The following is a 57054-nucleotide window of genomic DNA, read 5'->3' as shown; positions in this document are numbered from 1 at the left end:
ATTGACCAGGCAGCCTGCAATGTGTCTGGCGCAAGGAATTTTCGGATCCGCGGGGGCGGATGCCGGGCTCAAAAACCTGGCCAAGGGGCTCGTCGGTGCGGTGCGGGATACCGATCCTGGCGTCCCGCACCGACGAGATTGTTTGCGTCTCTCCCCGCCGTCGTTGCGCTGCCCGTGGCGCCTTGGCGAAACCCGGCAAACCAGCCCAGCAAACCAGGGATGATCCCGTGATTGCCGAAGACCGCATCCGCGCCCTGCCCTGCTGGACGGGCGCCATCGAGATCGCGCCGCTGCCCGGCGGCTTGAGCAACGCGAATTATGTCGTCACCGACACGGCCGGCAAACATGTCGTGCGCTTCGGCCAGGATTATCCGTTCCACCATGTCTTTCGCGAACGCGAGGTGATGACCGCGCGGGCGGCTCACGCCGCCGGCTTCGCGCCGGCGGTCCACTATGCCGAACCAGGAATCCTGGTGACGGCGTTTCTTGGCGCCAAAACCTATCTGGCCGAGGACGTGCGCGCCAATCTCGGCCGCGTCGCGGCGCTGATGCGCGGCTTCCATCGGGAGATGCCCAACCATATCTCCGGCGCCGGCTTCATGTTCTGGGTGTTCCACGTCATCCGCGACTACGCGCGCACGCTTGAAGAAGGCGACAGCCGCAAGCGTGGTGACCTACCGCGCTTTCTGGCGCTGGCCGACGAACTGGAGCGCGCCCAGAAATTGCTGCCGATCGTCTTTGGCCACAATGATCTTCTGCCTGCCAATATTCTCGACGACGGCAGCAGGCTGTGGCTGATCGATTTCGAATATGCCGGCTTCAACACGGCGATGTTCGACCTCGCCGGCGTCGCTTCGAACGCGGGCATGAGCGATGAGGAATCCTTCGCCTTCCTGACCGCCTATTTCATGAAGGAACCGGATGAGGCGATCCGCCGCTCGCACGCTGCCATGCAATGCGCCTCGCTGCTGCGCGAAGCGATGTGGAGCATGGTGTCGGAACTCTATCTCGACGCGCCCGGCATCGACTACGTCGCCTATACCGAGGAAAATCTGGTGAGGCTCGACGCGGCGCTGGAAAGCTACCGGACAAAATACGGGATCCTGAAATCATGACCTTGCCTAGCCAGGCCGCGATCGTCGTCATCGGCGGCGGCATCATCGGCTGTTCGACGGCCTATCATCTGGCGCGCGACCACAAGGCCGACGTGGTGCTGCTCGAACAGGGCAAGCTGACCTCGGGCTCGACCTGGCATGCGGCCGGCCTGGTCGGACAATTGCGCTCGTCGGCCTCGATCACGCGGGTACTGAAATACTCCGTCGACCTCTACAAGGGGCTGGAAGCCGAGACTGGGCTCGCCACCGGCTGGAAAATGACCGGCTGCCTCAGGCTCGCCACCAATGCCGACCGCTGGACCGAGTACAAAAGGCTGGCGACGACGGCGAGAAGCTTCGGCATGGACATGCAGCTTCTGTCGCCCGCGGAGGTCAAGGCGATGTGGCCGCTGATGGAGACCGGCGATCTGGTCGGCGCGTCCTGGCTGCCGACCGACGGCCAGGCGAGCCCTTCCGACATCACGCAGTCGCTGGCCAAGGGCGCGCGCATGCATGGCGCCAAGCTCTACGAGGGGGTGTGTGTCACCGGCTTCGAGATGAAGGGCGACCGCATCACGGCGGTGAAGACCAATCAAGGCGACATTGCCTGTGACAAGGTGGTGAACTGCGCTGGGCAATGGGCGCGGCAGGTCGGCGCCATGGCCGGCATCAACGTGCCGCTGCAGCCGGTGAAGCACCAGTACATCATCACCGAGAAAATCGCGGGGCTGGCGACCGACGCGCCGACGCTGCGCGACCCCGATCGGCGCACCTATTTCAAGGAAGAGGTCGGCGGGCTGGTGATGGGCGGCTATGAGCCGAACCCGCAGGCCTGGACAACCGGTCTCCCCGGAGGCGACGTGCCCGACGACTGGGAGTTCCGGCTGTTCGACGACGATTACGATCATTTCGAGCAGCACATGGCTCAGGCGATCGCGCGCGTGCCGGCGCTGGAGACGGTCGGCGTCAAGCAGATGATCAACGGGCCGGAAAGCTTCACGCCCGACGGCAATTTCATCCTCGGCGTGGCGCCCGAATGCGCCAACATGTTCGTCGGTGCCGGCTTCAACGCCTTCGGTATCGCCTCGGGCGGCGGCGCCGGCTGGGTGCTGGCGCAATGGGTGGTCGACGGCGAGGCGCCGCTCGACCTGTGGGTGGTCGACATTAGGCGCTTTTCCAACCTGCACCGCGACCGGCAATGGGTGTGCGAGCGCACGCTGGAAGCCTATGGCAAGCACTACACGATCGGCTTCCCGCACGAGGAGTACGTCAGCGGCCGGCCGCGCATCGTCTCGCCGCTGTATGAGCGGTTGAAGCAGCAACGCGCCGTGTTCGGCTCGAAGCTCGGTTGGGAGCGGCCGAACTGGTTCGCGCCGAACGGCGTCGAGCCAAAGGACCTCTATTCGATGGGCCGGCAGAACTGGTTTGCCGCCGTCGGCGACGAGCACCGGCACGTGCGCGAGCATGTCGGCATCTTCGACCAGTCGTCCTTCGCCAAATATGAGCTGAGCGGCCCCGACGCGGCCAAGGCCCTTGACTGGATCTGCGCCAACGACGTCAGCAAGCCGGTCGGCCGGCTGACCTACACGCAACTCCTCAATACGCGCGGCGGCATCGAGGCCGACCTGACCGTGTCGCGGCTGGCCGAGGAAAAATTCTACATCGTCACCGGCACCGGTTTCCGCACCCATGACGCCTCGTGGATCAGCGACCATATTGGCGGAGGCCTTGATGCCCAGCTCGCCGATGTCACCGAGGATTTCGGCACGCTGTCGCTGATGGGGCCGCGCGCCCGCGATGTGCTTTCGGCCGTGACCAATGCGGATGTGTCGAATGCCGGCTTCCCGTTCGGCCATGCGCGGGAAATCGTCATCGCGGGTCACACGGTCCGGGCGCTGCGTGTCACCTATGTCGGCGAACTGGGCTGGGAGCTGCATGTGCCGATCGCCGCCACCGGCGAAGTCTTCGACGCGCTGATGGTGGCCGGCGGGAAGCACGACATCCGGCCGATCGGCTACCGCGCGCTGGAATCGCTGCGGCTGGAAAAGGGCTATCGCGCCTGGGGCTCCGACATCACGCCCAATGACACACCGCTGGAGGCCGGGCTGGGCTGGGCGGTCAAGCTGCGCAAGAACACTGACTTCGTCGGACGACGCGCACTTGAGAAAGTTGGCGGCGCGTCCCTGACGAAGCGCTTTGCCGGCTTCACGGTCGACGATCCGGAAACCGTGCTGCTCGGCCGCGAGACCATACTGCGCGATGGCGAGCCGGTCGGTTATCTCACAAGCGGCGGCTATGGCTACACGGTCGGCAAGAACATCGGTTACGGCTATGTGCGCAACGCCGAGGGGGTGAACGATGATTTCCTCGCCTCGGGCAGCTATGAACTGGTGGTGGCAATGCAGCGGACGCCGGCTCAAATCTGTCTTGAGCCGCTATACGACCCGGCAATGAAGCGCGTGAAGGCTTAACTCACGCGCAAAGCGAGGCCACGGCTGGGGACGGTATCGGCCTCGCCAGGCATCGAGACGTAGGGACGTGTTTCCTCAATGCGGACGACTGGGCCTTGCGTCTCGAGTTCGGCGATGCGCGCGGCAAAACCCTGATCCCACAATGTATTCTTGACCGTCAGCACGATCACTCCGCCCGGCCGGCAGATGCGGATCAGTTCGTCCAAGCCGTCAGCGCCGACATGACCCGAGGTGAACACACCGGCCGAGATGATGCCGGCATAGGTGTCGTTGGCAAAAGGCAGGTCACCGCCGAGTGCCAGGCAATGCAGCGCCGAATAGACGCCCTTGCGCGCGGCCTGATCCAGCATGCCCTGTGAGATGTCGAGCGCCTCGACCTGGGGATAGCCGGCAATATCGAGCCATTCGCCGATCAGCCCGGTACCTGCCCCGGCGTCGAGCAGCGGGGCTGAACCGCGCGGCAGATGGCGGGCCAGCAAGGCAAGGCAGATGGTCGGGTGGCGGTAGCCGGCGGCCGACATGTCGGCGTCGTAGGTCTGCGACCAGCGGTCATAGAGTGCCGCCACCTCTTCCGGGCGCTTGGCCGCGTAGGCCTCGCCGAGCGCGCCTTGATGTTTGCTGTCCGTCACGTGTCGACCAATCCCTCGTCTTGCCGGGATGATAGCCAAACGGCGAAAATTGTGGAACCGTTGTCGCAAAGAAATAGCGCGTGGGGACGCAGGCATGGTGACAGACGAGGCGCGGGCAAAACTTGCCGCCATTCCGGTGCTGGCCGGCTACACCGGGCCGCTGGAACGGCTCGGCGGCCTGACCAACCTCGTCTTCAAAGCCGGCGATTACTGCCTGCGCATTCCAGGCAAAGGCACCGAGGAATACATCAACCGCGCCAACGAAGCGGTGGCGGCGCGCGAGGCGGCAAAGGCCGGCGTCAGTCCCGAGGTGCTGCATGCCGATGCCGCCACGGGCCTGATGGTGACGCGCTACATCGCCGATGCCGAGACGATGTCGCCGGAGAAATTCAGGGAGCGGCAGGGCAGTCCGGCCCGGGCGGCCGAGGCCTTCCACAAGCTGCACGCGTCCGGCGCGGTGTTCCCCTTCCGCTTCGAGCTGTTTTCGATGATCGACGACTATCTCAAGGTGCTGTCGACCAGGGATGTCGCCCTGCCCGCCGGCTATCATGACGTGGTGCGCGCGGCCGGCAGCGTGCGCTCGGCCCTGGCCGTCCACGCCTTGCCCCTCGTCGCCTGCCATTGCGATCCGCTGTGCGAAAATTTTCTCGATACGGGCGAGCGGATGTGGATCGTCGACTGGGAATATTCCGGGATGAACGACCCCCTCTGGGATCTCGGCGATCTCAGCGTCGAAGGCAAGTTCGACGCGGCCCAGGACGAGGAGTTGATGCGCGCCTATTTCGGTGGCGAGGCGAAGCCGGCGGAGCGCGGCCGCGTCGTCATCTACAAGGCGATGTGCGACCTGTTGTGGACGCTGTGGGGGCTGATCCAGCTCGCCAACAACAATCCGGCCGACGATTTCCGCGCCTATGCGGACGGCCGCTTCGCACGCTGCAAGGCGCTCATGGAGACAGAGGAATTTTTGCGGCACCTTGCTGCGGTACGCCAGGGCTAAAGCGCGGCATTGGACACCCGAAATCCGGGCCCTACAGCATGTCGCGGCGAACAGAATGCGCCGCGACATGCTGTAGGCTTCTGGTTTTATGCATGTCGTTGTCCCGGAACCGAGGACACTTCCGGGCGACATGCATTAGTTCACACCCTTCGGCACGTTCTCCGGCGGCACCGTGGTGTCGACCACTTTCTGGCGATGGAAGATGAACAGACCGGCCAGAACGATGATGCCGGAGCCGATCAGGATGCGCGGGCCGGGAACGTCGCCGAAGAACACCAGCCCGAACACTACCGCCCACAGGAGCAGCGTGTAATGCAGCGGCGCCAGCGTCGAGGCCGGTGCCAGTTTCAGCGCCCGTGTGATCATCAGATGCGCGCCGCAGGAGACGATGCCGAGCAGCAGCATGGCGCCGAAATCAAGAGCCGACGGCGTCTGCCAGGCACCGATGGTCAGCACGCCGCCAACCAACAGCGTGCCGATCGTCTGCCATGTCACCAGATTGGTGTCGCTGGTGCCGCGCAGGCGCCGGTTGAGGATGATGGCGAAGGCGAAGGCAAGGCTGCCGATAAGCGCGAAACCCGACGACAGCGAAAACGCGGCAGAGGACGGTTTCAGCATGATCACCACGCCGCAGAAGCCAAGCAGGATCGCCACCCAGCGGCGCCAGCCGACCTTTTCGCCAAGCAGGAAATGCGATAGCGCCGCCACGTAGATCGGGCCGGCCATGTAAAAGCTCATCACATCGGCAAGCGGCAGAAAGACGACGGCGGCGTAGAACAAAGCGGTGTCCAGCGTCGTCGCCACCACGCGCAGGACCTGCAGCCCGGGCCGTTCCATCTGGAACAGTCTGCCAGCGCCCTGGTTGGCGATCATCGGGCCGAGCACGATGAAGGCGCCGATAGAGCGGATCAGCACCACCTGGGCGACGGAAAAGCTGGTGACCAGCCATTTGCCCATCGCGTCGTTCAGCGCAAACAGAAAGTCGCCCGCCAGCATCAGCAGGATGCCGGCCAGAAGCACATTCCTGATCATCGAATTGGGGACGGCGGGCTCAACCATGCCCGGCTCCTAGACTCAAGCGCCAACTTTGACGAGTGGGAATCGAAGAAACGGTAAGACCAGCCGCGGGAATCGGCTGTATCTACCCGGATTTGTGCCGCCGGTTCACCTGCGACGGCCTGCCGGAGATCGAAAGCCTGGTATCCTGCCTTGTCCGCTCCGCCACCACCTTGCCCCTGGCGATGACGCAGATGCGCTCGGCGCGCAGGCGCAGGGCCTCGATCGGATTGCCGGCATCGAGGATCACCAGGCTGGCGCGCTTGCCCACGCCGAGGCCGAGATGATCGAGGCCCATGATCGCGGCGTTGACGTTGGTGACCATGTCGAAGCAGCGCGCCATGTCGGCGGGGCTCGACATCTGGGCGACATGCAGGCCCATGAAGGCGACGTCGAGCATGTCGGCGGTGCCCAGCGAATACCAGGGATCGAGCACGCAATCCTGACCCCAGCCGACACGGATGCCCAGTGCCTGCATTTCCTTGACCCGCGTCATGCCACGCCGCTTCGGGAACGTGTCGTGACGGCCCTGCAGCATGATGTTGATCAGCGGGTTGGGGATCGCCGAAACCCCGGCCTCTGCGATCAGCGGCAGAAGCTTCGAGACGTAGTAATTGTCCATCGAATGCATGGAGGTAAGGTGCGAACCGGCCACCCTGCCCTGCAGGCCGAGGCGCTGCGTTTCATAGGCCAATTGCTCGACGTGACGCGACAGCGGGTCATCTGTCTCGTCGCAATGCAGGTCGACCATGAGGCCGCGTTTCGCCGCGATCTCGCACAATTCGCTCACCGAGCGCGTGCCGTCGGCCATGGTGCGCTCGAAATGCGGAATGCCGCCGACGATGTCGACCCCCATGTCCAGCGCGCGCATGGTATTTTGGCGCGCCGTCGGCGAGCGATAGAACCCGTCCTGCGGGAAGGCCACCAACTGCAGATCGATATAGGGGGCGACGGTCTTCTTGACCTCCAGCAGCGCCTCGACCGCCAGCAGCCTGTCGTCGCAGACATCGACATGGGTGCGGATGGCCAGCAGCCCCATCGACACCGCCCAGTCGCAATAGGCGAGCGCGCGATCGCGCACAGCTTCGTGCGTCAGGAGCGGCTTCAGTTCGCCCCACAGCGCAATGCCCTCGAGCAGCGTGCCCGATGCGTTGATGCGCGGAAAACCATAGGAGAGTGTGGCGTCCATATGGAAATGCGGATCGACGAAGGGCGGCGACACCAGATTGCCACGGGCGTCGACCTCTGTCCGCGCGGAACCCTCGAGCTTCGGCTCGATCGCAGCGATCGTCTCGCCGCTGATGCCGATGTCGGCAATGCCGCCATCCGGCAGCGTGCCGCCTCGAACGATTAGGTCGAAATCCATCTCTCATCATCCCGCTTGAAGAATCACAGTTGCATCGTGTCTCAAAAGACTGCCTGCCGCAGCGGTTTCTTTCCATGGCGGCAAAGGTTCCCTCCGGCGGCAACTCCCTCTATAAGCCGCCTTCGTCGTCCCGGCATCAAGGATCAGCCGTTGTTCCGCTTCTTCCGCTCGACGGAAAACCAGCGCCTCGTCGCAAGGCTGCTCCGGGAATCGTTCCGGCAGCACAGGGCCGGCTACGCCGCCGCCATCCTGTCGATGCTGGTGGTGGCCGGCATGACGGCCGCCAGCGCCTGGATCCTGCGCGAAATCACCAATGAATTCGTGATCGACAAAAGGGTCGATCGCGTCAACATGATTGCCGTGGCGGTCGCCGCGATCTTCATCGTCAAGGGCATCGCCAACTTCGTCCAGGCCTACTTCATGAGCCGGGTCGGCAACGCCATCATCGCCGAACGGCAACGCAAGATCTACGACCGCATCCTGGCGCAAGGCATCGAATTCTACCACTCGACCTCGTCGTCCGACCTGATCACCCGCATGACCAACAATGCCCAGGCGGCGCGCAACGTGCTCGACCTCATCGTCACCTCCTATGTGCGCGACCTGGTGACGCTGGCTGCCTTGATTGGGGTCATGGTTTGGCAGCAGCCGGCGCTGTCGCTGATCTGCTTCGTCGTCGGTCCGCTGGCCATCTATGGCGTCAACCGCATCCTGAAGCGTGTGCGCAAGTTCGCCGCCATGGAGTTCCGCTCGGTCGGCCAGATCGTCCAGGTGATGCAGGAAACCGCGATCGGCGTACGCGTGGTCAAATCCTTCAACCTCGAAGGCCTGATGCGCAAGCGCATGTACAGGGCGGTGTCCGATGTCGAGGACCGGGCCAACAACATCGCCGCGCTGGAAGCGGTGACCAATCCGGTGATGGAAACGCTGGCCGGCCTGGCGATCGCCGGCGCCGTCATGGTCAGCGGCTTACTGGTTCTGAAGGGCGGCCAGATGCCTGGCAACATCATGGCCTTCATCGCGGCGCTGCTGCTTGCCTATGAACCGGCAAAGCGCCTCGCGCGCGTTCGTATTTCCCTGGAAAGCGGCATTGTCGGCGTGCGCATGATGTTCCAGTTGGCCGACGAGCCTCTGACATTGGCCGAGAAGCCGGATGCAAGGCCGCTTCATGCCGGACCTGGCGAGATCCGGTTCGACGCCGTCAGCTTCGCCTATCAGAATGGCCCGCCGGTGCTGGACCGGTTCGACCTGACCCTTGCGGCCGGCAAGATGACGGCGCTGGTCGGCCCCTCCGGCGGCGGTAAGTCGACGATCCTGAACCTCATCATGCGCCTATATGACCCGAGGAGCGGCAGGGTGCTGCTTGACGGCCAGGACATCTCCCACGTCACGCTCGCCTCGCTCAGGGAAAAAATCGCCTATGTCAGCCAGGACACGTTCCTGTTTGCCGGCACGATCATGCACAACATCCGGCTTGGGCGCGAGGGCGCGACCGACGACGAGGTGATCGCCGCGGCCAAGGCGGCCAACGCGCATGACTTCATCATCGCGCAGGCGAAAGGCTACGAGACGGATGTCGGCGAGAATGGCGGCCTTTTGTCGGGCGGCCAGCGCCAGCGCATCTCGATCGCCCGCGCCATGCTGCGCAATGCCGAAATCCTGCTGCTGGACGAAGCGACCAGCGCGCTCGACGCCGAATCCGAGGCGCTGTTCCGCGATGCGCTGCAACAGCTGACGGAGGGGCGCACCACGATCGTCATCGCCCACCGCCTGTCGACCGTGCACCAGGCCGACACGATCGTGGTGCTGGAAGCCGGCAAGATGGTGGAAAGCGGCCCGCACAAGACCCTGCTGGGGCAAGGCGGGCTTTACCAGAAGCTTTATGAATATCAGTTGATGCCGTGAGGTTTTTTCCTTCTCCCCTTGTTGTGGGAGAAGGTGGGTCGGCGCGTAGCGCCGAGACGGTTGAGGGGTGGGTGACGGAGTGCCGTCGGCGCCAAGCTGGAGCACCCCTCATCCTACCTCGCTTCGCGAGGCCACCTTCTCCCACAACAAGGGGAGAAGGAAGAACCGCCCTTACTCCGGCACGTGCCTCACGGCCCCCTTGTCGGCGCTGGTGGCGAAGGCAGCGTAGGCGCGCAGCGCGGTCGTCACCTTGCGCTTGCGCTTTTCCTGCGGCTTCCAGGCGTCAGCGCCCTTGGCCTCCATGGCCGCCCGGCGCGCATCGAGTTCCGCGTCGTCCACGGCGAGGCGGATGGTGCGGTTCGGGATATCGATCTCGATCGTATCGCCCTCCTGCACCAGCCCGATCAGCCCGCCTTCCGCCGCTTCAGGCGAAGCATGGCCGATGGACAGGCCCGAGGTGCCGCCGGAGAAGCGGCCATCGGTGACCAGCGCGCAGGCCTTGCCCAGGCCCTTCGACTTCAGATAGCTGGTCGGATAGAGCATTTCCTGCATGCCGGGGCCGCCGCGCGGTCCCTCATAGCGGATGACGACGACATCGCCAGCCTTGATCTCATTGGCAAGGATCGCCTTGACCGAAGCGTCCTGGCTCTCGAAGACGCGCGCCGGACCGGTGAATTTCAGGATCGACTCGTCGACACCGGCCGTCTTGACGATGCAGCCGTCGAGCGCCAGATTGCCTTTCAGCACGGCAAGGCCGCCATCTTTCGAGAAAGGCGTCTTCGCCGAGCGGATGACGCCGGTCTCGCGGTTCGTGTCGAGCTCGTCCCAGCGGCGGTCCTGGCTGAAGGCGACCTGTGTCGGCACGCCGCCGGGAGCGGCGAGGAAAAAGTCGCGCACACTCTGGCTCGAGGTGCGCGAAATATCCCAATGGTCGAGCGCTTCGCCGAGGCTGGCGGTGTGCACGGTCGGCAGATCGCGATTGATCAGTCCGGCCTCGTCGAGCTGGCCGAGGATGGCCATGATGCCGCCGGCGCGATGGACGTCTTCCATGTGCACGTCGGACTTGGCCGGCGCCACCTTGCAAAGGACAGGCACCCGCCGCGACAGCCGGTCGATGTCCTCCATGGTGAAGTCGACCTCACCCTCGTGCGCCGCCGCCAGGATGTGCAGCACCGTGTTGGTCGAGCCACCCATGGCGATGTCGAGCGTCATGGCGTTCTCGAACGCACCCTTGGAAGCGATGCTGCGCGGCAATGCGCTCTCGTCATCCTGCTCGTAGTAGCGCTGGGCGAGATCGACGACGAGATGGCCGGCCTCGACGAACAGACGCTTGCGGTCGGCATGTGTGGCCAACGTCGAGCCGTTGCCGGGCAGCGACAGGCCGAGCGCCTCGGTCAGGCAGTTCATCGAGTTGGCGGTGAACATGCCCGAGCAGGAGCCGCAAGTCGGGCAGGCCGAGCGCTCGATGACCTTGACGTCCTCGTCGGAGATCTTGTCGTCGGCAGCGGCCACCATGGCATCGACCAGGTCGAGCGCCTGCGTCTTGCCGGCCAGCACGACCTTGCCGGCTTCCATCGGCCCGCCGGAGACGAAGACGGTCGGGATGTTGAGGCGCAGCGAGGCCATCAGCATGCCGGGGGTGATCTTGTCGCAGTTGGAGATGCAGACCATGGCGTCGGCGCAGTGCGCGTTGACCATGTATTCGACGGAATCGGCGATCAGCTCGCGTGACGGCAGCGAATAGAGCATGCCGTCATGACCCATGGCGATGCCGTCATCGACGGCGATGGTGTTGAATTCCTTGGCGACACCGCCGGCCTTCTCGATCTCGCGCGCGACCAGCTGACCGAGGTCCTTCAGATGGACGTGGCCTGGCACGAACTGGGTGAAGGAATTCACCACCGCGATGATCGGCTTGCCGAAATCACTATCCTTCATGCCGGTGGCGCGCCACAGGCCGCGGGCGCCGGCCATGTTGCGGCCATGGGTGGTGGTGCGGGAACGGTAGGCGGGCATGTTTTTTCCTTGGTGGCTGGCCGCGCCGGGCGCGGCGGCGCTGAATTTTGATCGCAGGGGTTATAGACGCGCAAGTATGGTCTGGCCACAATTTTGCAATGCGCCAGATTCTCCAGGAAAATTCGATGTCATTGTCGGATCTGGCGTCTCACGGCCGTCCTTGGGCAGACGGCAAGAAATGGCGCCAAATCCTGGAGTCGGCCGTTTCATTGTGGCAGCAAGAAGCAACCGAGGAGCACGACATGCAAAAGATCACCACCTTCCTGTGGTTCGACGACCAGGCCGAAGAGGCCATGAACCATTACGTATCCATCTTCAAGAATTCGAAGGTGCTGAGCGTCACGCGCTGGCCGCAGGGCCATGCTTCGGAAGGCAAAGTGCTGGTGGCATCGTTCGAGCTCGACGGCGTGCAGTTCCAAGCGCTCAATGGCGGCCCGCAATACAAGTTCACGGAGGCCATGTCGCTCTCGATCGACTGCAAGACCCAGGACGAGGTCGATCATTTCTGGAGCAAACTCACCGAAGGCGGCGGCGAGCCCGGCCGATGCAGCTGGCTGAAGGACAAGTTCGGTGTTTCCTGGCAGGTCGTGCCGGAGCAACTGCCGCGACTGCTTCAGGACCCCGACAGGGCCAAGGCCGGCCGGGTGATGTCGGCGATGATGCAGATGGGCAAGATCGATATCGCCAAACTGGAGGCGGCGGCGAAAGGGTGATCGTAAAGTGAGTAGCGAGTAGTGAGTAGTGGCTCACTACTCACTACTCGCTAGAATCACGCCGCCTTGTCGCGGACCTGATAATCCTTGATCGTGGCGAAGCGGATCGCTTTCCAGCGCTCGGCCTCGTAGTTCAGCGAGAAGGCGTGCTGGGCGAGGAAGACCGGGTCGTTGTCGAGGTCGCGGGCGATGTCACCGCGATGCGCCTCGATGAAGCGAAGCACCTCGGCCTTGTCGTCGGCCGAGATCCAGCGGCAGACCGAAAAGCGCGACATTTCGAATTCGACGGGCAGCGTGTATTCGAAATTCAGACGCTCTTTCAGCACGTCGAGCTGCAGGGCGCCGACGACGCCGACAATGGCCGGTGAGCCGTCCTCTGGCGAGAACAGCTGCACGACGCCTTCCTCGGCCATCTGGTGCAGCGCTTCCTTGAGTTTTTTCGCTTTCATCGCGTCGCCGAGGCGGACACGACGCAGGATTTCGGGGGCGAAGTTCGGCACGCCGCGAAACAGGATTTCCTCGCCCTCGGTCAGGGTGTCGCCGATGCGCAGCGTGCCGTGGTTGGGGATGCCGACGACATCGCCGGCGAAGGCTTCGTCGGCGGTGACGCGGGTGCGGGCGAAGAAGAATTGCGGCGCCGAGAGGCTCATCGGCTTTCCCGTGCGCACCAGCTTGGCCTTCATGCCGCGCTCGAGCTTGCCCGAGCAGACGCGCACGAAGGCGATGCGGTCGCGGTGGTTGGGATCCATGTTGGCCTGTATCTTGAAGACGAAGGAGGTCATTTTTTCCTCCGTCGCCTCGATGGTGCGGGTGTCGGCCTCCTGCGCGCGCGGTGGCGGGCCAAAGGCGCCAAGCGCCTCGATCAGGTCGCGCACGCCATAATTGCGCAGCGCCGAGCCGAAATAGACCGGCGTCAGATGGCCCTCGCGAAAAGCGTCGATGTCGAGCGGGCGGCAGGCTTCGCGCGCGAGTTCCAGTTCCTCGATGAAGGCCTCGCGCTCGTTTTCCGGCAGCAGGCCGGCAACGCGGTTGGAATCGGGACCGTTGACCGGCGTGCGTTCCTTCTCGTCGTCGCCCTTGCGCACGGCGTTCAGCGCCAGGTGATAGGTGCCGGAAAAAGTCTTGCCACGGCCAATCGGCCAGGTGATGGGCGCGGTGTCCAGCGCCAGCTTCTGCTCGATCTCGTCCAAAATCTCGAACGGATCGCGGCTTTCACGGTCCATCTTGTTGACGAAGGTGATGATCGGGATGTCGCGCAGCCGGCAGACCTCGAACAGCTTCAGCGTGCGCGGCTCGATGCCCTTGGCGGCGTCGATGACCATGACGGCCGAGTCGACCGCCGACAGCGTGCGATAGGTGTCGTCGGCGAAATCCTCGTGGCCCGGCGTGTCGAGCAGGTTGAAGACATTGTCCTCATATTCGAACGTCATCACCGAGGTGACGACCGAAATGCCGCGCTCGCGCTCGATCTTCATCCAGTCGGAACGCGTCTGGATGCGGTCCTTCTTGGCCTTGACCTCGCCGGCAAGCTGGATGGCGCCACCGAACAGCAGCAGCTTTTCGGTCAGCGTCGTCTTGCCGGCGTCGGGATGGGCGATGATCGCGAAAGTGCGGCGGCGCGCCACTTCCTCTGGAATAATTTCGGGCATTCTCTTGGGATTTCCGTGTGACAGGCCGGGCTTCTAGCAGCGCAGCGCCGGGCTGTCGACCGGTCCGGCGGCGTGAACGCCGCCGGTTGCATGGCTTGCTTCAGGCGGGTTCGTTCATGCGGCCCGCCTGAACGACCCCCGGAAGCCAGCCGGCGATAGCGCTGCCGATCGTGTCGGCATGATCCTCCTGCAGGTAGTGCGCGCCAGGCCCGAGATCGATGAAACGGCAGTTCTTCAAGTTGGCCGCGAATTCGCGTGCGGCCTGCGGTGAGATAAGCGCGCCTGGATCGCCGGCGAACAGCAATTTCGGATAGGTGGACAGCCGCAGCGCCCGATGGTCGTGTTCGCTGATGGCGGCGACGTCGGCGGGCTGGCCCTCGATCGGCAATTCCCGGGGCAAACGCAGCACCGGCCTGCGCGATCGCGGCGTCGGGAACGGCGCCCGGTAGACGGCCATCTCTTCGTCGCTCATTGTGCGCAGCACCGAGGCCGGCAGCAATTTTTCGACGAAGACATTGTCTTCCAGGACCAGCTTCTCGCCGACATCGGGCGTACGCAACGCCTTGAACATTTCGCGAGCTTGCGGACGCTGGTGAAAGTCCTCCCAACGCTCGAAGGGCCGGATGAACTCCATGAAGGCGAGGCCGAGGACGCGGCGCGGCCACCGCGCCGCGAGATGGAAGGCCAGGGCAGTGCCCCAATCCTGGGCGACCAGAACCATGTCCCTGATGTCGAGCGCGTCGAGAAAGGCGTCGAGGTAGCGGACCTGGTCGAAGAAGCGATAGTCGATATCGGGCTTGCCGGATTGGCCATAGCCGATCAGGTCGGGCGCGATACAGCGCCCGAACGGCGCCACGTGCGGGATGATGTTGCGCCAGATATGCGACGAGGTCGGATTGCCATGCAGGAACAGCACAGTCGGACCGGACGCGCCGGCCTCGACAAAGGACATGGTCGAATCGAGGACGGCGATTTGCGAACGTCTCGGTGCGGCGACGCCCGCCTGAGGCATGTCGGCTTTCGAAGTCATGGGATCGGCTCCTTTCCAAAGACTGTGCTGAAGATGATCTTCTTGAACCGCTCGAGCGGCTCGGGGCTACGCTCGACTTTCATACGCAGCATGGCGCCTTGCCAGGACGACAGCAGGAAGTCGGCAAGGTCCTCGGCGTCGAAGACTCTCGTGATGTCACCGGTCGCCTGGCCTTCGGCGATGCAGGCCGCGAAGGGCTGACGCCAGCGCTCGAAGATAGCGACCAGTCGCAGGCGCAGCGGTTCGCTGTGCACGGCGGTCTCAAGACTGAGATTGCCGATCATGCAGCCGCGCGCCCAATCATGCGCTTCAAGCTTCGAGGTGATGAGATCGAGATAACGGCGCAGCCTCCCGACAGGCGGGGTCCCATCCCGCGCCAGCGCCGTTTCGATCAGTCCGCTGACATAGGCGAAATAGCGGTCGACCACTTCGCCAACAAATTCCTCCTTGGAGGCAAAATGGTTTGTGAAGGAGCCCGGCCGGGCGTCAGCCGCGGCGACGATGTCGCGCACGCCGGCGGCGGCATAGCCCGAGTCCCAGATGGTCTGGAAACCGGCGTCGAGGAGTTTTTCGCGGAGTGATTGTCTAGCCATGGCCATATAATACGTACGTACGTATTGATGTCAAGCCGCGTTTTTTATGGCATTCGATGTTGGCAAGCGGCGGGCAGGATGGCACTTGGATGCCATGTCACCTTGGGATCAGAAGCGAAGATGAGCGCCGGCAAACAAGTGATCGTCATCGGCGCCGGCATTATCGGTGCGTCGATTGCCTGGCACCTGACCAAAGCGGGCGCCCAGGTAACGGTCGTCGCCGAAAGCGAGGTCGGGGGTGTCGCGACGCCCAATTCCTTTGCCTGGATCAATGCCAGCTGGGGCAATCCGGAGCCTTATTTCCGGCTGCGCAGCCGGGCCATGGCCGAATGGTCGCGGTTGGCGAGAGACCTGCCCGGCCTGCCGCTCAACTGGTGCGGCGGCCTGTGCTGGGATCTATCGGCGGCGGATATGGAAACCTATGCCGCGGAGCACTCAGGCTGGGGCTACGGCATCGAGCGCGTCGACCGTGCCGGCGCGGCGCGCATCGAGCCGAATCTCGCCGAACCGCCGGATTTCGCTTTGCATGTCGCCGAGGAAGGTGTTGCCGAGCCGGTCGCAGCCACCAAGGCCCTGCTGGCCGATGCCGAACAGCGCGGCGCGCGCATCCGTTCCAGTACGGTCACGGCGCTGATCCAGACCAATGGCAGGATAACCGGCGTGGGCACATCGCATGGGCTGATTGCCGCCGACGAGGTGGTGATCGCGGCAGGCGTCGGCTCGCCGGACATTGCCGCGACCGCCGGCATCAACCTGCCGATCGAGACGCCGCCCGGCCTGATCGTCCATTCGCGGCCATGCAAGAAGCTGCTCAACGGACTGGTGCTGGCTGAGCGGCTGCACATGCGCCAGACGGCGGAGGGCCGCATCATCGCCGGCTCGGACTTCGGCGGCGCCGATCCGGGGATGGATGCCAAAGCCACCGCCCGCGCGTTGTTCGCGGCCACGACAGCCATGTTGCGCGACAGCGACGGACTTGAGCTGGATTTCCACACGGTCGGCTACCGGCCGACACCGATCGACGGCTTTCCGATCATCGGCCGCGCCGAGGGCATGGATGGCGTCTACATAGCGGTCATGCATTCCGGCATCACGCTGGCGCCGGCCGTCGGCCTGTTCGCCACGCGCGAAATCCTTGGCGGCGAGCGCGACCCGCTGCTGGCGCCTTACGGACTGTCGCGCTTCGCTCAATAGCCGGGCGGCATGGCCGCCAGTCAATGACCGTCGACCGGCGCTGCAGCAACTGATTACTGGAAGTTGAGATACAGCGCCGGCGGGTATTGCATCCCGTCGGTGGCCGGCGCCTTTGTGCCCGCGGCCGGCACGATCCCGCCTGTCGACCTGTCGTCAAGCGGTGGGCGGGTCGCCTCCACCTTGGCGGCATTGTCCTGCGTCACCGGAATTTTTTTCTTGGCTTCCGCGGCCTGTGACAGGGCAAGCAGCACGAGCAGCGCGGACAGAACGGTTTTCATGGCGATTTCCTCTCTGGCTTCAAGGCGCGCCGCATTCGTGCGTTGCGTCCAAGCCCACGTCTTCATGCAAGTCATCACGACACCGTGCGGCTTGGCGGCTCATGGCCTGAAACCGGATTGGTCGAGCAAAGCGACCTGCTTGCCATCGACATAGAAACGGATGGCGTGCGCTTCATTGTCGACGTCAATGCGCGTCGGCTTTGCAGCGATCGCCGTTGCGCCCTTGGTATATTTCGAGGGGAAATCGCCGGCCGGCGCGTATCGGAAAAGCAGCGCCAATGCGATGCAGCCCGCGGTAAATACAATGAACGTCAGTCTGGAAGAGGCGTTTGCGGTCATCCGGTCATTCCTTCAATTGAGGTGGCATTACGGTTCGGTTGCCCGGGGCTTCTCAGCCTGGTTTCGCCGTTGCTCGATCGGAGCGAGTCACAGCCCTGCAAAGGAAAGGACTACGTTCTCAGCTAACGCTCAGAATGTTTGCTGACGATTTGCCCCTTGCCCTCCGCCAGCTTAGCGCCGGCCCACGGACCGGAAAGAGAGCACGCGCGGAACGCGGTGGAATTCTCTGGAATTCCTGTAATATTAGCAAATGGAAAAGTAACGATGGACGTCTGGCCACGGCGTGTTATGGCTGAAAACAAGCAGCAAAAGGCAGCCGCCGCATGGCACAACACATTGCGCAGAAATTACGGCTGACTTCGGCGCTGCTGGGGACGGTAACCCGCAAGGATTTGGCGGCGGCTTTCCGGACCGTCAATCCAAAGACCGCTTTCGATCTCGGACGCGCCGACAAATGGTTGCAGGGCCGCGCCCAACCGCGCGAACACAGCGTCTATGACGATTGGGCGAAGCTGCTTGGCCTGGAACAGCAGGGCGCATGGATCGCCGACTGCGATCTTTCAGGCTTCACGGCCGCCATCGCGGCCCGTCACAACATCGACAAGGCAGAGCTCGAACGCCGCGTTGGCGCCCAGTTCGAGACCTCGTCCGGTCACGACGAGCGCAGCTTCGCCTTCACGCTCGCCGGCACCTACGCATGCTATTCGCGCGCTTGGTCTCCCTATCACCGCGACCAGTTGATCAAGGGTATCCTATCGGTCGAGGCGGGTCCTGGCCTGCATGGCCTAACCGCTACCTATCGCGAGACCTTGCCGACGGGGCAATTGGTTCTTGGCGGTCCGGTTACACCGGCCAAGCGCGCGCTTTACGTGCATCTCAAGGAAGCCGGTGGCGACGCCCAGTTCTTCATCAGCCTGTTCCCGCAGTCGCAGCCTGGAAGTGTGCTTGGCGGCTATATGTGCGGAACCGCCATCATTGGCCCGGAAGCGCAGCCGTCGACGACGAGGATCCTCATCGTGCGGCTGCGCGATCCGGCACCCGGCGCCACCTCACGGGGCGGATATTTGCAACTGGATCAATCGATTTCAGGCGATTTGGCCTCGCTCGGCATGTCCATCGAGCACCCGGAGCAGATCGACAGGCAGCTCACCCGGTTCCTCGTTGGAGGCAGCGACGGCGGCGTCCACCAGGTCCCACCGGCCGAGTTCCGCGCCATCCTCGACGTCTTCGACCGCCATTGGCTGACGCATTCGAGTGCCGGGCAAAACCCCTGAAATGACTAGCCAGCAGTGGCGCGCGGCCGGCGAAAGCCGCCGGCCAGCGGTTCCATCGCCTTGGCGACGGCGAGCAGCCGCGCCTCCGACCAGCGTCCGCCGACAAGCTGCAGGCCGATCGGCAGGCCGTCGCTGTCCTGTCCGCAAGGTATCGAAAGCGCCGGATGGCCGCTGTAGTTGAAGACGGCGCCGTAGGCCGGCAGCATCCAGTAGCTCTGGTCCTTGCCGTCGACTTGGATCGCGGTACCCGGCGCACAATGCGGGAATGCCGTGGTCATGGCGACCGGGCAGAGCAGCGCGTCCCAATCCTCGAAGAAGCGGTCCCAGGCGAGAATTGATTTGTCCCGGCGGGCCAGCGCCTCGAACCAGCGCGAGACCGATGTCGGCTCCTCCGGCGGTTCCTGCTGCGCCGCCTCCATCATCATGCCGATCAGCGCGCCGCCCTGGGCGAGATCGTCGTGCAGGTCGAGCTTGGGCAGTTTCGCTTCCTCGATGATGGCGCCGGCGTCTTGCAGTTGTCTTGCGAGATTTTCGACCGCGGTACTGATGTCGCCGGCCACCGGGAATCCGGGAAAGGCGGGCGCGAAAGCGATGCGCAAAGTTTGGAGGTCGAGCTTCGGCATGGCCTCGACCGGCACCGGCGCAAGGTCGGTGTCGCGGTCGTCCGGGCCGGCGATGATCCGATAGATCAACGCCAGATCGTCGATGCTGCGCGCCAGTGGGCCGAGACAGGACATCAGCCGCACGCTACGCGCCGCACCGCCTGGATCCGGAAAGGCGCCGGCCAGCGAAACGCGATGTTCCGTCGGCTTCAGGCCGTAGACGCCGCAGAACGCCGCGGGAAGGCGGATCGAGTCCTGCATGTCGGTGCCGACGTCGAACGGTGTCATGCCTGTGCAGACGGCGGCAGCGGCGCCGCCGCTGGATCCGCCCGGGGTGCGCTGGAGATTCCAGGGATTGCTGGTGCGGCCGAACAGCGGATTGTCCGATTGCCAGTCGGAGAGCATGGTGGCGACATTGGTCTTGGCCATCAGCACACCGCCGGCCGCCTTCAACCTGTTAACGACCGGGCTGTCCTCTTTCGCCACATAGTCGGCGAAGGGCGGGAAGCCTACCGTGGTTTTCATGCCAGATGTCTCGTGCATGTCCTTCAGCGTGAAGGGAACGCCGTGCAGCGGCCCAGGTGCGGCACCGCGCGCCAGTGCCGCGTCGGCCTTCCCGGCACGCTCGCGAGCGCCGTCCCTGTCGAGCGAGATGACGGCGTTGACAGCAGGGTTGTGCCTGTCGATCTGCGCGAAGTGGGCGTCGAGCGCTTCGACGGCGGAGATTTTGCGCGCGGCGATGTCGGCGGCGAGATCGGTGGCTGAGGAAAAGGCGAGGTCCATGATCAAGGTTCCGGCTTGCTTGCCGCCTGCCCGTCAAGATGGCGGACAGCGGCGTGGCTTCAAGCGGAGTTGAGCATTCATTGGAGGCCCGCGCTTGATTGGGATTGCGTTGAGGTCGGCACTCTACGGCGCCCCCCTCTGTCCTGCCAGCATTGCCGATTTGAGACACCGGCGAAGAAGAATTACCCAACCAGCGCCAGCTTCGCCGCGACCGGAGCGAATGGACGAATGTCGATGCCGTCCCTTGTCATGGTGACGAAGCTCGATGGCGGGATCGCCTGCCAGTCGCCGCCCTCGCGATCGAAGGGTTCGGAAACGATGCAGCGGCCAGCGCCCTTGCGGAAGATGGACGTGTAGAGCGTCGGCGCCTGGGCATCGGTGGCATAGCGCACCGCATACAGCGCCCGTCCGTCGGAGAAGGCGGCGGTCAATTTCAGCGCCGGCTCGAGACCAGCGCGGCGCGAGGCTTCCAGCACGCGGGAGGTGGCGCGGGAAACGGCGCCTTGCGGATCAGCGGCCAATCCTTCGTCGATCATGAGCAGAAAAAACAGTTCGGAATCGGTGGTGCCTTCGCGCTGGTCGAAGACGGCGTCGGACAGCGAGTTCTCCAGCGCGCGGCGGATCTTCTCGAAACCGCCGATCTGGCCATTGTGCATGAACGACCAGCGGCCGGAGATGAACGGATGGCAATTCATGCGGCTGGTGGGCGCCGCCGGTCGAGGCCCGCACATGGGCGAGAAACAGGCCGGATTTGATCTGCCGGCACAGGCTCTTCAGGTTGGGATCGGACCACGCCGGCAGGATGTCGCGGTAGAGACCGGGCTCCGGCCGGTCGCCGTACCAGGCAAGGCCGAAACCATCGCCATTGGTCGGCGACTTCGCTTCCTGGGCGCAGTGGCTCTGGGCGATCAGCGAGTGACAGGGCGCCGTGAGGATGTCTTCGAGAAAGACCGCTTCACCGAGATAGGCCGCCCACCGGCACATCGCTTCCGTCTTCCTTTAGGCGCGATCCGGAAGAGCCGCGGGCTCGTTGATCGCGTGTGTGCCTCTGTTGTGCGTCCGCTCGTAGAGCTCGCGAATGATTCGGCTGGCGGTAGTCTCAAAGAGAAATGGCAAGAAAGCGTGAACAAATGCTGCTCCCGCCGCCATCAGCAGGCGCGACGAAAACCATGCGGCGAAGGCCATATGGCCGAAATAGGTTTCGCCGACCTTGGCCGGATGAGAGGTGAAAATCCTTGCGACCGACATGCTGGTTCCCCTTCAGCGCTTGCGTTCCGATATGAGTATCCTGACACGCCTCACCGGTTCATTGGTCCCAAAATATCCTTGTATTTTGCGACTTCATGGGACAAACATCCCACATGACACTGGCAATCGACGAAATTGATCGGAAGTTGCTCGCCGAACTGCAACGCGACGGCACCTTGTCGGTCGACCAGCTGTCGGAGCGGGTGGCCTTGTCGCGCAATGCCTGCTGGCGGCGCGTCAAGCGGCTGGAGGAAGCTGGCGTCATCACCGGCCGCGTGGCGCTGGTCGATGCCGAGAAGCTCGGACTTGGCCTTTCGGTGTTCATCCTGATCCGCACATCCAACCACGACCCGGACTGGCTGCAGAAATTCCGCGCCGCCGTGGCGGGCTTGCCCGAGATCATCGGCGTCTACCGCATGTCCGGCGATCTCGACTATGTGCTGCGCGCCCGCGTCGCCGACGTGAAAGCCTATGACCGGCTCTACCAGCGGCTGATCGCCAAGGTGGCCTTGTCGGATGTTTCCGCCTCCTTCGTCATGGAGGAGATCAAGGAGACGACGGTGGTTCCGATGGAAGTGCGTTGAGCCGTCTTCAGGCCACAGTGATGCCCGAAAGAAAGCCGTTGATAGCCCTGCGGTCGAGTTGACCGAATCGGCAATCGCGCCGATAGGATCGATTTTATGCGCGCAGCCCTTCAAACACCTTCCGTCATCGGTCCGACCGTCGGCTTCGTCAGGTTGCCGCATGGTGAGGGACTTGCACTTCCCGCCTATGAAAGCGCCGGCGCCGCCGGCATGGATTTGCGCGCGGCGGTGCCCGAAGACCGGCCGCTTCTGATCCTGCCGGGCAAACGCGCCTTGGTGCCGACCGGGCTGATCCTGGAAATTCCCGAGGGCATGGAAGGCCAGGTGCGACCACGCTCGGGCCTTGCCTTCAAACATGGCCTTACCGTCCTCAATTCACCCGGCACGGTCGACAGCGACTATCGCGGCGAAATGAAGGTGCTGCTGGTCAATCTCGGCGACGAGGACTTCGCCGTGACGCGCGGCATGCGCATTGCCCAAATCGTTTTCGCCGCCGTGACGCAGGTGGCGGTGGAAGAGCGTTCGCTGGCCGGCGGCACGGCGCGCGGCTCGGGCGGATTCGGATCGACCGGTACCGCCTGATGCATGGCTGTGTTTCGGCACAGCGAACCGTTTTGCCGGGTAGGCTGATCCAATATGACTGAAACACGGCCGCTGCCAAAGCTCGTCATCTTCGACTGCGACGGGATCCTGGTCGATACCGAGAACCTGGCCAACCGGCGCCTGGCCGAATGGCTTAGCGCGACTGGCTATCCAACGACCTTCGAATATTGCCGCAAGAACTTCTCCGGCCGAAGCATGGTCTCGGTGCAGAAGGAGATCGAAGAGACGACCGACGTCAGGCTCGGCGCCGATTTCGTCGAGCGCTGGAATGCAGGCCTGCCGGATCTGTTCGCCCATGGCGTCGAGGCGATCCCTTATGTCCGGGAGTTCATCGAGGCGGTCCGCGCGGCCGGCATCGCCTATTGCGTCGCCACCTCGGCCAGGATCTCCAAGATGCACATAACCCTTGGCCAGACCGGGCTGTTGCCGCTGTTCGAACATGCCATGTTCAGCGCCACCATGGTATCGCGCGGTAAGCCGTTCCCCGACCTGTTCCTGCACGCCGCCAGAACCATGGGCTTCGCGCCCGCCGACTGCATCGTCGTCGAGGACAGCGTCGCCGGCACGCAGGCCGGGATCGCCGCCGGCATGCGGGTGTTTTCCTATCATGGAGACCCCTATTCCGACCGCGACGGCCTGATCCAGGCCGGCGGCATCCTGTTCGATGATATGCGCGAACTCGCCGGACTGGTGCCGATCCACTGATTTCGCCGGCCGGATAGGCCGGGATAACGACATGCATAAAATCAGAAGCTTACAGCAGGTCGGGCGAATCCTATTCGCCGCGACATGCTGTAGCTGCGCGGCCCGGCAAGCCATGTTAGCTTCGCGGTGCTTGCGGTTAGGGGACGATATCAAGCATGTCAGGATTTTTGCATCGGCTCGTCCTTGCCTGCCTGTTGCTGCCATTGCTGTGCGGCGCGGCCGGCGCCCAGGATGCCGCCAGCCCAGACCTCGGCAAACCCATCGCCGGCCATGCCGATACGACCTATGCCGATCTCATCAGGATGGTCGTTCCGGATCTGACGGCCAAGGGCGATTATTATGTCGGCTCCACGCCGATCGAGATGCGGCACATTGCCGGTCCCGACAATGACAGCTCGCCACCAGAGGCACCGAGCGTTTTCAGCGCCGGCGTGCTTGGCATCAAAGCCGGCGGCAAGGACCGGCTGGCCATGCTGTTCGACTTCGGCGAGTCGCCCGACAGCACGGAGGGCTATGCGGTGCTGGCGCTTTATGACCTCACCGGCAAACCGAAGCTGCTCGATGCCGTCAACGTGGCGACCGACCGTTTCACCTTCTTTCGCCACCCCGGTAAACTTTCGCTGGGCGCCAGCGACGATGCGCTGATGATCTCCAGCACGCATTTCAATTCGAACCAGGGCTACATGTCGACGCCGCTTATCCTGGTGCGAGACGACCGTTTTGAGCTGATCGACCTCATCAACACGTTCGACGAAAATGTCTGTTCCTACCGGCGCTCCCAGGATCTGACCTTCCAGGCTTTGAGCGATGGCTCGCCCTACGCAGCGATCAAGGCGACGATAACCGACAAGACAGTGCCTGGCGAAGAGACTTGCGACGAACCGGCGCCGAAGGCCGTCTCGAACGACATTTCCGTAACCTACCGCTGGGACAAGAAAACGGCGCGCTATGTCGCCGATTCCGACGCTTTCGAGAAATTGGCAGCAGACAACGAGAAACGCTTCTGAACCAACCGCATTCGTTTGCCCGGCCACGAACAGCGCGGTAGCATCCGCCCCGACACTCGTCATGGGGGAGCATTCATGGACAAGGGCAAGATTTTTCGCGACCTGCATGCCTCGACCTTCGTCATGCCCAATCCCTGGGATCCGGGCACGACGAAGCTGCTTGGCTCTTTCGGCTTCAAGGCACTGGCCACGACCAGCGCCGGCTTTGCCTTTTCGCGCGGCCTGCCGGACGGAGCCGTGAGCTTCGACCAGATGATCCATCATTGCCGCGAGATGACGGCCGCGACCGACCTGCCGGTTTCGGCCGATCTCGAAAAGGGCAAGGGCGACAGCGCCGAGCAGGCTGCCGAGACCATTTTCGCGGCGGAAGCCGCCGGGCTTGCCGGCTGCTCGATCGAGGACCACACCGGCGATCCGGAGAAGCCCATCTATGAGTTTTCGCACGCGGTCGAGCGTGTCGCAGCCGCGGTGGAGGCGGCGCGGGCGCTGAAGCGCGACTTTGTCTTCACGGCGCGGGCCGAGAATTTCCTCTGGGGCAAGTCCGACCTCGACGACACGATCAAGCGGCTGCAGGCTTTCGAAAAGGCCGGCGCCGACGTGCTCTATGCGCCGGGCATCGGCGACGTCGAGATGGTACGGACCTTGTGCTCGGCGGTCGGCAAGCCGGTCAATGTCATGGCGAGGCCCGGCTTCACCATCGCCGACCTTGCCATGGCCGGCGTCAAGCGGATTTCGCTAGGGCCGTGGCTGACCAATTTCGCCTACGGCATGCTGGAGACGGCGGCGCGCGAAATCCAGCAGGACGGCACGTTCGGCTTCACCCGCGCCGCCATGCCGTTCGGCAAGCTGCAGGCGCTGTACGGCAAATCCCAGGGCTAGGACGAGCCCGGATGAACCTTACTATCGTCGACATGCATACGGGCGGCGAGCCTCTCCGGATCGTCACGGGCGGTTATCCCAGTATTCCCAAGGGCACCATCCTGGAGAAGCGCGCCTATGTGCGCGACCATCTCGATCATTTGCGCAAACTGCTGATCTTCGAACCGCGCGGCCATTACGACATGTATGGCGCCCTGCTGGTCGAGCCCGACCTGCCCGGCGCCGACCTCGCCGTGCTGTTCATGCACAATGAAGGTTATTCGACCATGTGCGGCCACGCCATCGTCGCGCTCGGCCGCTACGCGATCGATCAAGGGCTGGTGGCGAAACAGGAGCCGTTCACCACCGTGAACATCGAGGCGCCGTGCGGCCTGGTCGTCGCCTCGGTCGCGGTCAGCGACGGCAAGGCCGGTTCGGTGTCGTTCGAGAGCGTGCCGGCCTTCCTGTTTGCCGGCGACCAACAGATCGAGCTGACGGAATATGGCAAGATCGGTTTCGATATAGCCTATGGCGGGGCTTTTTACGCGCTGGCCGACTGCCATCAATTCGGGCTGGAATTCGGCCGCGACCGCGTACGCGATTTCGTCGATGCGGCAACCGCGCTGACGAACCGGCTCAAGGCCGAGCTTCCGCTGTCCCATCCCGATCATGATGACCTCGCCTTCCTCTATGGCACCATCCTGACCGATGGAAAGGACGCCTTTTCCGGGGAAGTCACCAGGAATGTCTGCGTCTTCGCCGAGGCGGAGGTCGACCGCTCGCCGACCGGTTCCGGCGTCACCGCCCGGCTGGCGGCCATGCATGCCAAGGGCGAGATCGCCATCGGGCAGACGCGCATTTTCGAGAGCATCGCCGGCTCGCGCTTTTCCGGGGTGGTGGCGCGAACGGCGAAGGCCGGCCCATACGAAGCGATTGTCGCCCGCGTCGGCGGCCGTGCCTATTATTCCGGACGAGCCGAATTCATTGTCGAACCGGATGACGAGCTGGGGCGCGGCTTTCTCTTGCGCTGAAGACTCAACCGCGTGCGGGACGGGCCGCTTCCCGTGCCGAGACCGCCTTGTGCAGATGTACCATCATGGCGGCGGCGAAGAGCGGCGTCAGCAGGTTGAGCACCGGCACGGCGAGGAAGGCCGCGATCACAAGCCCGGAGAGAAACACCGTTCCGGCATACTGCCTGCGCAGGGCCCTCGCATCTTCCTCCGGGCGAAAGCGCATGGCGGCGAATTCGAAGAATTCGCGTCCGAGCAGGTAGCCGTTGACGATGAAGAAGGCGGCGATGTTGATGCCCGGCACCAGCAGAAGCAGCAAGGCGACAATGTTGCCCAGGATGACGACGCCAAAGAATTTTATCGCCAGCACCAGCGAACGCAATGCCGGCATGGCGCGTCCGGCCGGGTCGCCGGGGTAGTCGGTGCGCTCGACCACTTCGGCGACATCGTCGACGAACAGGCCGGCGATGACGGCCGTGACCGGCGCGACCAGCAGCGCCATGCCGAAGGCCAACGCGATGGCGGCGATTAGTCCGCCCAGCCAACCGGCCCAGGACGGTATGCCGGGCAACAATGTCTGGAGCCACGGCAGGGCCAGCCATTCGACAAGGCTGGTCAGGCCGAACCACAGGGCGACCAGCGCCAGCAGGGTCAGGCCAAGCGTCTTGATGAACACGGCGCGAAACGGAGGCGAGAGCAACTCCAGGGCCGCGGTGCGGGCAGCGTCGAAAATCACCGTGCTTCACCCCCAGGTCAGCGGACACAGCCACAAGGCAGGACGCTCCCGAGATAGGCAGTGCGGCCCGCGAGCACAAGCGCGGGCCGTTGCCAGCCATCGCATGCTCCAAAGGTCTGCCTATCGGGCAAAGCCTGGCTTGCGGACCGGTATGGTCATGGCAGCCACGCCGACAACGACAAAACCCATACCGAGCCAAGCCGTGGGACCAAGGCTTTCACCGAGGAACACGGCACCGATGCCGACACCGATCGGCACGCGCAGATAGGCCTGAGACGTCGTGCCGACCGAACCCAGCGTGTGGATCAGACGGAAATAGATGACGAATGCCAGTGCCGTCGAAAACACGGACAGGCCGAGCAAAGCGAGGATGGAAGCCGCCGAAGGCGCCACCGTCCACGGCTGGTCGACCATCAGGCTGAGCGGCACCAGCATGATGGCGCCGCACAGCATCGAACCGGCGGCGGGAAGCATCGGATCGAGGCCCTTGAAGCCACGGCCGAAGATCGCGGCGCCCGCATAGCACACCGTTGCCGCGACGATGGCTAGCTGTGCCCAGAGCTGGTGGCCGATGCCGCCAAGCGCCTGCGTGCCGACGATCAGGCAGATGCCGGCGATGCCGGCGCCGACGCCGACCAGCTTGCGCGCCGTCACCGGCTCATGACGGGTGATGAGCGCCGTCAGCAGGAAGGTGAAGATCGGCGAGGTAGCGTTGAGGATGGTGGCAAGGCCGGCGTCGACCGAACGCTCGGCGGCGGCGATCAGCGTGAACGGGACGACGCTGTTGAGGCAGGCCTGGAAGGCAAAGCGGCGCCAGCTTGCCGCGTCGCCCGGCATGGCAAGCCCGCGCCAGCGGATGATGGCGAACAGGATGGCGCCCGCGATCAGGGTGCGGGCGGCGATGAAGGTGATGGGCGGGATGGTCTCGACGCCGATCTTGATGAAGGTGTAGGACGCGCCCCACAGCACCGCCAGCACGCCGAGCAACGCCAGGTCGGTGGTCGTATCGCTCTTTGCTGACATGGGCTTGCCGCCTTCGGATCGGGATCGAACAAGCCCTTTTAGGCAACGTCACGGCGAAATGCTTCGGCCACGATCGAATTGTCGTAACGCCTGGGTACAACTGCAGAACTGTCTTGCAGGCGCGCAGTCGCGGGCTTCTTCGGCAAAGGACGGGCCTCGCCGCTACGCCGGCAACGACAGAAAATCGGTTGCCAGTTTTCAGGCTCATGCTGTAGACCCGCGCGGGCATGGCAAGAAGCCGGCTCGGGGTTTTGGCGGAGACATTGATGCCGGATTATGACGTGCTTTGCATCGGCAATGCGATTGTCGACATCATCGCCCAGTGCGAGGAGGACTTCCTCGAGACCAACGGCATCATCAAGGGCGCGATGAACCTCATCGACACCCACCGCGCCGAATTGCTCTACAGCCGCATGGGCCCGGCGATCGAGGCCTCCGGCGGCAGTGCCGGCAACACGGCGGCTGGTGTCGCCTCCTTCGGCGGACGCGCCGCCTTCTTCGGCAAGGTCTCCAACGATGCACTGGGCGAAATCTACGCGCACGACATCCACGCGCAGGGCGTCGCTTTCGACACCAGGCCGCTCGAGGGCGAGCCACCGACGGCGCGCTCGATGATCTTCGTCACCCCCGATGGCGAGCGCTCGATGAACACCTATCTCGGCGCCTGCATCGAACTCGGGCCGGAAGATGTCGAGGCCGACAAGGCGTCGGGCGCCAAGGTGACCTATTTCGAGGGTTATCTGTGGGACCCGCCGCGCGCCAAGGAAGCCATCCGGCAGACGGCGAAACTTGCGCACGCGGCCGGTCGCGAAGTCTCGATGACCTTGTCGGATCCATTCTGCGTCGACCGCTACCGCGACGAGTTCCTCGACCTGATGCGTTCGGGCACGGTCGACATCGTTTTTGCCAACAGCCACGAGATCAAGTCGCTTTACCAGACTTCGTCGTTCGACGAGGCGCTGGCGCAGATCCGCAAGGATTGCAAGATCGCGGCGGTGACCCGTTCCGAAAAAGGCTCGGTCATCGTCCGCGGCGACGAGACCGTGGTCATAAAGGCAACCGCCATCAAGGAACTGGTCGACACGACAGGCGCCGGCGACCTCTACGCCGCCGGTTTCCTGCATGGCTATACACAGGGCCGCGACCTCCAGACCTGCGGCGATCTTGGCTCACTGGCGGCCGGATTGGTGATCCAGCAGATCGGCCCAAGGCCACGGCAGAACCTGCGCAAAGAGGCCGAGCAGGCGGGGTTGTTGTAGGAACGACTTTCCCTTCTCCCCTTGTGGGAGAAGGTGGCCGCGAAGCGGCCGGATGAGGGGTGTTCCAGCTTGGCAATGGCGGCACTCCGTCCAGCACCCTCAACCGTCTTGGGCGAGTCACGGGCCTCGCCCGCCCTTCGGGCCCCGCAGGGATAAGGCAAGCGCGGACCGCTTCTCACCGTCGCGCAGTTGTCACAGACCGCTCCTAAAGGCAAATGCGAGCGTGCCGTGACTGACATTTCGGCAGACTAATCGGGTGTGGAGCAATGCAGGACAGCAACCTGTCGGGTCGCTGCATCTGTTGCCGTCGCGCTTTCCATTTTCCGCCGTAACCGTTCTACAACCGGCCGCGGCCGAGGGAGGAGCGCGCGCGGCCCAGAAGACAGATGCATGACCAGATTTCAGACCAAGACGACCGGCATCACGCAGGACGATTTCGCCGACATGGTGGCGGAAAAAGTCGAGCGTGCGCTTGCCCACTATGACGAGGCCATCAACGGCCCGACAATGATCTCGGTCGGCAAGATCGCCGGCAGCATAGCGTCCGCGGTCACCTTGCTGTCGCCCAAGCACCAGCGCGCCATCGACGCCATCCATGCCGACCTTCCCGGCCTTGCCTCGAAATTCGTGCGCGCGCTCGCGGCGGAAGCCGCGCGCCGCAGCGAAGCCGGCACGGTGGGGACGACGACGCTGTCGGCAGAGGCCGAAACGCTTCCCGCGCTTCCCCAGTCCGACGACCTAGAATCGATGCTGATCGAGGACTGGGCCGGCCGCGTCGCCGGCTCCACCTATCTGGAAGAGAACCTGCGCATCGCCCGCTCCACCTTGCACCGCTGGCAGCGGCGGGGCGACGTCATCGCGCTGCGCAAGGGTGGCCGCAAGCACGTCTTCCCGCTGGCGCAGTTCGTCGACGGCAGGCCGGTGGCGGGCATAAGCGACGTGCTGGAGCTCATCGGCAACCCGAGGCTCGCATGGCTGTGGCTGACCCGCCCAGCGGCACAACTCGACAGCCGCATTCCGATCGATCTGCTGCGCCAGGACCGGGCGGAGGAGGTGGTCGAGGCAGCGCGGGTGTCTGCGCCGGGGGTGAGAGACCCAGTCTGATCGCCAGCTTTCGTCCGCCACGGCGACCGCTCCTCAGGTCCCCGCCGTATACGCCGCGATCGCCGCCATATTCACGATATCTGAGTCCTTGGCGTTCAGCGAGACGATCTGCACCGGCTTGTTCAGGCCGACCAGCAGCGGGCCGATGACGGTCGAACCGCCGAGTTCCTGCAGCATCTTGGTCGAGATCGAGGCCGAGTGGAACGCCGGCATGATCAGCACATTGGCCGGGCCGGTGAGCCTTATGAACGGATATTGCGCCATGGCGCGGGCGTTGAGTGCCACGTCGGCTGCCATCTCGCCGTCATATTCGAAATCGACGCGGCGCTTGTCGAGAATGCGCACGGCTTCCTGGATGCGCTCGGAACGCTCGCCCTGCGGGTGGCCGAAGGTGGAGTAGGCGAGCATGGCGAGCCTCGGCTCATAGCCCATGCGGCGGGCAAACCCGGCCGCCTCCTCGGCGATGTCGGCGATCTGCTCGGCGTTTGGCATGTCGTGGACGGCGGTGTCGGCGACGATCACCGTGCGGCCGCGTGCCAGCACGATCGAGACGCCTATGACGCGGTGGCCGGGCTTGGCGTCGATGACGCGCCGGATATCGTCGAGCGCGGTCGAATAGTTGCGGGTGACGCCCGTGACGATGCCGTCTGCGTCGCCCAGTGCCACCATGCAGGCGGCGAAATGGTTGCGGTCGTTGTTGATCAGCCGCTGGCAGTCACGAAATAGGAAGCCTTTGCGCTGCATGCGTTCGTAGAGATAGTCGGTGTAGATCGAATTGCGGCGCGACAGACGCGCATTGATGATCTCGATGCCTTGTTTGTTCAAATCGATGCCGGCGAGCCTGGCGTTCTCCTTGATGACATCGTCGCGGCCAAGCAGGATGGCGGTGCCGAGCCGCTGGTTCACATAGGAGACGGCGGCGCGCATCACCTGCTCCTCCTCGCCTTCGGCGAAGACGATGCGCTTGGGCTGGCGGCGCACGCGGTCATAGATACGCTGCAGGGTCGAGGCGATCGGGTCGCGGCGGGCGGAAAGCTCCTGCGCGTACCGGTCGAGATCGAGAATAGGCTTGCGGGCGACGCCCGAATCCATTGCCGCCTTGGCCACGGCAATCGGAATGGCGGAGATCAGGCGCGGGTCGAACGGCACCGGAATGATGTAGTTGGGACCGAATTTCGGCCGGTTGCCCTGATAGGCGGCGGCGACGTCGTCGGGCACGTCCTGGCGCGCCAGTTCGGCGAGCGCGCGAGCGGCGGCGATCTTCATGTCGTCGTTGATGGTGGTGGCCCTGACATCCAGCGCGCCGCGGAAGATGTAGGGGAAGCCGAGTACGTTGTTGACCTGATTGGCGTAGTCCGAGCGCCCGGTGGCCATGATGGCGTCAGTGCGGATCTCGGCCACTTCCTCCGGGGTGATCTCGGGATCGGGATTGGCCATGGCGAAGATGATCGGGTTCTTGGCCATCGACTGCACCATGGCGGTGGTCAGCGCTCCCTTGGCGGAAAGGCCGAGGAAGACATCGGCGCCGTCGAGCGCTTCGGCCAGGCTGCGCGCCTCGGTCTTGATCGCGTGCGCCGACTTCCACTGGTTCATGCCCTCGGTGCGGCCCTGGAACACCACGCCCTTGGTATCGCACAAGGTGATGTTTTCGGGCGAAAAACCCATCGCCTTCATCAGCTCGATGCAGGCGATGCCGGCGGCGCCCGCACCATTGCAGACCAGCTTCGTGGTCTTCATGTCGCGGCCGGTGACCTCCAGCGCGTTGATCAGGCCGGCGGCCGAGATGATGGCCGTGCCGTGCTGGTCGTCGTGGAAGACCGGGATGTCCATCAGTTCGCGCAGGCGCTGCTCGATGACGAAACACTCCGGCGCCTTGATGTCTTCCAGGTTGATGCCGCCGAAGGACGGACCGAGGAACCGCACGCAGTTGATGAACTCGTCGGCATCCTCGGTATCGACCTCGAGGTCGATGGAATCGACATCGGCGAAGCGCTTGAACAGCACCGCCTTGCCTTCCATCACCGGTTTGGAGGCCAGCGCGCCGAGATTGCCGAGGCCAAGGATGGCGGTGCCGTTGGAGATGACGGCGACCATGTTGCCGCGCGTCGTGTAGTCGAAGGCTCTCGATGGATCCTCGGCGATGGCGCGCACGGGCACGGCGACACCAGGCGAATAAGCGAGGCTCAGATCGCGCTGCGTGGTCATCGGCTTGGTGGCGACGATCTCCAGCTTGCCGGGCCTGCCCATGGCATGGAATTCGAGCGCTTCCTGCGCGCTGACGGACGGACCGTTGTTCTCGGTTTTCCTGGCCATGATGCTTTTGATTTCCTCGCCGGTGCGGCACCTCCTTGAAGCGGGTGCCTGTGCGCTTGCGAATTAAGACCACGGGCCGCCGCGTGTAAACCACGAAGCTCTGCAAAGCTGCTTCAAAGCGGACACGCTCGATCAGGAGCCGTTCCGCGCCACCCTGGATGCCATGATTTCATGCGCATGCTGGCGGGCCGTTGCCCATCGCCGCAGCGTCCTGGTTCCGGGGAACGGCCATTGCGATAGCGGCGGTTGGCTGCTTCCCAGTCTCTTCAGCAGGTCGGACAGGAATATTGTGAGTTCCTGCCGTTGAGCCCGCACCTTGGCCAGCGTGCGGTTGCGAATCTCCTCGCTCGGAATGGCGCGGTGGCGCAACGTCTCGACGGCGCGCCGGATCGCCGCCGGATCGGGCTCGGCGATGATGCAATAGTCCGGATCGAAAAAGACGTCCCGGCCGCCAAGACTAGGTGTGCTCACCACCGGCAACCCGGCCATCAGATATTCCATGCTGGAGCACATTGCCCCTTCCGCCGCCGACAGACAGAGCCCGACCGCGGCCTGGTTGTAGACGCGATTGACCTCCTGCGGCGCCAGCCAGCCAGTCAGGCCATTAATGATCGGGTTGGCGATACGATGCAGCGGCGATTGCGCCTGCAAGCGGCGGATGAAGGCACGGTCGCCGGCCCGGGGCAGTTCGCCGATCGAAAAGGTGATGTGGACAAGCCTTTCGATGTCGAAGGCGAGGTAGTGGCGCTTGGTGTGCGAGATGCGACCATTATAGACTGCGTCGAATTCGACGGGGACACCCGGCAATGGTCGAAAGATGTCCTCGCTGACCATCAAATTGTGGTTGGAGAAGATCGCGGTTCCTCCCACAGCGGCGACCAGACGACGCTCCTCTTGCGTATTGCAAAGAAAAATCAATTCGTGGAGCGGGAAGTTCTCACGGTACCAGGCGAGATCCCGGCCAAGCTTTGCGACGACGTGCGGCCGCTCGAGCGTCCAACTCGGCATCAGCAGGAACACGGCGCGCCGCGAGGCTAGGCGACGGCCGATTGCCACGATTGAGTTGAGTGGGCGCGCGCCGCCGACCGGCGTGTAGATCAGCAGTGGATCGTGGTTGAGTACGTAAACCGCGAGCCAAATGCCGCCGTCCAGGTGGGACAACGGACCGCTGAGCGGCAGCGCGAAAGGAAGGCGCTTGGCCGCCAACACCTTAAGCCCGTCCAATTGTTGGCTGGCGTGCCGGGCCGTCATGAGCCAGAGCCGTTCGAGTACCGAGCCGATCGGTCCCACCATCTCCTCGAACGTTTCGTGCCCGTCCCTGTCCATGATGCCCCGCCGCTATACTCCAAGACGACAGATATTCGCGATCACACCATCGAGCAATGCAGGCTGAATAGCCCTTCCATGGAAAGATGGCTCGCGGTCTTCCCCTGCTTTCTAAGCCCCCGGCATTAAACCCCGCCATCACATCTGCTAGCGTGCCGCGCCATGAACATGCACAGCCCGAACGAGCCCGACGCCGCCCCCGAGGTGATGACGCCGCCGCAGCCCGGTGCTGCCGCCGTCACGCCGATGATGGAGCAATTCATCGAGATCAAGGCGGCTAACCCGGATTCGCTGCTGTTCTACCGCATGGGCGATTTCTACGAGCTGTTCTTCGACGATGCCGAGAAGGCGAGCCGGGCGCTGGGCATCGTGCTCACCAAACGCGGCAAGCACCAAGGCCACGACATTCCGATGTGCGGCGTGCCGGTGCATGCGGCTGACGATTACCTGCAGAAGCTGATCGGCCAGGGATTCCGCGTTGCCGTCTGCGAGCAGATCGAGGATCCGGCCGAGGCCAAGAAACGCGGTTCCAAATCGGTGGTGCGCCGCGATGTGGTGCGGCTGGTAACGCCGGGCACCATCACCGAGGACAAATTGCTGGCACCCTCGGAATCGAGTTTCCTGATGGCGCTGGGCAGGGTGAAGGGCGGAGCGGAGCCAAGAGGCGGGGAGCGCGGCAGCGCGACAGGGCACCAAGGAAGCTTTGCAATTGCCTGGATCGACATCTCGACCGGCGCCTTCCGCGTCGCGGAGACCACCGCCGACCGGCTGCTCGCCGACATCTTCCGTGTCGATCCGCGTGAGCTGATCGTCGCCGAGCCGGTGTTCCACGATCCCGAGCTGAAGCCGGTTTTCGACGTGCTCGGACGTGTCGCCAGCCCACAGCCGCCTTCGTTGTTCGATTCGGCCTCGGCCACGGGACGGATCGCGCGCTTCTTCGAGGTGGCGACACCAGACAGTTTCGGCACGTTTTCGCGCGCCGAACTGTCGGCGATCTCGGGCGCCATCGCCTATGTCGAGAAGACGCAGAAGGCCGAACGGCCGCCGCTGTCGCGGCCCGAGCGCGAGGAGCAGGGCTCGACCCTGTTCATCGACCCGGCGACGCGCGGCAATCTCGAACTGCTGCGCACGCTGTCCGGCAGCCGCGAGGGTTCGCTATTCAAGGCGATCGATCGCACGGTGACCGGCGGCGGCGCGAGGCTGCTCGCCGACCGGCTGATGGCGCCGCTCACCGACCCGGCGGCCATCGGCGCACGGCTGGATTCGGTGTCGTTCTTTCGTTCCGAAGTGCGGCTTTGCCAGGCAGTGCGGATGAGCCTGAAGAGTGTCGCCGATATGCCGCGTGCCCTGTCCAGGTTGGCGCTCAATCGGGGTGGCCCGCGCGATCTCGGCGCGCTCCGCGCCGGCTTCGAGGCGGCGGGCGCCATCGCCGAAACCTTTGCCGCGATCGCCCTGCCCCAGGAATTGGCCGGCGCGATGGCCGCGATTCAGGCGCTGCCCAAGACACTTGCCCAGCATCTCACCCAGGCGCTCGGCGAGGAACTGCCGCTGCTCAAACGCGACGGCGGTTTCGTTCGCGGCGGCTACCATGCCGAACTCGACGAGATGCGGGCGCTGCGCGACGAGTCGCGCAAAGTGATCGCCGGGCTGGAACGCTCCCTGATCGAGGAGACCGGCATCCGTTCGCTGAAGATCCGGCACAACAACGTGCTCGGTTACTACATCGAAGTGACGGCCAACCATCATGCCGTCATGACCGGCAGCGATGGCGCCAAGGGGCGCTTCATCCACCGCCAGACCATGGCCAACGCCATGCGCTTCACCACGACCGAACTCGCCGAACTGGAGACCAAGATCGCCAATGCCGCCGACCGTGCGCTGAGCATCGAACTGGCCGCCTTCGATGCGCTGACGGTGGAGGCGGTCGGCGAGGCCGAGGCGATCCGCGCCGGCGCCGATGCGCTCGCCGTGCTCGACGTGTCGGCGGCACTTGCGCTTTTGTCGGAAAGCGAAGCCTGGTGCCGGCCGGTGGTGGATTCCAGCCTTGCCTTCGAGATTTCCGGCGGCCGGCATCCAGTGGTCGAACAAGCGCTGCGCCGTTCGGGCGAAGGCCCGTTCGTCGCCAATGATTGCGACCTCTCGCCGGAGGGAAATGCCAAGAACGGCGCGATCTGGCTGCTGACCGGCCCGAACATGGGTGGTAAGTCGACGTTCCTGCGGCAAAACGCGCTGATCGCGATCCTGGCCCAGACGGGTTCCTTCGTGCCGGCGGCATCTGCCCATATCGGCGTCGTCGATCGCCTGTTTTCGCGCGTCGGCGCCTCGGACGATCTGGCGCGCGGCCGCTCGACCTTCATGGTCGAAATGGTCGAGACGGCGGCGATCCTCAACCAGGCCGGCGAACGCGCGCTGGTGATCCTCGACGAGATCGGCCGCGGCACCGCAACGTTCGACGGCCTGTCGATCGCCTGGGCGGCGGTCGAATATCTGCACGAGAAGAACCGCTGCCGGGCGATCTTCGCGACCCATTTCCACGAAATGACCTCGCTCGCAGGCAAGCTGGCGCGGCTTTCCAACGTCACTATGCGGGTCAAGGAATGGGAGGGCGACGTCGTTTTCCTGCACGAGGTCGGCAAGGGCGCCGCCGACCGCTCCTACGGCGTGCAGGTGGCACGGCTCGCCGGCCTGCCGGAAGCGGTGGTCGACCGGGCCAAGGCGGTGCTGCACCAGTTGGAGGAAGGCGAGGTCTCCGGCAAGACCAACCGGCTGGTCGACGACCTGCCGCTATTTTCGGTGGCGGTAAAGCGGGAAGCGCCAAGGCCGCTGAAGAGCGACGCGCTGGGCGCAGCACTCGGTGACCTCAACCCCGACGAGATGACGCCAAAGGAAGCGCTGGAGGCGCTTTACCGGCTGAAGGGACTGGCGGGGAAGTAGTCAGATCATCTCCAGCCCACTCTTACGGCTGGGCGGCGGGAACGCACGGTCGAGATCGGCGATGTCCTGCGGCGTAAGCTTTATGTCCAGCGCGGCAAAATTCTGGCGGACGTGCGCCTGGCTGCCGGCCTTGGGAATGGCGATGACGCCGTCCTGCTGCATTATCCAGGCCAAGGCGATTTGCGCCGCGGTTGCGCCGTGACGGGCTGCGACTGCGGCGAGCCTGTCATTATGTGCCAGCGCGCCCTGCTCCACCGGCGAATAGGCCATCAGCGGGATGCCACGTTTCCTCATCCAGGGCGTGAGATCGAATTCCGGGCCGCGGCGAACCAGATTGTAAAGCACCTGGTTGGTCTGTACCTTGTCGCCGTCGGACAGGAGCGCCAATTCCTGCATCTCGTCGGTGTCGAAATTGCTGACGCCCCAATGCCGGATCTTGCCGGCCTTTTTCAGCGCCTCGAAGGCTTCGACCGTTTCCGACAGGGGCACGCTGCCCGACCAATGCAGCAGATAGAGATCGATGCGGTCGGTCGCGAGGCGCCTAAGGCTGTTCTCACAGGCGCGCTGCACGCCGGCCCGCGAAGCGTTGGAAGGCAGTACCTTCGAGACCAGGAAGACCTCGGCGCGGCGCCCGGCGATAGCTTTGGCCACCACTTCTTCCGCACCGCCGCCGGCATACATTTCGGCGGTGTCGATCAGCGTGACGCCGAGATCGAGACCGAGCTTGAGCGCATCTACCTCCTCGGAGCGCCGGCGCGAATCCTCGCCCATCTTCCACGTACCCTGGCCGAGAACGGGTATGGCCTCGCCGCAGGGCAGCGTGGTGGTCCTGACGCTCGATTCCATGGCTGGCTCCGTGGTACCCGATCGCATCGAGCCGCGACGAGACTCCGGAAAGAGTTCTCGCCGGGTAGCGATGCCGGGAAGCTTACTTCACTGGATGGGCGGCGAGCCAGTCCTGCATCTGCTTGATTTCGGCTTCCTGCGCGGCGATGACGCCTTCGGCGAGCTTGCGGATTTCCGGATCCTTGCCGTTGGCCAGCTCGACCTTGGCCATGTCGATCGCGCCCTGATGATGCGGAATCATGCCGCGGACAAAATCGACATCGGCATTACCGGTATATTGCGAGGCCATCATATCGGTATGCATCTTGTCCATAGCCGCCTTGTAGCCCGCCGTCGAAGGGCCTTCCGCACCCATGGCCATGGCGCCCATGTCGTGCTTCATCTCCTCGCTCTGCGCCGGCACGCTTTCGAGGAAGACGGCAAGCAGCATTCCGGCGGCCATCAGCAGCAGCACAAGTTTTTTAGCCAAGGTCATTCATGATCTCCTGTTGGTTGGGTTTCGTATCTGGGAGTTGATCTCAGAGTTTCAACGTTCTGAGCCGCAATGCGTTTGCGATCACCGAGACGGAGGACAGGCTCATCGCCGCCGCCGCCAGCATCGGCGACAAAAGCGTGCCGGTGAGCGGATAGAGCACGCCGGCGGCAACCGGCACGCCGAGCACATTGTAGAGGAAGGCGAAGAACAGGTTCTGCCGGATGTTACCGATGGTCGCCTGGGCCAGGGTGCGGGCGCGGACGATGCCGTTCAGGTCGCCCTTGACCAAAGTAATGCCGGCACTCTCGACCGCGACATCGGCGCCCGTTCCCATGGCGATGCCGACATCGGCGGCGGCAAGCGCCGGCGCGTCGTTGACGCCGTCGCCGGCCATGGCAACGCCGGCACCCCTGCCGCGCAGTTCGTCGACGAGCGCTGCCTTCTGTTCCGGCAACAGACCTGCCCGAACCTCGTCGATGCCAAGACGTCCAGCGATCGCCTTGGCGGTGCGCTCATTGTCGCCGGTCGCCATGATGATCCTCAGCCCGCTGTCATGCAGCGCCTTGATCGCCTCGGCCGTGGTCGCCTTGATCGGATCGGCGACGGCGACGATGCCGGCCAGCTTGCCGTCGACAGCGACGAACATCGCCGTCTTGCCATCGCCCTGCAACGCTTCCACGCTGGCCAGGATTGCGGAAACGTCGATGGCGAGATCGGCCATCATCACGGCATTGCCGAGCGCGACCCTCTTGCCCGATACCGTGCCGGAAACGCCCTTGCCGGTAACCGCTTCGAAGCTGCCGGCCTCGGCGATCTTCACGCCGCGCTGGCCCGCCCCGTCGACGATGGCCTCGGCCAGCGGGTGCTCCGAGCCTTTTTCCAGGGTCGCGGCGTATACCAGCAATTCGCCCTCGGAAAAGCCACTGGCAGCCACGACATCGGTCAATTTCGGTCGGCCCTCGGTCAGCGTGCCGGTCTTGTCGACGATCAAGGTGTCGACAGCGGCGAAGCGTTCAAGCGCGGCGGCTTCCTTGATCAGCACGCCGGCATGCGCGCCGCGCCCGGTAGCGGTCATGATCGACATCGGCGTGGCGAGACCCAGCGCACAGGGACAGGCGATGATCAGCACCGAAACCGCCGAGACGATGGCGAAGATCAGGCTGGGCTCGGGGCCGAAGACCGCCCAGGCGATGAAGGCGGCGATGGCGACCATAACGACGGCCGGGACAAAGTAGAAGGAAACTCGGTCGGCCAAGCCCTGGATCGGCGCGCGCGAGCGCTGTGCCTTGGCGACGAGTTCGACGATGCGCGACAGCGTGGTCTCGGCGCCGATCCGTTCGGCGCGCATGATCAGCGAGCCGTTCTTGTTGAGCGTGCCGCCGGTCAAGGCATCGCCTTCGGCTTTCTCGACCGGCAAGGGTTCGCCCGTGATCATCGATTCGTCGATGGAGGAGCGGCCTTCGAGCACCGTGCCGTCGACCGGGACAGCATCGCCGGGCCGGATGCGCAGGCGCTCGCCGGCCTTGACGTCGTCCAGCGGCACATCGCTCTCGGAACCGTCCTCGGCGATCCGCCGTGCGGTCTTCGGCGCGAGGTCAAGCAGAGCCCGGATCGCCGATCCGGTCTTTTCACGGGCGCGCAGTTCCAGCACCTGGCCGAGGAAGACCAGCGCCACGATGACTGCGGCTGCCTCGAAATAAACCGGCACCGCACCGCCATGGCCGCGAAACTGATGCGGAAAGATGTCCGGGAAGAGCGTGGCGGCGACGCTGTAGAGATAGGCGGCGCCGACACCCAGGGAAATCAGCGTCCACATGTTGGGGCTGCGGTTGAGGATTGAGTCCCAGCCGCGATGGAAAAACGGGAAGGCGGCCCAGAGCACCACCGGGCTCGCCAGGACCAGTTCGATCCAGACCTTTGCGCGATCCTCGACCAGACCCTCCAGCGACAGGCCTGCCATCGGCGCCATGGCGATGATCAGCAGCGGGACCGACAGCACCGCGCTCACCCAGAGCCGCCTGGTGAAATCAACCAGTTCGGGATTTGGCCCTTCATCGCCAGTTGGCACGCCCATTGGCTCGAGCGCCATGCCGCAGATCGGGCAGGAGCCGGGCTTGTCGCGGATGATCTGCGGATGCATCGGGCAGGTGTATTGCGTGCCCTTGGGCATCGGCGCCGGCACCGGCCTGCCGCCGAGATAGGTTTGCGGCGCCGCCTCGAACTTCGCCTTGCAGCCGGCGGAGCAGAAATAAAAGCCTTGGCCTTCATGGCGGACAAAATGTTTCGCCGTCGCGCGGTCGACGCTCATGCCGCAGACGGGGTCGGTCGCCGTCAGGTAGCTTTCCGGCTCGGCGTGAAACTTCGAACGGCAGCGCTCGCTGCAGAAATGATAGAGGCGGCCGCCATGCTCGAATGTCGGTTTGCCGGCGGCCGGATCCACGGTCATGCCGCAGACCGGGTCGCGCAGAACCGCATCCGAAGCAGCGCCTTTCGGCGCGCAACAGCCGCCATGCGAGCCGTGCGTGTGATGATCGTGATCTGAATGCGTCATTCTAAAATGCCTTGATTGTCACTGCTTCAAAACCCGAGGTAGTGCTTCCAGCAACTGGAAGGTCAAGGGCCGTTTTGGTTTTCCGCATTTCAGGCCCCGTGAAATCGATCGCCCCCCTGCACAAAGGCCGAGCTCGTGCTAAAACTTTTCTTGCTAATATTCTCCCATCCCATTCATCCCGCTAGATTTCGGTCGACAATGAAGTGCCTGGTCATAAATCTCGATCGGTCCCCGGACCGACTTGCTCACATAAGCGCAGAGTTCGCCCGGATCGGCACCGCGTTCCAACGCGTTGCGGCGATCGATGCACGCAGCCACCCCGAACTCGGGCAGCAACCGCAACATCCGATGTATGCGCCCCGGCGTTTGCTGGGCAGCGAGATCGCTTGCCTGCACAGCCACCGCCTCTGCTGGGCGATCCTGGCGCAGGAGGAGGCCCCCTACGGCGCCATCTTCGAGGACGACGTGGTTTTTTCAGCAAATGCCGGTCCGTTGCTGGCCGACGACGGCTGGATTCCGACCGATGCCGACATTGTCAAATTGGAGACGTACTTCAAGAAGACCCTCATCCACCGGAGAAGGACCGCCGCCGGGCATGATTTTTCCGCGTTCAGGCTATACAAGAACCATCCGGGGACCGGGGGCTACATCATCTCCAGACAGGTCGCGTGCGATCTCCTCGAAGCGACCGAAACGATCAATATCACCGCCGACGATCTAATTTTCACTCCGGCGTTCGCGACCTCGTCCAGCAAGACGATCTACCAGCTCGTCCCTGCGCTGTGCGCGCAGGACCAGTTCGTCGGCGACCGATTGCCAAGCCTGCTCGCCCAAGAGCGGGACGCCACAGGGACGGCGAATGGGCTTGTCGCAAAATCCAGGAAGCCGATCGCCGAAAGAATGATGAGGGAAGGCGGACGAACCGTACAGTGGATCGTCGAATTCTGCAGAGGTCGGCGACACATTATCGTCCCGTTCGATTCGACCGGGGCCTAAGCTTGCCTGACGGCCGACAGGTCCACATCCTACGGCACAGGAATGCGCTTGGGCGTCGCGGGAAGAAAGCCCGCCGGCACCGCGGCGGAAATCCCCAACACTCCCCAAGGTAAGTATAGGTTTCAGTATTGCTTGGACCCGCCCATGCGGCGAGCGGAGGCAGAAATTGAAATCTATACCTCCCCTAAAAATCCACAGTGATTCCGGCCAATTGAGGGGCAAATAGCCCTATTGTCCTTTCGTTTGGTTACAACGCAAAGCCTTTCGCAAGAAAATAGGAGACGCCGGCCCCACATGTGCTATAGAGCCTGCCATCACAAGAAAATATAAATTTCGTTGAAGAATGAAGCGCCTGGTCATCAACCTCGATCGATCTCCCGACCGGCTTGCCCATACGACGGCGGAATTTGCGCGCATCGGCCTTGGATTCGAGCGGGTTGCCGCAATCGATGCAAGGGACCATCCGGAGCTCATGCTGCAGCGCCAGCATTCACTGTATGCGGTGCGGCGCCTGTCTGGCAGCGAGATCGCATGCCTGCACAGCCATCGCGCCTGCTGGACCATTATCGCGCAAGACGACGCGCCCTATGGCGCCGTCTTCGAGGACGACATCGTGTTTTCCGCGAAAGCCGGTGCGGTGCTTGCCGATACGAGCTGGATTCCGGCCGATGCCGATGTCGTCAAGCTCGAGACATTCTTCCACACAACTGTGATCCAGAGGGAGAGGTTTTCCGTCGGCGGCGGTTTTTCGCTGTTCAGGCTCCGCAAGAACCACATCGGAACTGGCGGTTACCTGCTCTCCCGGCAAATGGCACGTGCCCTTCTCGAGGCGACCGCCGACGTCAATGTGGCGGTGGACAGTCTCATCTTCGACCCTGCGTTCGCTACGTCGAGCGGCAAGACGATCTACCAGCTGGTCCCGGCGCTCTGTGCGCAGGAGCAGTTCGTAGGCAACAGGTTGCCGAGCCTGGTTGAACCGGGACGGGAGGCCGAGTGGGTCGCAAGCGGGCTCGCCTACGGACACAGGATGCCGGCTATCGCGCGAATCCGCAGGGAGGCCCGGCGGGCAGCGCGGCAGATCACCGATCTCTGCAGGCTGCGGCGGCAGATTGTCGTACCGCTCGCTCCAGTCGAGGCAAACGACTAGAGCGTTTGCCCGGGCAAACGACTAGAGCGTTTGCCGGATCGACAGCAGGCCCATACCCAGCGCCGCGAAAACACGCTATAGACGCCGCCCAAAAGGCAGGGCCAACCGGTATCCATGGCGAAAATTTCCCTGAAGCTCGATGAATTGATCGACGGCAGCGCTTTGCGCCGCGAGATGACCGCGCTGACCGCGGCCAGTGCCGGCGACGGTTCCAGCCAGGCCATCCGTGCTGCCGTTCTTCAGCTTCTCAAGGGGCGCCTCGCCGAGGGCCGCAAGACAGCCGAGGCCATGCTGAGGCAAGATGGCGGCGGCAACGCTTGCGCCGAACGGCTGTCGCACCTGATGGACGAGCTGATCTGTGCGCTCTACGACTTTGCCGCGACGCATGTCTACCGGGTGAAGAACCGGTCCTCGGCCGAACGCATGGCGGTCGTTGCCGTCGGAGGCTATGGCCGCGGCACGCTGGCGCCGGGATCCGACATCGACCTCCTGTTCCTGCTGCCCTACAAGCAGACGCCGTGGGGCGAACAAACAGTCGAGTACATGCTCTACATGCTGTGGGACATGGGGCTGAAGGTCGGCCATGCCACCCGCAACATCGATGAGTGCCTCAGGCTGTCGCGCACCGACATCACCATCCGCACCTCGATCCTGGAAGCCCGTTTCCTGTGGGGCGAACGCAAACTCTATGACGAGCTGATGCTGCGCTTCGACCATGAGGTGGTGCGCACGAGCGGTCCGGAATATGTGCAGGCCAAGCTCGCCGAACGCGACGAGCGCCATGCCAAGGCCGGCGAAAGCCGCTATCTGGTCGAACCCAACGTCAAGGACGGCAAGGGTGGGTTGCGCGATCTGCAGACGCTGTTCTGGATCGGCAAGTATTTTTACCGCGTGCGCACCGGCGAGGAACTGGTCGAGAAAGGCGTCTTCACCGAGGCCGAGTATCGTGAGTTCCAGAAGGCCGAGGATTTCCTGTGGGCGGTGCGCTGCCACATGCATTTCCTCATGGGGAAGGCCGAGGAGCGGCTGCATTTCGACATCCAGCGCGAGATCGCCGAACGGCTCGGCTATACGACCCATCCCGGCCTGTCGGCTGTCGAACGCTTCATGAAGCACTATTTCCTCGTCGCCAAGGATGTCGGCGACCTGACCCGAATCTTCTGCGCCGCGCTGGAGGAGGAGCAGGCCAAGCACGTTCCCGGCTTCAACCGCATCTTCCTCACCTTCCAGCGCCGCAAGCGCAAGCTTGCCGGCACGTCCGACTTCATCGTCGACAACCATCGCATCAACATCGCCGACGACGGCGTCTTCGAGCGCGACCCGGTCAATCTTCTCAGGCTGTTCTGGTTCGCCGACAAGCACGGGCTGGAATTCCATCCCGATGCACTGAAACTGCTCACCCGTTCGCTCGGCCTGGTCAACAAGTCGCTCAGGCGCGACGAGGAAGCCAACCGGCTGTTCCTCGACATATTGACCTCGGACCGCAACGCCGAACTCAACCTGCGGCGCATGAACGAGGCGGGGCTGCTCGGCCGGCTGATCCCGGATTTCGGCAAGATCGTCGCCATGATGCAGTTCTCGATGTACCACCACTACACGATCGACGAGCACCTGATCCGCTGCATCGGCGTGCTGGCCGAGATCGAGCGCGGCGACGGCGAGAAGGTGCATCCGCTGTCGCATTCGCTGATGCCGGGCCTGAAGAAGAGCCGCGAGGCGCTCTATGTCGCCGTGCTGCTGCACGATATCGCCAAGGGCAGGCCTGAAGACCATTCCGAGGCCGGCGCCAGGATCGCAAGGCGGATCTGCCCGCATATGGGGCTTTCGCCGGCCGATACGGAAACCGTCGCCTGGCTGGTCGAGAACCACCTCGTCATGTCGATGACGGCGCAGACCCGCGACCTCAACGACCGCAAGACGATCGAGGACTTCGCCTCGATCGTGCAGTCGGTCGAGCGGCTGAAGATGCTGTTGATCCTGACCGTTTGCGACATCAGGGGCGTCGGACCGGGCGTGTGGAACGGCTGGAAGGGCCAGTTGCTGCGTACGCTCTACTACGAGACCGAACTGCTGCTGACCGGAGGCTTTTCGGAAGTCTCGCGCGCCCAACGCACGGCGGCAGCGCGCGAACGCCTGGCGGAGGCGCTCGCCGACTGGCCCGACAAGGCGCGCAAGCGCTATGTCGGGCTGCACTATGAAAACTATCTCCTGGCCGTGGACCTGCCGGACCAGCTCCGCCACGCCGAATTCATTCGCGAGACGGACGCGGCTGGCAATAAGCTCGCCACCATGGTCAAGACCCATCAGTTCGAGGCGGTGACCGAAATCACCGTGCTGGCGCAGGACCATCCCCGTCTTCTCTCGGTCATTGCCGGGGCATGCGCCGGGGCCGGCGGCAACATCGTCGACGCGCAGATCTTCACGACATCGGATGGCCGCGCGCTGGACACGATCCTGATATCGAGGGAGTTCGATCGCGACGAGGACGAGCGCCGGCGCGCCGAGCGCGTCGGCCGGCTGATCGAGGACGTGCTGTCGGGCAAGAGCTGGCTGCCGGAAATGATCGAGAAACGCACCAAGCCAAGGCGCGGATCCAAGGTGTTCAAGATCCCGCCGCGCGCCGAAATCCGCAACGCGCTGTCGAACCGGTTTTCGGTCATCGAGGTCGAGGGGCTCGACCGCCCGGGCCTTTTGTCTGAGATCACCGGGACGCTGTCCGACCTGTCGCTCGACATTGCCTCGGCGCATATCACCACTTTCGGCGAGAAGGTCATCGACACCTTCTACGTCACCGACCTCACCGGCCAGAAGATCGACAGCCCAGCCCGCATCGCCACCATCCGCAACCGGCTGATCGCGACGCTCGAAGGCATCGTGCCGGAACGCGGCGGCAGGGCCAAGGCAGCAGCCGAGTGACGGCCCTCATCCCCTTCTCCCAATCCCACAGGCAGTTTGCGAACGCATGAGTCTCGTCAAGAAATTTGCTACCGTCGCTTCCGGCACGTTGATGAGCCGTGCGCTCGGTTTCGGCCGCGAGATGCTGATGGCAGCCGCACTCGGCACCGGACCGGTCGCGGACGCCTTCAACGCCGCCTTCCAGTTTCCCAACACGTTTCGCCGGCTGTTCGCCGAGGGCGCTTTCAATGCCGCCTTCGTGCCGCTGTTCGCCAAGGAGATCGAGACGCACGGCACCGACGGCGCCAAGCGATTCTCGGAAGAGGTGTTCGGTGTCCTGTTCACCGCGCTCCTGGCGCTGACCATTGCAATGGAACTGGCGATGCCGCTGATCGTGCGCTATCTGGTGGCGCCGGGCTTTGCCGACACGCCGGGCAAGTTCGAGACGACCGTCACGCTTGCGACGATCATGTTCCCGTATCTGATCTGCATGTCGCTCGCAGCCATGATGGCGGGCATGCTGAACTCGCTGCGGCGCTATTTCGCGGCGGCGATCGCGCCGGCTTTCCTCAACATCATCCTGATCAGCGTGCTTGGCTACGCCTGGTACCATGGACTGGATGCACATGCTGTTGGCTTCGCCCTGTCCTGGGGCGTGCTGGCGGCGGGCGTGGTGCAGCTTGCCATCGTCTGGGTGGCGGTACGCAATGCCGGCATCTCGATCGGCTTCCGCCGGCCGAAGATGACGCCGAACGTGAAGCGGCTCCTGATCCTGGCGCTGCCGGCGGCGATCACCGGCGGCATCACCCAGATCAACCAGCTGATCGGAACGGCCATCGCCTCGGCGCAGGACAGTGCCGTCTCCTCGCTGGCCTATGCCGACCGCGTCTACCAGTTGCCGCTCGGTGTCGTCGGCGTCGCGGTGGCGATCGTGCTGTTGCCCGAACTGTCGCGGGCGCTGAAGTCAGGCAACCTGATCGAGGCCGCCAATCTGCAGAACCGCTCCGTCGAATTCACCCTGTTCATGACGTTGCCGGCGGCGGCGGCACTCTGGGTCATGTCGGAACCGATCGTACGGCTGGTCTATGAGCGCGGCGCGTTCGCCGCCAACCATTCAACGCCTGTCGTGGCGGCGATCCTGGCGATCTTCGGTCTCGGCCTGCCGGCCTTCGTGCTGATCAAGGCCTTCACCCCAGGCTATTTCGCCCGCGAAGACACGCGCACGCCGATGATCTTCGCCGCAATCTCCGTGGCGGTGAACGTCGCCACGGCGCTGACGCTGTTCCCGAGGATGGGCGCACCCGGTATTGCCGTGGCTTCGGCCGTCGCCGGCTGGGTCAACGCGCTGATGCTGCTTGCCGTGCTGATCCGGCGCGGCCATTGGGGCCGCGACGTGCCGCTCCTGAAGCGCATTCCGCGGCTGGTGCTGTCGGCGGTGGTAATGGGGGTCGCCCTCTATTTCGCCGAGCATTATTTCGCCGTCAGGCTCGGACCCGGCTCGCCGCTGGTCATCAAGGCGACGACCGTACTCGCGCTGGTGGCGGGCGGAGCGACGCTCTATTTCGTCACCGCGTTCGCCACCGGCGGTGCCGATTTCAGCATGATCCGGCGCAATGTCGGGCGCAGGGGATCGCCAGCGACTAAGGAACAGTCTCCAGATCCGTAAGCCCAACGGTGGCGACGTCGCCGACAAGCATCAGCCTTCGCCAGACAGTTCGTCGTAGACCTGGCGCGGCAGTGCCTCGCGTGCCTTTTTGCCAAGTTCGATCCTGAATTCAGCCCGAAGCCGCGCCGCTGTCTCCAGCGGTGTCTCGCGATCGCGACGGCGCTTGAGCGCGTCCTCGCCGTTAACGGTCACAGGCATTCTATTTCTCATCAGGATCATATGCAGGACACGCGCCGCACAAACAGCGCCTGAAGCAATGGGCCTGTCGATTGCAACTGCTCTTGATCCTCTCCCCACTCTCGTCCATAAGCGCGCCGTCGCAAGGCTTTCGCCGCGCGCGGTTTCCAGCCGCGTGATTGGCTCCGAAAAGTCTGCAACTTTTCGGAATCGCGCTTATACGGCCCTCCACAAGCCATGAGGAAACCATGTCCGCCTTCAAGCCACTCGTCTTCTCCGGTGTCCAGCCGACCGGCAATCTGCATCTCGGCAACTATCTCGGCGCCATCAAGAAATTCGTCGCCCTGCAGGATACGTCCGACTGCATCTATTGCGTCGTCGACCTGCATTCCCTGACCGCCCAGCTCGTCTATGACGATCTTGCCTACCAGACACGGTCGATCACCGCGGCGTTCCTCGCCTCCGGGATCGATCCGAAGAAGCACATCGTCTTCAACCAGTCGCGGGTGATGCAGCATGCGGAGCTTGCCTGGATCTTCAATTGCGTGGCGCGCATCGGCTGGATGAACAAGATGACGCAGTTCAAGGACAAGGCCGGCAAGGACCGCGAGAATGCCTCGCTGGGCCTGCTCGCCTATCCCTCGCTGATGGCGGCCGACATCCTGCTCTACCGCGCCACCCACGTGCCGGTGGGCGAGGACCAGAAGCAGCACCTGGAACTGACCCGCGACATCGCCCAGAAATTCAACAACGATTTCTCCGACCGCATTGCCGGTCTTGGCGTCGGCGTCGAGATGCAGGTCGGCGAGGAGACGGTGAACGGCTTCTTCCCGATCACCGAGCCGGTCATCGGCGGGCCGGCGGCGCGCATCATGAGCCTGCGCGACGGGTCGAAGAAAATGTCGAAGTCGGACCCATCGGACCTGTCGCGCATCAACTTGACCGACGATGCCGACACCATCTCGAAAAAAATCCGCAAGGCCAAGACCGACCCGGAGGCCCTGCCGAGCGAGGTCGACGGGCTGGAAAGCCGGCCCGAGGCGGAAAACCTGGTCGGCATCTATGCGGGCCTCGCCGAGATGTCGAAGGCCGATGTGCTGAAGGAGTTCGGCGGCCAGCAGTTTTCCGTCTTCAAGCCGGCGCTGGCCGATCTCGCTGTGGAGAAACTGGCGCCGATCGCCAGCGAGATGCGCCGCATCCAAGGCGACCGCGCCTATGTCGACGCCGTGCTCCGGGACGGCGGCGAACGCGCCGGCGTGCTTGCCGAGACGACAATGAAGACGGTGCGCGACATTGTCGGACTGCTGCAGGGCTGAGCCCGATCGTCAACGCGCCGCCTCATACCGGCCAAGACATACTGGCCTGTGGCCGGCGGCTTGCCGCCGGCCTGCCGCGGTGGCAGATTGCGGCCGAAAAGTTACCGAGTAGGTAGACATGGTCTCCAAACGTCTCAGCCGCGAAGCCGGTCATCGCAGGAAATTCCTGACCATCATCGATGACACGCCGGAATGCGAACGCGCCGTCGCCTACGCCTCGAAGCGGGCGCAGAGCACTAGCGGCACGCTGGTGCTGCTCTATGTCATCGTACCGGACGATTTCCAGCACTGGCTGGGCGTCGAGAAGATCATGCGCGAGGAGGCGAACGCCACGGCGCTCGCGGCGCTCGACGGCTACGCCAACAAGGTGCGCCAGAAGCTCGGCATCGAACCGGAGATGGTCGTGCGCGAAGGCAAGCCTACCGAAGAGATCCATAAACTGATCGAGGAAGACCAGGATATCGCCATCCTGGTGCTGGCGGCCGGCGCCGGCAAGGAAGGTCCCGGACCGCTGGTCGGTGCCGTGGCCGGCAAGGGTGCGGCCTTTCCGATCCCGGTCACCGTGGTGCCGCAGAATCTGTCGGATGAGGAGATCGACAGCCTCGCCTGATATTCATGTGAGGCCGGTCCTGCAAATACATGATACCGGTGCTTCCGTACTTCAAGTACGCTTCGCTCCGGTTCCCGGTATCAAGCATTTTCGACTCGGCCTGACCTGAACTCAACACATCTCAAGTCGGCGCCAGGCTCGAAAAAACATTCCGCTAGCCAGCCGTTCCGGCGATGCGTTTCGCTTGAATGTCCAGCCGATAGAGCCTATTTAGAACTATTCCAAACTAGTTGCCCAAAACGGGCATGGAGACGGCCATGTTCATCCAGACCGAGTCGACGCCCAATCCGGCGACACTGAAATTCCTGCCCGGCAAGGAAGTGCTGCTCGAAGGCACCGCCGATTTCCGCGATGCCGACAGTGCGGCGACGGCCTCGCCGCTGGCTGGCCGGCTGTTCGAAATCCCCGGCGTCACCGGCGTGTTCTTCGGCTATGATTTCATCACCGTGTCCAAGGACGGCCCGGACTGGCAGCACCTGAAGCCGGCGATCCTCGGCGCCATCATGGAGCACTTCATGTCCGGCGCGCCCGTCATGGCAAAGGCCGGCCCCGCCGCCGAGACCAGCCAGACGGGCGAATTCTACGACAAGGCCGACGAGGAGCTCGTCATCACCATCAAGGAGCTGCTCGACACGCGCGTGCGCCCGGCGGTGGCCCAGGACGGCGGCGACATCACCTTCCGCGGCTTCGAGAACGGCACCGTGTTCCTGCACATGAAAGGCGCCTGCGCCGGTTGCCCGTCGTCGACGGCGACGCTGAAGCACGGCATCCAGAACCTGCTTCGCCATTTCGTGCCGGAAGTGCAGCAGGTCGAACAGGTCTCCTAACCGCCAATTCCCTGCCGACAGACAACAAAAAACCGGGCCGAATTGCCCGGTTTTCTGTTTGGGACGTCCGTTGTTGCCTAGACGGTCCGCATATGAAAGGCGACTTCCAGTTTAACCACGATGTGCCGAAAAGCGGGGCTTTCCGGCATCATGGCCTAAAGAACGATGACCTTGGCGCCGACCTCGGCGCGATCGTAGAGGTCGATGACATCCTGGTTCATCAGCCGGATGCAGCCCGACGACATGGCCTTGCCAATCGAGTTCCATTCCGGGCTGCCGTGCAGGCGGTAGCCCATGTCACCGCCCTTGTTGAACAGGTACATGGCGCGCGCGCCGAGCGGGTTCTTCAGGCCCGGATCCATGCCGCCGGCGAACTTGGCGAGTTCGGGCTGGCGCTTGATCATCTGCGAGGGCGGTGTCCAGGTCGGCCATTCGCGCTTGATGGCGATATGGGCGGTGCCGTGCCATTCAAAGCCTTCGCGGCCGACGCCGATACCGTAGCGGATGGCCCGGCCGCCGCCCTCGACGAAGTACAGGAACTTGTTCTGCGTATCGACGATGATGGTGCCCGGCTTTTCCTTGGTGTCGTAATTGACTTCCTGGCGATGGTACTTCGAAGGCACTTTCTCGATCGGGATCCGCGGCAGCTGGTAACCGGCATCGGTCACCGCGCCATAGTCGTTGGAGAAGATCTGCCCGCCGATGGTGCTGCACCCGGCAATAGCGGTGGACAGCGCCAGTGCGGCGATTATTGCAAGCGACTTCATGCGCATGTGGTGATCCGGTGCCCCGCCTAAACCAGAGCGGCACGAGTCGGCCGCTTTCTCATCATCATTCATGCTGGCATTTGCTTTGCTTGCCAAGCACACGATGCCTATATGCGGGGACTTACATGCTGGTATGCGTATCACTATGGCATTTCGGCAACATACCTCGCCGGATTGTCAAGGAAATTCAATGGGCCTGAATCGCAGGCCCGCAAAATCGAGGACCCGCCATGAATGTCGGCGACGCCGCCCACCGCTCAGGCCTGCCGGCCAAGACCATCCGCTACTACGAGGAAATCGGCCTGATCGCGCCCGCGCGCGCCGCCAACGGCTACCGCGATTATTCGGGCGACGACATCCACCGGCTGGCCTTCCTGCGCCGCGCGCGCAACCTCGGCTTTTCCATAGACGATTGCCGCCAGCTGATGGCGCTCTACAAGGATCGTGGCCGCGCCAGCCAGGACGTGCGCGCGATCGCCGCCGCCCATGTCATGGCCATCGAGGAGAAGGTGCGCGAGCTGCAATCGATGCGCTCGACGCTGCAGAAGCTCGTTCACGCCTGCCATGGCGACGAGCGGCCGGACTGCCCGATCCTGGATGATATGGCGGGGGCGGCGTGAGTCAGCGACAAACCCCACCGCAGCAGCGATAGACTCGTATCGAGGAAGGTGGCCTGGGCGAAGGCGGTTCGTGCAGTATATTGCACGCTCCAATATGAGCGTAACGTATAAGCCGGAGAGACCGCATGACCCGCGACCAGATGCTCGCCCACCTTCGCGCCGCCGATGCGGTCGCTCGCGAGGCTGCCGCGCACGGCCATCATCCGGCCGGTGCTGTGCTGGTCGGCCCCGACGACGCGATCCTCATGCGCCAAGGCAATATCGACACCGTTCATCACGCCGAGACCGAACTTGCCCGGCGCGCGGCGGCAGCCTATTCGCCTGAGTTTCTGTGGACGTGCACGCTGGTCTCAACCGGCGAGCCCTGTGCGATGTGCACCGGAACGCTCTACTGGGCGAATATCGGCCGGCTGGTCTATGGCTTCGAGGAGACCGAGCTTCTCGCTCTGACCGGCGACCATCCCGAAAACCCGACAATGAGCCTGCCCTCGCGCGTCGTGCTCGGCTCTGGACAGAAGAACATCGAGGTTCACGGCCCCTTCCCCGAAATTGCGGACGAGCTGGTCTCGGTGCACCGTGGCTTCTGGCAGCGGTAGTGGTTCTTCGGGTTTGCTGGGTTGCCGGTCTGTCCTGAATGTCTTCCAATTTCGCTTTTGGTTTGGGACCGGATCGCGCTAGGCCTAGCTAAGAGTTACAACCTTAGCCCGCTTGAATGTGTCGCTGGGTTGCGCGATTGTCGTTCGCCCCGTTGACATCAGGTGAACGATGGACCGCAGGGAAAAGTCCCCGCCTTTTGTGCCGACCGAAATCCACGTCTGCACAGTCAATGACGATCAAGGCGCCCTCGGCATCCTGTCGATACAGACGACCGAAGGCACCTTGGATATCGCGCTGGACAGAGAAACCGCAGAGGCCATCGTAAGCGCCATCGGATCCATACGGTCCAGGCTGGAAACCGTAGAGACCTAAAAAGAAAGCCCGGGTTGGGACCGGGCTGAATGATGGAGCCGGATGGGATATTCGGCACCACTAATGTGCCGCCTCATCATGACATTTAGATGAACCCCGGTTCGGCTGTGGGTTTGTCAAATATATAATCACCGCCCAAAAACGGGTTCAAACCGTGAACAAAATCTGGCATGATGCTCGCCATGCCAATCATCTCCCCGATTCTCCTGAACCCTCTGATCGACGGTCGCCAGTCCGAGCGCGCCATGCTGGTGCGGCGGGGCGTGCAGCGGCTGCTGATGCAAATGGGCGCGCATGTGCTGCCTGAACTGTCGCTGGCCACCGGCCGCCGCGCCGATCTCGTGGCGCTGACACGGCAGGGCGATATCTGGATCATCGAGATCAAATCCTCGATCGAGGATTTTCGCGTTGACCGCAAGTGGCCGGACTATCGCCTGCATTCCGACCGTTTTTTCTTTGCCACCCATCCGGGCGTGCCAGCGGAGATTTTTCCGGAAGAGTGCGGCTTCATCCTCTCCGACGGCTATGGCGCCGAAATCCTGCGCGATGCGCCGGAGCATCGCATGGCGGCGGCAACGCGCAAGGCGCTGATGCTGCGCATCGCGCGTGCGGGCGCAGCACGGCTGCTCGCGGCGGAGCTTGCGGGGGTGGCGGTACCGGCGCTGGAGGGGGAGAGCGAGTAATCGCGGCCCCTGAAATTGACGCCCGCAACTGTCAGATGCTCCAGCCCGGAACGGCTACTCCTCAGTCCCTTCCACTCCACTCGCAGCCGGCGCCATCAGCAGCACCGCGGCACCAAGCAGCGCGGCGATGAAGGAACCCGCGAGAATGCCGACCTTGACCGCGTCCTGCAGCGCCACGTCGCTGGCGAAGGCGAGCAGGCCTATGAACAGGCTCATGGTGAAGCCGATGCCGCACAGCAGCGAAATGCCGATCATGTGCGACCAGCCGGCATGGGCCGGCAGGTCGGCGAGGCCGAAGCGGATGGCGAGCGCGGAGGAGCCGAACACGCCGACCAACTTGCCGACAACGAGACCGGCCGCGACGCCCAGCGTCAGCGGCTCGATCAAGGCGCCGAAACTCAGGCCGGCAAGCGAAACGCCGGCATTGGCGAAGCCGAAGATCGGAACGACGATGAACGCCACCAGTTTGTGCAGGCCATGCTCGAGCCGGTGCAGCGGCGAATGGTCGAGATCGTGGCCGATCCCGGCGGAGCGTTCGAGCGGAATGGTGAGCGCAAGTGCTACGCCGGCCAGCGTGGCATGAACGCCGGACTTCAGCACCAGCACCCACAGGATGGCGCCAAGCACGAGATAAGGCACCAGGCTCATCACCCGCATGCGGTTGAGCACGATGAGCGCGGCAATGACGGCGAAGGCCGCGCCGAGATAGGCCAGCGACAGACCGCTGGTGTAGAAGATGGCGATGATGATGACGGCGCCGAGGTCGTCGATGATGGCAAGCGCGGTCAGGAAGACCTTCAGCGAGGCCGGCACGCGGCTGCCGAGCAGCGACAGCACGCCGAGGGCGAAGGCAATGTCAGTGGCGGTCGGGATCGCCCAGCCGGACAGTGCGGCCGGATTGCTGCTGTTGATGGCGACATAGACCAGGGCCGGCACCACCATGCCGCCGGCCGCGGCGATGCCAGGCAGCACCCTGCGCGGCCAGGTCGAGAGCTGGCCATCCAGCATCTCGCGCTTGATCTCCAGCCCGACGAGCAGGAAGAACACCGCCATCAGCCCGTCATTGACCCAGTGCGAGACACTGAGCGGGCCGAGATAGGCGTGGAGAACGGCGAAATAGGTTTCGGCAAGCGGCGAATTGGCGACGATCAGGGCAAGGGCCGCCGCCACCATCAGGATGATGCCGCCAGCAGCCTCGCTGTCCAGGAACTCGCGGAAGACGGAAACCGGCCGTTGCTTCAAATCCTGCATTTTGCCTCCGTCATGTCGCCTGCTCGGCGGGCTTCATTGTCCAGGCGCCGGCGCCGCCCCTCACCTGCCTGCCGGCATCCTCTCCCCGTATAGTGACGGGGAGAGGGGCGCTCTCGCAACCGGTTTCGCCAATCGTCGACGTCGCAAGAAGAGCGTCGCCATTGCCGCCAGCCCCTTCTCCCCGTCACTATACGGGGAGAAGTGCCCGGCAGGGCGATGATGGGCAGCGCTGACTTCGGCGATTGGGTCGTCTCCACCGCAGGCTGTAAATTCTCATCGATCCCAGCCGGCAGCCAGCGATCCTAACGCGGTGCGCGCTTGGCGAGGATCCGCTGCAGCGTGCGGCGATGCATGTTGAGCCGGCGCGCGGTCTCGGAAACATTGCGCTCGCACATCTCGTAGACGCGCTGGATATGTTCCCAGCGCACGCGGTCGGCCGACATCGGGTTTTCCGGCGGGGCGGCGCGCTCGCCGGTGGTGCGGGTCAGTGCCGCGAAGACATCGTCGGCATCGGCGGGCTTCGACAGATAGTCGACGGCGCCAAGTTTCACCGCAGTCACCGCGGTGGCGATGTTGCCGTAACCGGTCAGGATGATGGTGCGGGAATCCTCGCGCTTTTCGCGGATGGCGGCGACCACGTCGAGGCCATTGCCGTCGCCCAACCGCATGTCGACCACCGCATAGGCGGGCGGATTGGCGCGGGCCTTGCCCACGGCCTCCTCGACGCTCTCCGCCGTCTCGACCACGAAACCCCTGGTTTCCATGGCACGGGCCAGACGGGTCAGGAACGGCTTGTCGTCGTCGACGATCAGAAGCGAGGTATCCTCGCCTTCAACCATAGGCCCACTGTTTTCATCGCCTGTCATCGTCTCGAAAATTCCTGCTGCCTTATTTTTACGCAGATATAGTTTTGCGGGGCTATTGTCCAATTACGCAGTGTCAAACATCGTCGCCGGGGCCGTTTCCGGGTTCAGGAAGACGCTTCTCGGCCAGGAAATCCGCACCACGGCCCCTTCGCCGAGGCCGCTCGAATTGCGGAAATCCAGCGTGGCGCCAGACCGTTCGAGCAATGTCTTGGCGATGAACAGGCCGAGCCCCAGGCCGCCTCCGGCTTCATTGCCCTGGCGTGTCGACATATAGGGCTCGCCAATGCGGTCGATGATCTCGGGCGGAAAACCCGGGCCATCATCGGTGATCGAGAAGGAGACCATCGCCTCGTCCCAGCTCCAGCGTATGGTGACGCTCTTGCGGGCGAAATCGACGGCGTTCTCGACCAGGTTGCCGAGGCCGTAGATGACGCCCGGATTGCGCCGCCCGACCGGCTCCGGTCCGGTCCGCTCGCCGGGGCGAAGCTTGATCGAGATGCCGAAGTCGCGATGTGGCGCGGTGACCTCCTCGACCAGCGAGGTCAGCGGCAGGCGGGACAGATGCGCCTCGCCTTCGGACGACAGGCTGGTCAGGCGTTTCAGGATTTCGCGGCAGCGCTCGCTCTGCGAGCGCAGCAGCTTCACGTCTTCACCGTATTTCGGATCGGTGCCGAGCGCCTTCTCCATTTCCTTGACGACCAGCGTGATGGTGGCGAGGGGCGTGCCGAGTTCGTGCGCGGCGGCGGCGGCCAGGCCGTCGAGCGCCGAAAGATGCTGCTCGCGCTGCAGCACCAGTTCGGTGGCGGCGAGCGCGTTGGCCAGAAGCCGGGCCTCGGCGGCCACCCGGAAGGCGTACATGGCGGTGAAGGCGATGGACGACAGCACCGCCATCCACATACCGGCGACATACACGAAGGGCATCGCCAGCGGCGCGTCCTCATGCCAGGGCAGCGGCAGATGGCGGAAGACCAGCAAGGTCGCCGCTATCATCACCAGCCCGCCAAGAATGGCGGTGAGGCGAAGGGGCAGCGAGGTCGCCGAAATGACGACGGGCACGGTCATCAGCAGCGAGAACGGGTTGGTCAGGCCGCCGGTCATGTAGAGCAGCCCGGCTAGCTGCAGGCTGTCGAAGATCAGGATGCCGAAGGCTGCGAACGGAGTGAGCCGGTGCGCGGCCGGAAACCGGAAGGCCAGAAACAGGTTCATCCAGGCCGAACAGGCGATCAGGGCAAAACACAGGCTGACCGGCAGCGGGAATTTCAGGCCGTAGGCGACAACGAGCACCGTCACGCTCTGCCCCACAATGGCCAGCCAGCGCAGCCGGATCAGCGTGTTGAGGCGCAGTCGCTGGCTCTGCTGGAAATCGGGCGTGTTTAGGATGTTGATCATGGCAATGGATTACAGCCGTGGGAGGAATAGCGCCAGTAGCGCTGTCAGCCCGAGGCCTCCCCAACTTCGTCATGTATGGACGGCCCCCTGTTGGCAAGGTGCATTCGGCATTTTGGCGGATAGTCTGGAGCGGTCATGTATTCGGCCTGTTGATGCGGTCGACATTGATGACCGCTGGCCCGCAAGGGTTACGCGGATCGGGTTCCAATCATCCCAGCGCGCTTTGATGGCGCGATGACGAAGGCGGAGTGTCCCGACCCAGGTCCTGACCATTTTGCCGTGCTGCCTCTTGCTCCTTACGCTG

49 protein-coding genes and 1 pseudogene are annotated in these 57054 nt (G+C 63.8%); 26 read left to right on the top strand and 24 right to left on the bottom strand.

Features of this window, described 5'->3' with window-relative positions; translation table 11 throughout:
- Positions 1-227 precede the first annotated feature (227 nt).
- Both O7A70_RS03765 and O7A70_RS03760 read left to right on the top strand, forming a co-directional pair.
- On the top strand, positions 228-1115 hold the full coding sequence (locus tag O7A70_RS03765; protein WP_337106087.1) for a phosphotransferase family protein: 888 nt from the start codon (positions 228-230) through the stop codon (positions 1113-1115).
- Entirely contained in the window at positions 1112-3565 is a 2454-nt protein-coding gene (locus O7A70_RS03760) for a GcvT family protein (RefSeq protein WP_337139081.1), read from the top strand. Before O7A70_RS03765 ends, O7A70_RS03760 begins: the two co-directional genes overlap by 4 nt.
- Here the strand turns inward: O7A70_RS03760 and O7A70_RS03755 are convergent.
- A complete protein-coding gene (locus O7A70_RS03755; RefSeq protein ID WP_337139080.1) occupies positions 3562-4194 on the bottom strand; it encodes a class I SAM-dependent DNA methyltransferase in 633 nt (210 codons plus the stop codon). The genes O7A70_RS03760 and O7A70_RS03755 overlap by 4 nt on opposite strands.
- Positions 4195-4288: 94 nt before the next feature.
- Here O7A70_RS03755 and O7A70_RS03750 point away from each other — a divergent pair, with 94 nt between their 5' ends.
- Entirely contained in the window at positions 4289-5191 is a 903-nt protein-coding gene (locus tag O7A70_RS03750) for a phosphotransferase family protein (protein ID WP_337139078.1), read from the top strand.
- 135 nt (positions 5192-5326) lie between these two features.
- On the opposite strand, the gene O7A70_RS03745 is transcribed toward O7A70_RS03750, so the two are convergent.
- On the bottom strand, positions 5327-6250 hold the full coding sequence (locus O7A70_RS03745) for a DMT family transporter (protein WP_337139076.1): 924 nt from the start codon (positions 6248-6250) through the stop codon (positions 5327-5329).
- Positions 6251-6332: 82 nt separating this feature from the next.
- Positions 6333-7613 carry an amidohydrolase family protein gene (locus tag O7A70_RS03740; RefSeq protein WP_337139075.1) on the bottom strand — a complete coding sequence of 427 codons (1281 nt, stop codon included), beginning with the start codon at positions 7611-7613 and terminating at the stop codon, positions 6333-6335.
- Positions 7614-7763: 150 nt separating this feature from the next.
- Here O7A70_RS03740 and O7A70_RS03735 point away from each other — a divergent pair, with 150 nt between their 5' ends.
- Positions 7764-9518 carry an ABC transporter ATP-binding protein gene (locus tag O7A70_RS03735; RefSeq protein WP_337139073.1) on the top strand — a complete coding sequence of 585 codons (1755 nt, stop codon included), beginning with the start codon at positions 7764-7766 and terminating at the stop codon, positions 9516-9518.
- A 171-nt stretch (positions 9519-9689) separates the two neighbouring features.
- Here the strand turns inward: O7A70_RS03735 and ilvD are convergent, their stop codons facing one another.
- Positions 9690-11534 carry a dihydroxy-acid dehydratase gene (gene ilvD / locus O7A70_RS03730; RefSeq protein WP_337139072.1) on the bottom strand — a complete coding sequence of 615 codons (1845 nt, stop codon included), beginning with the start codon at positions 11532-11534 and terminating at the stop codon, positions 9690-9692.
- 242 nt (positions 11535-11776) lie between these two features.
- Between ilvD and O7A70_RS03725 the strand changes: the two genes are divergently transcribed.
- Positions 11777-12247 carry a VOC family protein gene (locus O7A70_RS03725; RefSeq protein WP_027142181.1) on the top strand — a complete coding sequence of 157 codons (471 nt, stop codon included), beginning with the start codon at positions 11777-11779 and terminating at the stop codon, positions 12245-12247.
- A 56-nt stretch (positions 12248-12303) separates the two neighbouring features.
- Here O7A70_RS03725 and O7A70_RS03720 read toward each other — a convergent pair whose 3' ends face one another.
- From O7A70_RS03720 to O7A70_RS03710, 3 genes are all read right to left on the bottom strand, one after another.
- Complete coding sequence (locus O7A70_RS03720; RefSeq protein ID WP_140509158.1) at positions 12304-13896, bottom strand: peptide chain release factor 3; 1593 nt, start codon at positions 13894-13896, stop codon at positions 12304-12306.
- Between the two features lie 100 nt (positions 13897-13996).
- Positions 13997-14926: a haloalkane dehalogenase gene (locus tag O7A70_RS03715; protein ID WP_337139071.1), complete on the bottom strand. Its 930-nt coding sequence runs from the start codon at positions 14924-14926 to the stop codon at positions 13997-13999.
- Positions 14923-15519 carry a TetR/AcrR family transcriptional regulator gene (locus O7A70_RS03710; protein ID WP_337139069.1) on the bottom strand — a complete coding sequence of 199 codons (597 nt, stop codon included), beginning with the start codon at positions 15517-15519 and terminating at the stop codon, positions 14923-14925. Before O7A70_RS03710 ends, O7A70_RS03715 begins: the two co-directional genes overlap by 4 nt.
- 120 nt (positions 15520-15639) lie before the next feature.
- On the opposite strand from O7A70_RS03710, the gene O7A70_RS03705 reads away from it, so the two are divergent.
- Positions 15640-16713 carry an NAD(P)/FAD-dependent oxidoreductase gene (locus O7A70_RS03705; protein ID WP_337139068.1) on the top strand — a complete coding sequence of 358 codons (1074 nt, stop codon included), beginning with the start codon at positions 15640-15642 and terminating at the stop codon, positions 16711-16713.
- Positions 16714-16766: 53 nt separating this feature from the next.
- Here the strand turns inward: O7A70_RS03705 and O7A70_RS03700 are convergent, their stop codons facing one another.
- Entirely contained in the window at positions 16767-16991 is a 225-nt protein-coding gene (locus O7A70_RS03700) for a hypothetical protein (RefSeq protein ID WP_337139067.1), read from the bottom strand.
- Positions 16992-17090: 99 nt separating this feature from the next.
- The gene (locus tag O7A70_RS03695) at positions 17091-17330 is read right to left on the bottom strand and encodes a hypothetical protein (RefSeq protein WP_337139066.1); all 240 of its coding nucleotides are present in this window, start codon (positions 17328-17330) and stop codon (positions 17091-17093) included.
- Positions 17331-17653: 323 nt separating this feature from the next.
- On the opposite strand from O7A70_RS03695, the gene O7A70_RS03690 reads away from it, so the two are divergent.
- A complete protein-coding gene (locus tag O7A70_RS03690) occupies positions 17654-18604 on the top strand; it encodes a hypothetical protein (RefSeq protein ID WP_337139065.1) in 951 nt (316 codons plus the stop codon).
- A 5-nt stretch (positions 18605-18609) separates the two neighbouring features.
- On the opposite strand, the gene O7A70_RS03685 is transcribed toward O7A70_RS03690, so the two are convergent.
- From O7A70_RS03685 to O7A70_RS03675, 3 genes and pseudogenes are all read right to left on the bottom strand, one after another.
- The gene (locus tag O7A70_RS03685; RefSeq protein ID WP_337139064.1) at positions 18610-19989 is read right to left on the bottom strand and encodes an amidase; all 1380 of its coding nucleotides are present in this window, start codon (positions 19987-19989) and stop codon (positions 18610-18612) included.
- Between the two features lie 182 nt (positions 19990-20171).
- Positions 20172-20973, bottom strand: a pseudogene (locus tag O7A70_RS03680) (class II glutamine amidotransferase).
- A 15-nt stretch (positions 20974-20988) separates the two neighbouring features.
- Positions 20989-21237: a DUF6356 family protein gene (locus tag O7A70_RS03675; protein ID WP_337139063.1), complete on the bottom strand. Its 249-nt coding sequence runs from the start codon at positions 21235-21237 to the stop codon at positions 20989-20991.
- A 113-nt stretch (positions 21238-21350) separates the two neighbouring features.
- On the opposite strand from O7A70_RS03675, the gene O7A70_RS03670 reads away from it, so the two are divergent.
- The 6 genes from O7A70_RS03670 to O7A70_RS03645 all read left to right on the top strand — a co-directional run bounded on the left by O7A70_RS03670 (position 21351) and on the right by O7A70_RS03645 (position 26025).
- A complete protein-coding gene (locus tag O7A70_RS03670) occupies positions 21351-21821 on the top strand; it encodes an Lrp/AsnC family transcriptional regulator (protein WP_337129262.1) in 471 nt (156 codons plus the stop codon).
- Between the two features lie 96 nt (positions 21822-21917).
- Positions 21918-22403, top strand: a complete 486-nt coding sequence (dut, locus tag O7A70_RS03665) for a dUTP diphosphatase (protein WP_337139062.1) — start codon at positions 21918-21920, stop codon at positions 22401-22403.
- Positions 22404-22457: 54 nt separating this feature from the next.
- Positions 22458-23129: an HAD family hydrolase gene (locus O7A70_RS03660; RefSeq protein WP_027142190.1), complete on the top strand. Its 672-nt coding sequence runs from the start codon at positions 22458-22460 to the stop codon at positions 23127-23129.
- A 155-nt stretch (positions 23130-23284) separates the two neighbouring features.
- Positions 23285-24136 (top strand): hypothetical protein, encoded by an 852-nt coding sequence (locus tag O7A70_RS03655; RefSeq protein ID WP_337139061.1) that lies wholly within the window; start codon positions 23285-23287, stop codon positions 24134-24136.
- A gap of 75 nt (positions 24137-24211) precedes the next feature.
- The gene (locus O7A70_RS03650; RefSeq protein ID WP_337139060.1) at positions 24212-25015 is read left to right on the top strand and encodes an isocitrate lyase/PEP mutase family protein; all 804 of its coding nucleotides are present in this window, start codon (positions 24212-24214) and stop codon (positions 25013-25015) included.
- Between the two features lie 11 nt (positions 25016-25026).
- Positions 25027-26025: a proline racemase family protein gene (locus tag O7A70_RS03645; protein ID WP_337139059.1), complete on the top strand. Its 999-nt coding sequence runs from the start codon at positions 25027-25029 to the stop codon at positions 26023-26025.
- A gap of 4 nt (positions 26026-26029) precedes the next feature.
- Here the strand turns inward: O7A70_RS03645 and O7A70_RS03640 are convergent, their stop codons facing one another.
- Together O7A70_RS03640 and O7A70_RS03635 are read right to left on the bottom strand one after the other, a co-directional pair.
- Positions 26030-26740: a sulfate transporter family protein gene (locus O7A70_RS03640; RefSeq protein WP_337139058.1), complete on the bottom strand. Its 711-nt coding sequence runs from the start codon at positions 26738-26740 to the stop codon at positions 26030-26032.
- Positions 26741-26860: 120 nt separating this feature from the next.
- The gene (locus tag O7A70_RS03635) at positions 26861-27763 is read right to left on the bottom strand and encodes a DMT family transporter (protein WP_337139057.1); all 903 of its coding nucleotides are present in this window, start codon (positions 27761-27763) and stop codon (positions 26861-26863) included.
- 266 nt (positions 27764-28029) lie between these two features.
- Here O7A70_RS03635 and O7A70_RS03630 point away from each other — a divergent pair, with 266 nt between their 5' ends.
- Positions 28030-29022, top strand: a complete 993-nt coding sequence (locus O7A70_RS03630; RefSeq protein WP_337139056.1) for an adenosine kinase — start codon at positions 28030-28032, stop codon at positions 29020-29022.
- Positions 29023-29412: 390 nt separating this feature from the next.
- On the top strand, positions 29413-30126 hold the full coding sequence (locus O7A70_RS03625; protein ID WP_337139055.1) for an antitoxin Xre/MbcA/ParS-like domain-containing protein: 714 nt from the start codon (positions 29413-29415) through the stop codon (positions 30124-30126).
- 33 nt (positions 30127-30159) lie between these two features.
- On the opposite strand, the gene O7A70_RS03620 is transcribed toward O7A70_RS03625, so the two are convergent.
- Both O7A70_RS03620 and O7A70_RS03615 read right to left on the bottom strand, forming a co-directional pair.
- Positions 30160-32439 carry an NADP-dependent malic enzyme gene (locus O7A70_RS03620; RefSeq protein WP_337139054.1) on the bottom strand — a complete coding sequence of 760 codons (2280 nt, stop codon included), beginning with the start codon at positions 32437-32439 and terminating at the stop codon, positions 30160-30162.
- 132 nt (positions 32440-32571) lie between these two features.
- On the bottom strand, positions 32572-33765 hold the full coding sequence (locus tag O7A70_RS03615; RefSeq protein ID WP_337139053.1) for a glycosyltransferase: 1194 nt from the start codon (positions 33763-33765) through the stop codon (positions 32572-32574).
- A 162-nt stretch (positions 33766-33927) separates the two neighbouring features.
- Here O7A70_RS03615 and mutS point away from each other — a divergent pair, with 162 nt between their 5' ends.
- Positions 33928-36699 carry a DNA mismatch repair protein MutS gene (gene mutS / locus O7A70_RS03610; RefSeq protein WP_337139051.1) on the top strand — a complete coding sequence of 924 codons (2772 nt, stop codon included), beginning with the start codon at positions 33928-33930 and terminating at the stop codon, positions 36697-36699.
- Here mutS and O7A70_RS03605 read toward each other — a convergent pair whose 3' ends face one another.
- The 3 genes from O7A70_RS03605 to O7A70_RS03595 all read right to left on the bottom strand — a co-directional run bounded on the left by O7A70_RS03605 (position 36700) and on the right by O7A70_RS03595 (position 40571).
- On the bottom strand, positions 36700-37545 hold the full coding sequence (locus O7A70_RS03605) for an aldo/keto reductase (protein WP_337139050.1): 846 nt from the start codon (positions 37543-37545) through the stop codon (positions 36700-36702). It abuts the gene before it with no gap.
- An 82-nt stretch (positions 37546-37627) separates the two neighbouring features.
- Positions 37628-38020, bottom strand: a complete 393-nt coding sequence (copM, locus tag O7A70_RS03600) for a CopM family metallochaperone (protein ID WP_027142912.1) — start codon at positions 38018-38020, stop codon at positions 37628-37630.
- A 43-nt stretch (positions 38021-38063) separates the two neighbouring features.
- Positions 38064-40571 (bottom strand): heavy metal translocating P-type ATPase, encoded by a 2508-nt coding sequence (locus O7A70_RS03595; RefSeq protein ID WP_337139048.1) that lies wholly within the window; start codon positions 40569-40571, stop codon positions 38064-38066.
- A gap of 198 nt (positions 40572-40769) precedes the next feature.
- Between O7A70_RS03595 and O7A70_RS03590 the strand changes: the two genes are divergently transcribed.
- The 4 genes from O7A70_RS03590 (at position 40770) to murJ (ending at position 47275) form a co-directional block, all read left to right on the top strand.
- Positions 40770-41567: a glycosyltransferase family 25 protein gene (locus O7A70_RS03590; RefSeq protein WP_337139047.1), complete on the top strand. Its 798-nt coding sequence runs from the start codon at positions 40770-40772 to the stop codon at positions 41565-41567.
- 343 nt (positions 41568-41910) lie between these two features.
- Positions 41911-42714: a glycosyltransferase family 25 protein gene (locus O7A70_RS03585; RefSeq protein WP_337139046.1), complete on the top strand. Its 804-nt coding sequence runs from the start codon at positions 41911-41913 to the stop codon at positions 42712-42714.
- Between the two features lie 114 nt (positions 42715-42828).
- Positions 42829-45630, top strand: coding sequence for a [protein-PII] uridylyltransferase (locus tag O7A70_RS03580; RefSeq protein ID WP_337139045.1), 2802 nt, complete (start codon positions 42829-42831; stop codon positions 45628-45630).
- Positions 45631-45676: 46 nt separating this feature from the next.
- The gene (gene murJ / locus O7A70_RS03575) at positions 45677-47275 is read left to right on the top strand and encodes a murein biosynthesis integral membrane protein MurJ (protein WP_027142908.1); all 1599 of its coding nucleotides are present in this window, start codon (positions 45677-45679) and stop codon (positions 47273-47275) included.
- Positions 47276-47305: 30 nt separating this feature from the next.
- Here murJ and O7A70_RS03570 read toward each other — a convergent pair whose 3' ends face one another.
- Positions 47306-47473, bottom strand: a complete 168-nt coding sequence (locus tag O7A70_RS03570) for a hypothetical protein (RefSeq protein WP_337139044.1) — start codon at positions 47471-47473, stop codon at positions 47306-47308.
- Positions 47474-47700: 227 nt separating this feature from the next.
- On the opposite strand from O7A70_RS03570, the gene trpS reads away from it, so the two are divergent.
- The 3 genes from trpS (at position 47701) to O7A70_RS03555 (ending at position 50205) form a co-directional block, all read left to right on the top strand.
- Positions 47701-48768 carry a tryptophan--tRNA ligase gene (gene trpS / locus O7A70_RS03565; protein WP_337139043.1) on the top strand — a complete coding sequence of 356 codons (1068 nt, stop codon included), beginning with the start codon at positions 47701-47703 and terminating at the stop codon, positions 48766-48768.
- A 118-nt stretch (positions 48769-48886) separates the two neighbouring features.
- Positions 48887-49378, top strand: a complete 492-nt coding sequence (locus O7A70_RS03560) for a universal stress protein (RefSeq protein WP_337139042.1) — start codon at positions 48887-48889, stop codon at positions 49376-49378.
- A gap of 257 nt (positions 49379-49635) precedes the next feature.
- Positions 49636-50205, top strand: coding sequence for a NifU family protein (locus O7A70_RS03555; protein ID WP_027142904.1), 570 nt, complete (start codon positions 49636-49638; stop codon positions 50203-50205).
- 155 nt (positions 50206-50360) lie between these two features.
- Here the strand turns inward: O7A70_RS03555 and O7A70_RS03550 are convergent, their stop codons facing one another.
- Positions 50361-50978: a L,D-transpeptidase gene (locus tag O7A70_RS03550; protein ID WP_027142903.1), complete on the bottom strand. Its 618-nt coding sequence runs from the start codon at positions 50976-50978 to the stop codon at positions 50361-50363.
- Between the two features lie 224 nt (positions 50979-51202).
- Between O7A70_RS03550 and cueR the strand changes: the two genes are divergently transcribed.
- From cueR to O7A70_RS03535, 3 genes are all read left to right on the top strand, one after another.
- Positions 51203-51592: a Cu(I)-responsive transcriptional regulator gene (cueR, locus tag O7A70_RS03545; protein WP_337139041.1), complete on the top strand. Its 390-nt coding sequence runs from the start codon at positions 51203-51205 to the stop codon at positions 51590-51592.
- Between the two features lie 125 nt (positions 51593-51717).
- Positions 51718-52188: a nucleoside deaminase gene (locus O7A70_RS03540; protein WP_337139040.1), complete on the top strand. Its 471-nt coding sequence runs from the start codon at positions 51718-51720 to the stop codon at positions 52186-52188.
- A 555-nt stretch (positions 52189-52743) separates the two neighbouring features.
- Positions 52744-53244 carry an MmcB family DNA repair protein gene (locus O7A70_RS03535; RefSeq protein ID WP_181171036.1) on the top strand — a complete coding sequence of 167 codons (501 nt, stop codon included), beginning with the start codon at positions 52744-52746 and terminating at the stop codon, positions 53242-53244.
- A 54-nt stretch (positions 53245-53298) separates the two neighbouring features.
- Here O7A70_RS03535 and nhaA read toward each other — a convergent pair whose 3' ends face one another.
- The 3 genes from nhaA to O7A70_RS03520 form a co-directional block, all read right to left on the bottom strand.
- The gene (gene nhaA / locus O7A70_RS03530; RefSeq protein ID WP_337139039.1) at positions 53299-54495 is read right to left on the bottom strand and encodes a Na+/H+ antiporter NhaA; all 1197 of its coding nucleotides are present in this window, start codon (positions 54493-54495) and stop codon (positions 53299-53301) included.
- A 302-nt stretch (positions 54496-54797) separates the two neighbouring features.
- Positions 54798-55361 (bottom strand): ActR/PrrA/RegA family redox response regulator transcription factor, encoded by a 564-nt coding sequence (locus O7A70_RS03525; protein ID WP_015314185.1) that lies wholly within the window; start codon positions 55359-55361, stop codon positions 54798-54800.
- A 63-nt stretch (positions 55362-55424) separates the two neighbouring features.
- A complete protein-coding gene (locus tag O7A70_RS03520) occupies positions 55425-56750 on the bottom strand; it encodes an ActS/PrrB/RegB family redox-sensitive histidine kinase (protein WP_337139038.1) in 1326 nt (441 codons plus the stop codon).
- Positions 56751-57054 lie beyond the last annotated feature (304 nt).

The organism is Mesorhizobium sp. Cs1299R1N1 (assembly GCF_037179655.1).
In the GTDB taxonomy this organism is placed as follows: domain Bacteria; phylum Pseudomonadota; class Alphaproteobacteria; order Rhizobiales; family Rhizobiaceae; genus Mesorhizobium; species Mesorhizobium salmacidum.
The sequence above is the reverse complement of the archived record's forward strand: the minus strand, read 5'-3'. Positions and strand labels throughout refer to the sequence as shown.

Excerpts from the sequence above, each read along its gene's own strand:
- O7A70_RS03520 (WP_337139038.1), bottom strand. The coding sequence starts at position 56,750 with ATGATCAACATCCTAAACACGCCCGATTTCCAGCAGAGCCAGCGACTG.
- O7A70_RS03555 (WP_027142904.1), top strand. The coding sequence starts at position 49,636 with ATGTTCATCCAGACCGAGTCGACGCCCAATCCGGCGACACTGAAATTC.
- O7A70_RS03700 (WP_337139067.1), bottom strand. The coding sequence starts at position 16,991 with ATGAAAACCGTTCTGTCCGCGCTGCTCGTGCTGCTTGCCCTGTCACAG.
- O7A70_RS03645 (WP_337139059.1), top strand. The coding sequence starts at position 25,027 with ATGAACCTTACTATCGTCGACATGCATACGGGCGGCGAGCCTCTCCGG.
- O7A70_RS03750 (WP_337139078.1), top strand. The coding sequence starts at position 4,289 with ATGGTGACAGACGAGGCGCGGGCAAAACTTGCCGCCATTCCGGTGCTG.
- O7A70_RS03690 (WP_337139065.1), top strand. The coding sequence starts at position 17,654 with ATGGCACAACACATTGCGCAGAAATTACGGCTGACTTCGGCGCTGCTG.
- O7A70_RS03715 (WP_337139071.1), bottom strand. The coding sequence starts at position 14,926 with ATGACTTCGAAAGCCGACATGCCTCAGGCGGGCGTCGCCGCACCGAGA.
- O7A70_RS03675 (WP_337139063.1), bottom strand. The coding sequence starts at position 21,237 with ATGTCGGTCGCAAGGATTTTCACCTCTCATCCGGCCAAGGTCGGCGAA.
- O7A70_RS03525 (WP_015314185.1), bottom strand. The coding sequence starts at position 55,361 with ATGACAGGCGATGAAAACAGTGGGCCTATGGTTGAAGGCGAGGATACC.
- O7A70_RS03540 (WP_337139040.1), top strand. The coding sequence starts at position 51,718 with ATGACCCGCGACCAGATGCTCGCCCACCTTCGCGCCGCCGATGCGGTC.
- O7A70_RS03660 (WP_027142190.1), top strand. The coding sequence starts at position 22,458 with ATGACTGAAACACGGCCGCTGCCAAAGCTCGTCATCTTCGACTGCGAC.
- O7A70_RS03670 (WP_337129262.1), top strand. The coding sequence starts at position 21,351 with ATGACACTGGCAATCGACGAAATTGATCGGAAGTTGCTCGCCGAACTG.
- O7A70_RS03620 (WP_337139054.1), bottom strand. The coding sequence starts at position 32,439 with ATGGCCAGGAAAACCGAGAACAACGGTCCGTCCGTCAGCGCGCAGGAA.
- O7A70_RS03745 (WP_337139076.1), bottom strand. The coding sequence starts at position 6,250 with ATGGTTGAGCCCGCCGTCCCCAATTCGATGATCAGGAATGTGCTTCTG.
- O7A70_RS03590 (WP_337139047.1), top strand. The coding sequence starts at position 40,770 with ATGAAGTGCCTGGTCATAAATCTCGATCGGTCCCCGGACCGACTTGCT.
- O7A70_RS03560 (WP_337139042.1), top strand. The coding sequence starts at position 48,887 with ATGGTCTCCAAACGTCTCAGCCGCGAAGCCGGTCATCGCAGGAAATTC.
- O7A70_RS03685 (WP_337139064.1), bottom strand. The coding sequence starts at position 19,989 with ATGGACCTCGCCTTTTCCTCAGCCACCGATCTCGCCGCCGACATCGCC.
- O7A70_RS03650 (WP_337139060.1), top strand. The coding sequence starts at position 24,212 with ATGGACAAGGGCAAGATTTTTCGCGACCTGCATGCCTCGACCTTCGTC.
- cueR (WP_337139041.1), top strand. The coding sequence starts at position 51,203 with ATGAATGTCGGCGACGCCGCCCACCGCTCAGGCCTGCCGGCCAAGACC.
- O7A70_RS03740 (WP_337139075.1), bottom strand. The coding sequence starts at position 7,613 with ATGGATTTCGACCTAATCGTTCGAGGCGGCACGCTGCCGGATGGCGGC.
- O7A70_RS03725 (WP_027142181.1), top strand. The coding sequence starts at position 11,777 with ATGCAAAAGATCACCACCTTCCTGTGGTTCGACGACCAGGCCGAAGAG.
- O7A70_RS03535 (WP_181171036.1), top strand. The coding sequence starts at position 52,744 with ATGCCAATCATCTCCCCGATTCTCCTGAACCCTCTGATCGACGGTCGC.
- O7A70_RS03580 (WP_337139045.1), top strand. The coding sequence starts at position 42,829 with ATGGCGAAAATTTCCCTGAAGCTCGATGAATTGATCGACGGCAGCGCT.
- O7A70_RS03585 (WP_337139046.1), top strand. The coding sequence starts at position 41,911 with ATGAAGCGCCTGGTCATCAACCTCGATCGATCTCCCGACCGGCTTGCC.
- O7A70_RS03625 (WP_337139055.1), top strand. The coding sequence starts at position 29,413 with ATGACCAGATTTCAGACCAAGACGACCGGCATCACGCAGGACGATTTC.
- O7A70_RS03570 (WP_337139044.1), bottom strand. The coding sequence starts at position 47,473 with ATGCCTGTGACCGTTAACGGCGAGGACGCGCTCAAGCGCCGTCGCGAT.
- copM (WP_027142912.1), bottom strand. The coding sequence starts at position 38,020 with ATGACCTTGGCTAAAAAACTTGTGCTGCTGCTGATGGCCGCCGGAATG.
- O7A70_RS03615 (WP_337139053.1), bottom strand. The coding sequence starts at position 33,765 with ATGGACAGGGACGGGCACGAAACGTTCGAGGAGATGGTGGGACCGATC.
- O7A70_RS03635 (WP_337139057.1), bottom strand. The coding sequence starts at position 27,763 with ATGTCAGCAAAGAGCGATACGACCACCGACCTGGCGTTGCTCGGCGTG.
- mutS (WP_337139051.1), top strand. The coding sequence starts at position 33,928 with ATGAACATGCACAGCCCGAACGAGCCCGACGCCGCCCCCGAGGTGATG.
- dut (WP_337139062.1), top strand. The coding sequence starts at position 21,918 with ATGCGCGCAGCCCTTCAAACACCTTCCGTCATCGGTCCGACCGTCGGC.
- ilvD (WP_337139072.1), bottom strand. The coding sequence starts at position 11,534 with ATGCCCGCCTACCGTTCCCGCACCACCACCCATGGCCGCAACATGGCC.
- O7A70_RS03720 (WP_140509158.1), bottom strand. The coding sequence starts at position 13,896 with ATGCCCGAAATTATTCCAGAGGAAGTGGCGCGCCGCCGCACTTTCGCG.
- O7A70_RS03695 (WP_337139066.1), bottom strand. The coding sequence starts at position 17,330 with ATGACCGCAAACGCCTCTTCCAGACTGACGTTCATTGTATTTACCGCG.
- trpS (WP_337139043.1), top strand. The coding sequence starts at position 47,701 with ATGTCCGCCTTCAAGCCACTCGTCTTCTCCGGTGTCCAGCCGACCGGC.
- O7A70_RS03550 (WP_027142903.1), bottom strand. The coding sequence starts at position 50,978 with ATGCGCATGAAGTCGCTTGCAATAATCGCCGCACTGGCGCTGTCCACC.
- O7A70_RS03760 (WP_337139081.1), top strand. The coding sequence starts at position 1,112 with ATGACCTTGCCTAGCCAGGCCGCGATCGTCGTCATCGGCGGCGGCATC.
- O7A70_RS03630 (WP_337139056.1), top strand. The coding sequence starts at position 28,030 with ATGCCGGATTATGACGTGCTTTGCATCGGCAATGCGATTGTCGACATC.
- nhaA (WP_337139039.1), bottom strand. The coding sequence starts at position 54,495 with ATGCAGGATTTGAAGCAACGGCCGGTTTCCGTCTTCCGCGAGTTCCTG.
- murJ (WP_027142908.1), top strand. The coding sequence starts at position 45,677 with ATGAGTCTCGTCAAGAAATTTGCTACCGTCGCTTCCGGCACGTTGATG.
- O7A70_RS03710 (WP_337139069.1), bottom strand. The coding sequence starts at position 15,519 with ATGGCTAGACAATCACTCCGCGAAAAACTCCTCGACGCCGGTTTCCAG.
- O7A70_RS03595 (WP_337139048.1), bottom strand. The coding sequence starts at position 40,571 with ATGACGCATTCAGATCACGATCATCACACGCACGGCTCGCATGGCGGC.
- O7A70_RS03605 (WP_337139050.1), bottom strand. The coding sequence starts at position 37,545 with ATGGAATCGAGCGTCAGGACCACCACGCTGCCCTGCGGCGAGGCCATA.
- O7A70_RS03655 (WP_337139061.1), top strand. The coding sequence starts at position 23,285 with ATGTCAGGATTTTTGCATCGGCTCGTCCTTGCCTGCCTGTTGCTGCCA.
- O7A70_RS03705 (WP_337139068.1), top strand. The coding sequence starts at position 15,640 with ATGAGCGCCGGCAAACAAGTGATCGTCATCGGCGCCGGCATTATCGGT.